A 54911-nucleotide genomic window follows, 5' to 3' on the forward strand; every position below is an offset into this window, starting at 1 on the left:
GGCGCCGCGGGCGGCCTGGGCGGCTTCGTCCCGCCGCTGGTGATGGGCTCGCTGTACGGCTCGTACGGCTCCTACGCGGTGGGCCTGTTGTTGCTGGCCGCCGTGGCGACCGGCGCCCTGGTGTTCACCGGGACCGAGGTGCGGCGGGCCCTGACCCGGCGCGCGGTGGTGCCGGCCGCCCACTGACCGCCGTCGGCGGCCCGAGCAGGGGAAAGGGCCGTTCGGCCTGTCACCGGAGGCCACGCAGCCCCTGCCCGGGCCGTCGCCCGCGTACGGATGCTGAGAGTGGAGGCTCGTGCCGGAACGGACCGCGCGGGCATCGCCCCGGGAGGAGTCGATCATGCTGCGCCCCGTTGTCGCAGGACTGGACGGTTCACGTGAGAGCCTCGCCGCCGCCGACTGGGCCGCCCGGGAGGCGTTGCGGCGCGGGCTGCCGCTGCGGCTGGTGCACGCGTACGAGGGGCTGTCCTCGGACGCGTCCGAACTGCCGGAGCTGGATGCGCCACGCTACTGGGCGCGGCGCATCCTGCGTGGCGCGATGGACCGGATCAACGAGCAGTACCCGCAGGTCTCCCTGAGCGCCGACCAGATCGCCCGGCCCGCCGCGGAGGCGCTGGTCAGGGCGGGTGGCCAAGCCGAGCTGCTGGTGCTGGGCAGCCGCGCGTTCAGTGGGTTCGGCGGCTTCATGGCCGGATCCGTGGCACTGGCGACGGTCGCCCATGTGATGCGGCCGGTGGTGCTGGTGCGCGCCGATCAGACTCCGGCGGACGAGCGGGTCCCCAACGCCGAGGGCCGGCCGTCGGCGCATGAGCCGTACCGCGAGGTCGTCGTCGGTGTGGACACCGCGCATCCGTGCGAGGAGGTCCTGGCGTTCGCCTTCGAGAGCGCGGCTCTGCGCAACGCTCCGCTGCGGGTGGTGCACACGTGGCAGCCGTCACGTCTGCCCGGTCCGGGCGGCGAGGAGGTGAACGCCGCCGCGGAGAAGACGGCCGAACAGGAGCTGGCCGCGATGGTCCGGCCCTGGCGGAAGAAGTTCCCGACGGTGGAGGTCCATGAGCGGGTGGAGGACGGGCACCCCGCACAGCAGCTGCTGCAGTCGACGACCGAGGCAGGGCTGCTGGTCGTCGGCCGCAAGACCCGCCCGGGCAGGATCGGCACACACACCGGGCCGGTGGCGCACGCGATGATGCACCGCGTCCGCTGCCCGGTCGCGATCGTGCCGCACCTGTGAAGCCCGGCGCCGTGCCGCGCCCCTCCTGGGGCACGGGGCTGTGTCGATATGCGGCTCCGCCGCGTGGCCGCGACCCCGCCAGGGACTTTCGGCCCCTGCGCAGACCGACCGCCGCGGAGATACGACAAGAAGACCCAGGCTCCGAGAGGAGAGCCCCGTGTTCCAGGTCCGTATCCACGGCCGCGGCGGCCAGGGCGCCGTCACCGCCGCGGAGTTGTTGTCGGTGGCGGCCTTCCTGGAGGGCCGCCACGCACAGGCGTTCCCCAGCTTCGGCTCGGAGCGCACGGGCGCGCCGGTGATGGCGTTCTGCCGCATCGACGACCGGCCCATCCGGGTGCGCGAGCCCGTCATGCGCCCTGACGCCCTGGTGATCCAGGACGCCACGCTGCTGCATCAGGTGAGCGTCTTCGAGGGACTGCGGGCCGACGGGTCCGTGCTGATCAACTCGGCCCGCCCGATCGAGGAGCTGGGCCTCGCCGACCTCGCGGCAACGGTGCCGCACGCGGTCGCCCTCACCGTGCCGGCCACCGGCCTCGCCCTGCGCCACTTCGGGCGCCCGGTCCCCAACGCCGTCCTGCTGGGCGGGCTCTCCGCGCTCACCGGCTGTGTGCGGATCGAGTCGCTGACGGCGGCCATCGAGGAGCGCTTCCCCGGGGAGCTGGGCGCGGCCAACGCGACCGCGGCCCGGGAGGCCTACGCCCATGTCCGCACCGAGCGTGAGGAGCTCGTCCGTGCTCAAGCAGACTGAGGGGTCGCGCGCGGTCGCGGAGACGGTGGCGTACTGCCGTCCCGAGGTGATCGCCGCCTACCCCATCTCACCGCAGACCCACATCGTCGAGGAGCTCAGCCGCCTGGTGAAGTCCGGTGCGCTGAAGCCCTGCGAGTACGTCAACGTCGAGTCCGAGTTCGCCGCGATGTCCATGTGCATCGGAGCCTCGGCGGCCGGCGCCCGCACCTACACCGCGACCGCCAGCCAGGGCCTGCTGTACATGGTGGAGGCCCTCTACAACGCCTCCGGTCTCGGCCTGCCCATCGTGATGACGGTGGCGAACCGGGCCATCGGCGCCCCCATCAACATCTGGAACGACCACAGCGACACCATGTCCCAGCGCGACTCGGGCTGGATCCAGCTGTACGCCCGTGACAACCAGGAGGCCGCCGACCTGCACCCGCAGGCCTTCCGGCTGGCCGAGGAGCTGTCGCTGCCGGTGATGGTGTGCATGGACGGCTTCGTGCTCACCCACGCCTGGGAGCGGATCGAGGTGCCCGAGCAGGCACAGGTCGACGCGTTCCTGCCGCCGTACGACCCCCGTCAGATCCTGGACCCGCACGAGCCGGTGTCGATCGGCGCGATGGTCGGACCGGACGCCTTCACCGAGGTGCGCTACCTCGCGCACGCCAAGCAGATGCAGGCGCTGGAGGCGATCCCGCGGATCGCCGACGAGTTCCGGACGGTCTTCGGCCGCTCCTCCGGCGGGCTGGTACATCCGTACGCCTGCGAGGACGCCGAGACGATCGTCGTGGCGCTGGGCTCGGTGTTCGGCACCGTGTGCGACGTCGTCGACGAGATGCGCGAGCGTGGGGTGCGGATCGGCGCCCTGGCGATCACCTCCTTCCGCCCGTTCCCGCTGGAAGCGGTGCGGGCCGTACTCGGCGGCGCTCGTCAAGTGGTCGTCCTGGAGCGGGCGTTGGCGGTGGGCATCGGCGGGATCGTGTCGGCGAACGTGCGCACGGCGCTGTCCGGCATCCAGCTCGACGGCCACACCGTGGTCGCCGGACTCGGCGGACGGCCGATCACCAAGCAGTCCCTGCACCGGCTGTTCGACGACGCCATCGCCGGGCGGCTGGGGCAGTTGACGTTCCTGGACCTCAACACCGAGCTGGTGGAGCGGGAGTTGGCGCGGATGGCGAAGACCAGGCGGTCGGGTCCGTCGGCGGAGAACATCCTGCGTGATGTGGGGAGCAACCGATGAGCGGCGCACCGCAGGTCAAGTTCTACCAGGTGGGCAGCTTCGCCGCCGGAAACCGGCTGCTGGGCCCGGAGGCGCAGTCCGACCAGGCCGACCCCGGCCGCTCCAACGCACTCACCTGCGGCCACCGGGCCTGCCAGGGCTGCGGCGAGGCGCTCGGCGCCCGGTACGCCCTGGACGCGGCCCAGCGGGCGGCCGGCGGCAAGGTCATCGCGGTCAACGCGACCGGCTGTCTGGAGGTCTTCTCGACGCCGTATCCGGAGACCTCGTGGCAACTCCCCTGGCTGCACTCGCTGTTCGGCAACGCACCCGCCGTCGCGGCCGGTGTCGCCGCCGCACTGCGCGCCAAGGGCCGCACGGACATCCGGGTGGTCGGACAGGGCGGAGACGGCGGCACGGTCGACATCGGACTCGGCTGTCTGTCCGGCATGTTCGAGCGGAACGACGACGTGCTGTACATCTGCTACGACAACGAGGCCTACATGAACACCGGCGTGCAGCGCTCCGGGGCCACGCCCCCGACCGCGCGCACGGCCACCACCCAGGCCGTCGGCGAGGACCCCGGCGCCCCCTTCGGGCAGGGCAAGAGCCTGCCGTTGATCGCGATGGCGCACGAGATCCCGTACGTCGCCACCGCCACCGTCGCCGGTCTGCGCGACCTGGAGGCCAAGGTGCACCGGGCGATGGGCATGCGCGGCGCCCGCTATCTGCATGTGCTGGTGCCCTGCCCGCTGGGCTGGGGCACGGCGTCCCACGACACGGTGCGCATCGCGCGGCTGGCCGAACAGACCGGTCTCTTCCCGGTGTTCGAGGCCGTCGACGGCGAGGTCACCGACGTCACACCGATCCGGCGCCACCTGCCGGTCGAGGAGTACCTGCGCCCGCAGAAGCGGTACGCGCATCTCTTCCGGCCGGAGCTCCGCACGGATGTCATCGCCCGTCTGCAGCGGGCCGCCGACCGCAACATCGCCCGTTTCGGGCTGCTGGCACACGAGGAGGCGCCGTCGTGAAGGAGAAGCCGTTCGCGATCACCCTGGACGTCGGTTCCAGCCTGGCCAACCGCACCGGCGCCTGGCGCACCGAACTCCCCGTCTACGTCGACCGGATGCCGCCGTGCAACCAGGCCTGCCCGGCCGGCGAGAACATCCAGCAGTGGCTGTACCACGCCGAGAGCGGCGACTACGAGGCCGCGTGGCGACAGCTGATGCGGGACAACCCACTGCCCGCCGTGATGGGCCGGGTCTGCTACCACCCCTGCGAGACCGCCTGCAACCGCGTCCAGGTCGACAACGCGGTCGGCATCAACTCGATCGAGCGGTTCCTGGGCGACGAGGCGATCAGGCGGGGCTGGACCGTCGAGGCTCCGTCGGAGTCGAGCGGCAGGCGTGTCCTGGTGATCGGCTCCGGCCCGGCCGGTCTGTCGGCCGCGTACCACCTCCGGCTGCTGGGGCACGAGGTCACCATCCGTGAGGCGCAGGACCGGCCCGGCGGGATGATGCGCTACGGCATCCCGCGCTACCGGCTGCCGCGCGAGGTGCTGGACGCGGAGATCGACCGGATCGTGGCGCTGGGCGTCACCCTCGAACTCGGCGCGAAGGTCGACGACGTGCTCACCGCGCAGGAGGACGACGGCTTCGACGCCGTGTTCCTGGCCGTGGGCGCGGGCATCGGCAAGCGTGCCTACATCCCCGCCGGGGACAGCGCCCGCATCCTCGACGCGGTGTCCCTGCTCGGCAGCATGGAGGGCGAGGGCCCGCCGCTGCTGGGCCGCAGGGTCGCGGTGTACGGCGGCGGCAACACGGCCATGGACGCGGCCCGCACCGCCCGCCGACTGGGGGCCACGGACGCCGTGGTGGTCTACCGGCGCACCCGGGACCGGATGCCCGCGAACGACGTCGAGGTCGAGGAGGCGCTGGAGGAGGGCGTGCGGATGAAGTGGCTCTCCACCATCAAGCACGCCGACGAGGGCCGGCTGACCATCGAGCGGATGGCACTCGACGAGACCGGATTCCCGCAGCCCACCGGCGAGTTCGAGGAGCTTGAGGCGGACAGTGTGGTGCTGGCACTGGGCCAGGACTCGGACCTGTCCCTGCTGCGGGACGTCCCGGAGCTGGCCGTGGATCACGGCATGGTGCAGGTGGCCGACGGTCTGATGACGGGGCATCAGGGCATCTTCGCCGGTGGGGACATGGTGCCCGCCGAGCGCACGGTGACCGTGGCCGTGGGACACGGCAAGAAGGCGGCGCGGCACATCGACGCGTATCTGCACGGGACTTCCTGGGATCCGGGCGCGCGGCACGCGCCCGCGACCTTCGACCGGCTCAACACCTGGTACTACTCCGACGCACCCGCCTCGGTCCGGCCACGCCTCGAACTGGCCCGCCGGGTCTCGACGTTCGACGAGGTGGTGCAGGGGCTCGACGAGTCGACGGCCCTGTTCGAGGCCCGGCGCTGCATGTCGTGCGGCAACTGTTTCGAGTGCGACAACTGCTACGGCGTCTGCCCCGACAACGCGATCACCAAGCTGGGGCCGGGCAAGGGGTTCGCCATCGACCTGGACTACTGCAAGGGCTGCGGACTGTGCGCGGCCGAGTGTCCGTGCGGGGCGATCGAGATGGTGCCGGAGGAGTGACGGACTACTTCTCGTCGAAGACCAGGTCTTCCGGTGCGTGGGTGAGCTTCACACTGTCCCCGGCCACCTCGACGACGGTGTCGAAGCTCGTCCACTGGCCGGCCGAGAGGATCAGCACCCGGTCGTCGCGCTGGGCCAAGTAGTCGGGGAATCCCGCCAGATCGGCGTTTCCGTCGCCGAGTACCAGATAGTCGGCCAGGCGGCGGAACAGCTTGGGCAGGAGCACCGCGGTGCTGGTCAGCGAGTTCAGGCCGGAGATCTGCGCTCCCGTCTGTGTCACGTCGGCGGACCACAGGCCCATGCCCTTCTCGCGGGCCTGTCGCGTCACGGCGGTCATCTCCTCGCGGAGGTCGACGAAGAGCTGACGGTAGAAGGTGGGGTAGGCCATGCCCAGGGCGAGCTGGTGGTGGTTCAGCGTCTCGAGCAGGTCGGACACCTCCACCCTCACGAAGGTGCCACCGGCGACCGGTGGTTCGCCGACACCCGCGAAGGCCACGCACCGCCCGTGCACGTCCGCGCTGCGGGTGTATATGTACCCGGGCCGGGAGTCGGGCGTGGCCGCGGTGACGATGCCATGAGCGTTGCGCTGCACGTCCTGGAAACCGATCTGGTCGAGCAGTTCCTGAGCCGCCTGCCCCGCGTAGGGCGCCGGTTGGTGAAGCTCGGCCCCGTGCGGCGGGCGGTAGTGGGTCTCCAACGTGTCGATGCCGTCCAGCCGCAGCTGGGCACCGCCCGCCGCGTTGCGCTGTACCCGCCGGCCCCGCAGCAGATCCCACTCGGTCGGGTCGTCGGGGTAGAACCGCACGGAGTCCCCGTCCGGACTCGCTCCGACGATCCTGTAGACACCCTTGATCAGCAGCATCGGCATGACGTCCCCCTTTTCGGTCACGGTGGACTCACTGTGACCGGCCGCCGGTCGGACGGCACCGGTGCGTACCGGGAAGCGGGCCAAACGTCATGCATCCAACGGACAAGGCGCGCATATGTGTCGTACGGCGATCGCTCGCCCCGGACACGGACAGTGAGGAGGCCCCCGAGTATCGGGGGCCTCCTCACTGCACCGGGCGTCAGCCGACGAACTCGCCGACCGCCGCCTTGAGTTCACTCAGTCCCTTCTTCGCGTCGGTGAAGAACATGCCGGTCTTCGGGTCGGTGTACAGCTCGTTGTCGATGCCGGCGTAGCCGTGACCCATCGACCGCTTGATGACGACGACGCTCTTGGCCTGGTCGACGTCGAGGATCGGCATGCCCGAGATCGCGTTGCCGGGGCGGCGGGCGATCGGGTTGGTGACGTCGTTGGCGCCGATCACGAGGGCGACGTCGGCCTGCGCGAACTCGGGATTGACGTCGTCCATCTCCTTGAGCTGGGTGTACGGGACGTTGGCCTCGGCCAGGAGCACGTTCATGTGTCCTGGCATGCGACCGGCGACGGGGTGGACGGCGTAGCTGACGTCGATGCCGTGGGCGGTGAGCAGCTTGGCCAGGTCGCCGAGTTCGTGCTGGGCCTGGGCGGCGGCGAGGCCGTAGCCCGGGACGAAGATGACCTTGCTCGCGTACGCCAGCTGGATCGCCACGTCGTCCGCGGAGACCGACCGCACCTGGGCCTGCGCCCCTCCCCCGACGACCGTCGGAGCGCTGTCGCCGGTGCCGAAGCCGCCGATCACGATGTTGGCGATCGACCGGTTCATGGCGTCGGCCATCAGCTTGGTGAGGATGCCGCCCGAGGAGCTGACCAGCATGCCGGCGACGATCAGTGCGGTCTCGTTCAGGACGAAGCCGGCCATCGCGACCGCGGAACCGGTGAAGGCGTTCAGCAGGGCGATGACGACCGGCATGTCGGCGCCGCCGATGGGCAGCACCATCGTCACGCCGAAGAGGAGGGCGACGGCCACCAGCCCGTACAGGGCCACGAGGGAGTCCGGGGCCAGCACCAGCCAGACCGTGCCGACGACGAACGAGGCCGGCAGCAGCACGTTCAGCAGACGCGCTCCCGGGAACACCACCGGCGCGCCGGAGACGACCCCCTGGAGCTTGCCGGCCGCGATCAGCGATCCGGAGAAGGTGACCGCGCCGATGACGATGTCCAGGGCGCCCGGGAGGGCGACCCGCGCGCCGAGGGTGGCCGGGTGGTCGGCCTGGAGCAGGTCGTTGACCGCGATGAGCGCGGCGGCCCCACCGCCGACGGCGTTGAAGAGGCTGACCAGTTGGGGCATGGCGGTCATCTTGACCTCGCGCGCGGCATACAGGCCGAGCGCGGCGCCGACGAGACCTCCGGACGCGAGCACGAGCCAACCGGTCGTGCTGATCGTGCCCTCATGGGCCACCAGCCACACGGTGGCGGCGATCGCGACGGCCATCGCGCCGGCGGAGATCGTATTGCCGCGGCGGGCCGTGCGCGGGTGGTTCATCAGGTGCAGGCCGAGGACGAAGCAGGCGGCCGTGGCGAGGAAGACGTAGTGGACGGCGTTGGAGACGGTGTCCATGGCACTCACACCTCCTTCTTCTCACTGGGCCTGGCGTGGAACATCTCCAGCATCCGGTCGGTGACGACGTATCCGCCGACCACGTTCATGGCGCCGAACACCATGGCCGCGAAGGCGAGGACATAGCCGAGCCAGGTGTGCGACTCGGCGGCGATCAGCATCGCGCCGATGACGACGATGCCGTGCACGGAGTTCGAGCCGGACATCAGCGGGGTGTGCAGGGTCGCGGGGACCTTGCTGATGACCTCGACCCCGACCAGGACGCTCAGGACGAAGACGGTGATCGCGGTGAGGAGATCGAGGTTGTTCATGACGTCACGCCTCCCTTCGGTGACGCATCGCCCGTGAGCGCGGCCGTGATCTCGTCGGCCGGGTCGAGGACGAGTTCGCCGTCGCGCACCAGGTGGCGCAGGAGGGCGGCGAGGTTGCGGGCGTAGGCCGTGGACGCGGCGGTCGCCATCGCGGACGGCAGCCGGCCGGCGCCGATGAGCGTGACGCCGTTGTCGAGGACGGTGGTCTTGTCGGGTTCGGTGCCCTCGACGTTGCCGCCGAGGTCGCTCGCGGCGAGGTCGACCACCACCGAGCCGGGCCTCATGGCCTCGACGGCGTCGGCGGTGACCAGCAACGGCGGCTTGCGGCCGGGGACCTGGGCGGTGGTGATGACGATGTCGGTACGGGCGATGTGCGCGTCCAGCGCCGTGCGCTGCGCCTGCTGCTCCTCCTCGGTCAACTCCCGTGCGTAGCCGCCCTGTCCGGCGCCCGGTTCCCCTTGTGGCAGACTCGCGAGGTCCAGGAACCGGGCGCCCAGCGACTCCACCTCCCCTCTCGACTCGGGGCGTACGTCGTACGCCGTGACGACGGCACCGAGGCGGCGGGCGGTGGCGATCGCCTGCAGCCCGGCCACTCCGGCGCCGAGGACCAGGACCTGCGCCGGGCGCATGGTGCCCGCCGCGGTGGTCAGCATCGGGAAGAACCGGTCGTACGAGTGGGCCGCGAGCACGGCCGCCTTGTAGCCGGCGACATTGGCCTGGGAGGTCAGCGCGTCCATGGACTGGGCGCGGCTGAGGGTGCGCGGCAGCAGATCGAGGCTCACCGTGCGGATCCCGCGCTCGGCCAGCTCCTTGACCAGGCCGGGGTGGCGCAGCGGTTCGAGCAGCCCGATCAGGAGCTGCCCGGAGCGCAGCGACTCGGCGGTCTCGGCGTCCGGCGGGCCGACGCACAGGACGGCGTCCGCGCGTGCGTACAGCTCGTCCGGGGGTACGACGGTGGCGCCCGCCGCGGTGTAGTCGGCGTCGGCGAACCAGGCGCCGGAGCCGGCCCCGGTCTCGACGAGGACGTCGATGCCGGCGCGGGTGAGCAGGGTGACGGCCTCGGGGACGAGGGCGACACGGCGTTCGCCGGGCGCCCGTTCCCGTACGGCTCCTACGGTGACGGTTGGCATGATCTGCTGCCTCTCCCTGGGGCGCGGGGGTCTCCCGTGCCTCAGAACTCGAAGACGAGCCGGGCTTCGGCCCGTCCGCCGAGCACCTCGTCGAAGGAGTCGTTGACCTGGTCCAGGCGCCGGGTCTCGGCGATGACCTGGGTGCGTCCGGCGGCGTGCAGGGCGAAGACCTCGTTCAGGTCCTGGCGGGTGCCGACGATGGAGCCGATGACGGAGATGCCGCCCAGGACGGTCTCGAAGATCGGCACGTTGATCGACGCGTCGTCGGCGGGCAGGGCGACCATGACGAGCCGTCCGCCGCGGTTGAGGGACTGGTACGCCTGCTCGAACGCCTTGGGTGCGGCGGCGAGCACGACCGCGACGTCCGCGCCGCCGGCCTTCTTGATCTCCTCGACCGGGTCGTGGGTGCGGGCGTTGACGATCTGGTCCGCGCCGAGCCGGTGGGCCAGGCCCAGCTTGTCGGGCTCCAGGTCGACGGCGGTGACCAGACCGCCGACGAGACGCGCGTACTGCAGGGCCAGGTGCCCCAGGCCGCCGACGCCGAAGATCGCGACGCGTTCGGCCGGCACCACGTTCGCGACCTTGATCGCCTTGTACGTGGTGACGCCCGCGCAGGTCAGGGGCGCCGCGTCGAAGGACGTCACCCCGTCGGGCACCTTGACGAGCGCGCCCGCGTCGGCGACGGCGTACTCGGCGTAGCAACCGTCCACGGAGTAGCCGGAGTTGACCTGGGACTCGCACAGGGTCTCCCAGCCGGAGACGCAGTAGCGGCAGGTTCCGCAGGACGAGCCGAGCCACGGTATGGCGACGCGCTTGCCGACGAGGTCGGCGGAGACGCCCTCGCCCACGGCCGTCACCGGGCCGATGCCCTCGTGGCCGGGGATGAACGGCGGCCGCGGCTTGACCGGCCAGTCGCCGTGGGCGGCGTGGATGTCGGTGTGGCAGAGGCCGGAGGCCTCCATCTTCACGAGCACCTGACCGGGGCCGGGCTCGGGGACGGGCAGCTCCTGGATCTCCAGGGGCTTGCCGAAGTCGGTGACGACTGCTGCCTTCATCGTTCCTCTCCTCAACTGGTCTGGTTCCGGGGCGCCTTGACCCGGGTCACGAAGTGCAGCCCGTCCCCGGCTGCGAGGGAGAATCCGCCCGGGGTGCCCGGTTCGACGTCCAGGACGTAGAACGGGCGGCCGAGCGCCTCGTACTGTGCGGCGTCCGTGTGGAAGGTGCAGCCCTCCACCACGCCGACGAGCATGTCGCCGTCTCCCAGGGCGAGTTCGTCGCCCGGGAAGCACATCGGGTCGCTGCCGTCGCAGCAGCCGCCCGACTGGACGAACATCACCGGCCCGCCCCGGGCGGCGCACAGGGCCGCGATGGCCTTGCGTGCCGCCCGCGTGGCGGTGACGCGTCCGACGGTGCCGTTCTCGGCTTTCTCGGGCATGTCGCCGCACTCCTCCTAGAACAGCCCGAGCGGCTTGTCGCTGTAGCTGACCAGGAGGTTCTTGGTCTGGCTGTAGTGCTCGAGCATCATCTTGTGCGTCTCGCGGCCGATGCCGGAGACCTTGTAGCCACCGAACGCGGCACCCGCGGGGTACTGGTGGTAGCAGTTCGTCCAGACGCGGCCGGCCTTGATCGCGCGGCCCATCCGGTAGGTGCGGCCGGTGTCGCGGCTCCACACGCCGGCGCCGAGGCCGTACAGCGTGTCGTTGGCGATCTCCAGGGCCTCGGCCTCGTCCTTGAACGTGGTGACCGCGAGGACGGGTCCGAAGATCTCCTCCTGGAAGACCCGCATCTTGTTGTGGCCCTTGAGGACGGTCGGCTCGAAGAAGAAGCCGTCCTTGAACTCCCCGTCGAGCGTGGGCCGGTGGCCGCCGATCAGCAGTTCGGCGCCTTCCTTCTGGCCGATCTCGACGTACGAGGCGATCTTCTCGACCTGCTGCCGGGAGACCTGGGGGCCGATCATGGTCGCGGTGTCGAGCGGGTCGCCCTGCTTGATGGCGCGGATCCGTTCGAGGCAACGCCCCATGAACTCCTCGTAGATGTCCTCCTGGATCAGGGCGCGCGAGGGGCAGGTGCAGACCTCGCCCTTGTTGAACGCGTACAGGACGAGTCCCTCGACGGCCTTGTTGAGGAAGTCGTCGTCGGCCGCGGCCACGTCGTTGAAGAAGATGTTCGGCGACTTGCCGCCCAGCTCCAGGGTGACCGGGATGATGTTCTGGGACGCGTACTGCATGATCAGGCGACCGGTGGTGGTCTCGCCGGTGAAGGCGACCTTGGCGATGCGCTTGTTGGTGGCCAGCGCCTTGCCGATCTCGGCGCCGGGGCCGTTGACGACGTTGAGGACACCCGGCGGCAGGATGTCGCCGATGACCTCCATCAGCTTCAGGATCGACCACGGGGTCGGCGAGGCGGGCTTGATGACGGTGGCGTTGCCGGCGGCGAGCGCCGGGGCGAGCTTCCACGCGGCCATCAGGAGCGGGAAGTTGAACGGGATGATCTGGCCGACCACACCCAGCGGCTCGTGGAAGTGGTAGGCGATCAGGTCCTTCTCGATCTCGGTGATCGAGCTCTCCTCGGCGCGGATCGCGGCCGCGAAGTAGCGGAAGTGGTCGGCGGCCAGGGGGATGTCGGCGGCCAGGGTCTCGCGGACCGGCTTGCCGTTGTCCCAGCTCTCGGCGATCGCGAGTTCCTCGTTGTGCGCCTCGATGGCGTCGGCGACCTTGTTGAGCACCGCGGCCCGCTGGGCGGTGGAGGCCTCGCCCCACTTGTCCTGGGCGGCGTGGGCGGCGTCGAGGGCGAGTTCGATGTCCTGGGGTCCGGACTTCGGGACCTCGCAGATGGGCTTGGCGGTGGCGGGGCACAGGTTGGGCGAGTACTGGCCCGTGGTGGGTGCCTCCCACTTGCCTCCGATGAAGTTCTCGTAGCGTGGCGCCACGTCGACCGGGCTGCCCGGCTTGCCCGGAGACTCGTACTTCATGACCGTCCCCTTCCGTTCGGTGCCGATCCGGTCCTGACGATCGGATGCGGTGCGATCTCGGCGATCGCTCTGATATCGATCACGCTAGGAGCGGCAACGCTGCAATACCGCTGCATGCCGTCCGACCTGCGGTCCGACGGTCGTCCGGAACCCCAGCGCACGGGCCCGTGCCGCCGCGGCGGCACGCTGCGGCGAGCCCCCCGGCAGGGTGCCGGCGAGCGCCGCCCAGGCCGGTGCGTCGTCGCCGCCCCAGCCGGCGTCCACCCAGCGACGCAGCAGCCCGGGGTCGCCGCTGCCCAACACGGCTCCGCGCAGCTGCTGTTCGAGACAGCGCCGGTGCTCCACGACCACGGGGGCGTCGGAGCGCGGCAGCAGCGGGCCGGGGTAGCGGGCGAGCGCCTCGCGCACCCGGCCGGCGGCGAGCAGCTCGGCCACCTCGCCGAAGTCGGTACGCAGTGGGCGCAGCAGGGCGTAGGGCCGTGACCCGAGCAGGTCGGGTCCGAGCGCGGCGCGCAGCCGCGTCAGCTCGGCCCGCAGGGTCGAGGCGGGCACCTCCCGCTCCGACAGGTCGACGGCGAGCCGGTCGCCGGTGACGCCCCGTCCGGCCAGCGCGAGCGCGAGCACGATCTCGCTGTGCCGCGGGCTGAGCCGGTGGACGCGTCCGGCGTACTCCAGCAGGGCGCTGTCCCGGCCCAGCGCGGTGAGGCGTACGACGTCCTCGGTGGACGGCGCCACGATCAGGCCCGCCCCCTGTGCACGGGCGAGCTCGGCCTCCGTGGCCAGCGCTGCGGCCCGCACCGCGGCCAGAGCGGGCGGTGTGGCGATCGTCGCTCCACCGGACAGGTCGATCACACCGACGAGACGGCCGGTGCGCGGGTCGCGCACGGGGGCGGCGGCGCAGGACCAGCCGTGCACGGCGGCGCTGTAGTGCTCGCCCGCCACGATCTGGACGGCGCGCCCCAACTCCAGTGCCGTCCCCGGGGCGTTGGTGCCGGCCTGCCGCTCGGACCAGACGGCGCCCTCGGCGAAGTGCATGCGCTCGGCGCGCCCGATGGCGGAGGTGTCGCCCTCGACCCACAGCAGGGTTCCGTCGGCGTCGCCGATCGCGAACAGATGCCCGTCGTCGGCCGCCCCGGTGCCCAGCACCTCGCGGAGCATCGGCAGTGCCACGGCCAGCGGATGGGTGCCGCGGTAGACGCGCAGGTCTTCGGCGCTCCTGCGCAGCGGCGGCAGACGGCTGCCGTCGGGGCGTACGCCGCACTCCGCGCAGCGCCGCCAGGAGTCGGCCACCAGGCCCCGTGCCTCCGGTCGTGTGCCGGGGGAGATCACGAACCGCTCGTGAGCGGTGCGCAGTGCGGTGAGCGAGGCGGCGGCGGAAGCGTCCATGGCACCTCCCGCATGGCTTCCTCCCGGTGGGGTCACCCCAGCCTCATGGGTGCGCCGGGCGGGCTGGAGAGGCCGAAAGGCCCCGGGGCAGGGCCGCTCGGGCCCCGTCCCGTGGCCGGGACCGGGATCGCTCTCACGGACCCCGCTTACCAGCGTGGTCCGGACGAAAGGGCACGACGAGGGGCCACCCGGTCACAACGGGAGGCCGCAGGACCCTTCTCGGGCGCGGCGTGCGACAGCCGGAAATCCGGCTACCGCTCCCCCACCGGCACCCGCCACACCAGCGCGGTGCCGCCGCCCTCGGGACAGTCCATCCGGAACGTGCCGCCGAGTTGCTCGGCCCGTTCGGCCATGTTGCGCAGCCCGCTGCGGCGGCCCTCGGGCGGAACGCCCCGGCCGTTGTCGGCGACCGTCAGACGCACTTCACGGCCGTCGGTCTCCAGGGCGACGTCGGCGCGGTGGGCGCCGGCGTGCCGGGCGATGTTGGTGAGGGCCTCGGAGAGCACGGCGACCACCTGGTCGGCGGTCTCCCGCGGCACGTCGGTGTCGATCAGGCCCTCCATCCGCACGCTGGGCGCGAAGCCGAGCACCGGGGCGGCCTCGCCGACCGCCCGCACGACCCGGGCCCGCAGGCCCGTCCCGGCCCCGCCGTCGCGCGCCCGTAGACCGAAGATCGTCGACCTGATGATCTTGATGGTCTCGTCGAGGTCGTCGACCGCGCGCACCACGCGTTCGGCGGCCTCCTCGTGCTCGATGAAACGGCCGGCGCTCTGCAGGGTCATACCGGTCGCGAACAGCCGCTGGATGGCCAGGTCGTGCAGGTCCCGGGCGATCCGGTCGCGGTCCTGGAGCACCGCGATCTCCTGGGCGTCCCGGCGGCGTTCGGCCAGCTCCATCGCGATGGCGGCCTGCGCGGCGAAGGCCCGCAGAGTCTCGGTCTCCGTCGCCGAGAACGGCGGCCGGCCGGCTTTGCGCGCCAGGAGGACGACGCCCAGGGGACTCTGCTCGCCGGTGAGGATGGGCACGGCCACGGCGGGGCCGAGTCCGTCGAAGCGCCGCGGCTCCCGGGAGATCCGTTCGTCTTCCGCGGCGTCCGCGCTGGTGACCACGGCGGCGCCGGAGAAGGCCAGCCCCATCAGGCTCCGGTCCATGGGAAGCACGAGCCCCCGGTGCGCCTCGGCGTCCATGCCGACGGCGATCTCCACGGCGAGCGACTGGGTGTCCTCCATGGGCAGCGCGACCGCGGCGAGGGCCGATCCGGTGATCTCGCCGGCCCGTTCGGCGATCAGACGGAGGACCTCGGTGCCCGGACCGCCGGACATCAGGCTGTAGGTGATCTCGGCGTTGGCCTGCAGCCAGCGCTCGCGCAGCCGGGACTCCTCGTACAGCCTGGCGTTGTCGATCGCGACACCGGCCGCCACGGCCAGGGTCGACAGGACCGACTCGTCCTCCTCGTCGAACTGCGCACCGCCGCGCTTCTCGGTCAGGTACAGGTTGCCGAAGACCTGGTCGCGCACCCGGATCGGCACACCGAGGAAGGAGTTCATCGGCGGGTGGTGGGCCGGAAAGCCGTACGAGGCAGGGTGCTCGGCGATCTTCGCGAGGCGCAGCGGCTCGGGGTGACGGATCAGTTCCCCGAGGATTCCGTGACCCTCGGGGAACGGTCCGATCCTGGCGATCTCCTTCTCGGTGACGCCGACCGTGTGGAAGGCCGACAGCCGCTTGCCATCGGGGCCGATCACGCCGAGGGCGGCGTACTCGGCGTCGACCAGTGCCGCAGCCGCCTCGACGATGCTGTGCAGCGCCTGCTCCAGTTCGAGCTCCCGCCCGACGGAGAGCACGGCCTCCAGCAGGCTGTGCACCCGGTCCCGGGTGCCGCGGGCCGCGTCCAGCCGTGCCTGCAGCTCCTCCAGCAGCTCGTCCAACCGCAGCTGAGGCAGCCGCACATGCGCCTCCGCGGGCTCCTCGGGGCGTCCCACCCGTGATCCTCCAGCTCCCAGAACCGACCGTTCCGTCATGTGCCACGGTAACGGTCCGAACGAAGGGACGATACGGGATCCTACGTGGGGGGACTCCCTCAGGGCCGATCTTGTCTACTGCAGCCGGGCGATCACGTGCTCGGTGAGGTCGAGCAGCCGGTTGGTGTAGCCCCATTCGTTGTCGTACCAGCCGAAGACCTTGACGAGTTCGCCGTGCGCCTGGGTCAGCGGCGCGTCCAGCACGCACGAGGCCGGGTCGCCCACGACGTCACGGGAGACGATCGGCGCGTCGGAGACCCGCAGGATGCCCTTCAGCGGCCCGTCGGCGGCCTCCCGGTAGGCGGCGTTGATCTCGTCGGCGCTCACCGCCCGGTCCAGGATGATGCTGAGGTCGGTCAGGGAGCCGTCCTCGACGGGCACGCGGACGGCGATGCCGTCCAGGGTCCCGGCGAGCTCGGGCAGGACCAGACCGACGGCGCGGGCGGCGCCGGTGGACGTGGGGATGATGTTGACGGCGGCAGTGCGGCCACGGCGCAGGTCCTTGTGCGGGCCGTCCAGGACGACCTGGTCGTTGGTGTAGCCGTGGATGGTCGTCATCAGGCCCTTGACGACGCCGAAGTGCTCGTCGAGGACCTTGACCATGGGGGCCACGCAGTTGGTGGTGCAGGAGGCGTTGGAGATCACGTGATGGTGCTCGGGGTCGTACGTCCCCTCGTTGACGCCCATCACGAGGGTCGCGTCGACGTCCTTGCCCGGCACGGACAGCAGCACCTTGCGCGCGCCCGCCTTCAGGTGCGCCCCGGCCGTCTCCCGGGTGCGGAAGCGACCGGTCGACTCGATGACGACGTCCACGCCGAGCTCACCCCAGCCGAGCGCCGCCGGGTCGCGCTCCGCGGTGACGGCGATGCGGTGCCCGTCGACCGTGATCGAGGAGTCGTCGTGCTCGACGGTGCGGCCGATCCGGCCGTACGTGGAGTCATAGGCCAACAGGTGGGCCAGCGTGGCCGGCGAGGTGATGTCGTTGACCGCGACGACCTCGATCCGCGTGCCGTTGCCGGTCGCCGCGCGGTCCAGCACACAGCGCAGGTAGTTGCGGCCGATGCGGCCGAAGCCGTTGATGCCCACGCGCACGTTCATGTCCGTCCTCCCCTTCGGGGCCCGGTAGCTCCGGGCTGCACTGCCAGCCTCCGCGAGAGGGGCGGGGCGCGGCATGGGCCGTACGGGGGCGGCCGAGGGCCGTTCGGACCCCGCACGGGACGTCAGTGGCCCTGCTGACGCAGCCGGTCCTGGGCCTGGGTGGCGATCACGGCGGCCTGGATGCGGCGCTCCACGCCCAGCTTGGCCAGCAGGCGGGAGATGTGGTTCTTCACGGTCTTCTCGGCGAGGAAGAGGCGCTGGCCGATCTGCCGGTTGGTCAGTCCCTCGCCGATCAGAGCGAGGATCTCCCTCTCCCGGTCGGTCAACCCCGGCAGCGCGTCCGGTTCCTCCTCCTTCTGCTGGTCGTGGCGGAGCCGGGCCATCAGGCGCGTGGTGGCGCTCGGGTCGAGCAGGGACTGCCCGGAAGCCACGGTACGTACGGCCGACACCAGGTCGGAGCCCTGTATCTGCTTCAGCACGTACCCGGAGGCGCCCGCCATGATCGAGTCCAGCAGGGCCTCCTCGTCGTCGAAGGAGGTCAGCATCAGACAGCTCAACTCGGGCATGCGCGAGCGCAGTTCGCGGCAGACGGTGACGCCGTCCCCGTCGGGGAGGCGGACATCCAGGACCGCCACCTGCGGGCGCAGCGCGGGGACGCGCACCAGGGCCTGCTCGACGGTGCCCGCCTCCCCGATCACGGTGATGTCCGGTTCGTCGTTCAACAGGTCGTGCACTCCACGCCGTACCACCTCGTGGTCGTCCAGCAGGAAGACCCGGATCGGTTCATCGGGGCCGGGCCGCCGGCTGTCCGCCATCTGAAGCTCCTCGTCATGTGTGCCGTGGTTCCGCTACTCGGGTGCGCGAAACCGGTTCCCGCGAGGAGATCCTTCTCTCCTCGGGGCCGATGGGCCAGGGCCGGTCGGCCCTGATTCCCGCCCCTTCCGCAAGGAGGCCCTCCGGGCCGGCGCAGGCGCATCTCGCGGCGCCGGGGACCCACGGCCCCCTGCGTGGGCCGGGCGGCCCCTGGGGTCGGGCTGGGGCCGGGGGGAGTCTGGTACTGCTCACAAACGATCAAAGGAGTGGAGCACATGACTCCCAGGGACACCGGCACCGACGCCCCCACCACCCCCGCGGTGCGGGTACGGGCCGAGGGCGGCGACGTCGACGAGCAGGCACTCGCATACGTTCGGACCAAGGTGGACGCCGCCCTCGACCGGCCGGGCCTGCCGCCCGTCGCCGGCGAGGTGCGGGTCGTCAGGGCCGGGGCCAACCATGTCGAGCAGCCCTGGTCGGCGGGGGCCGAGATCCGCGTGGGCGGTGAACTGCTCGTCGTCCACGCCCGTGAGGCGAGCGCCCACGAACTCGGCGACCGGCTGCAGGACCGGCTGCGCACCCGTCTGGAGCGGCTCGCCGACCGTCACGAAACCTCCCGGAGGACCGCCACCCCACCGCCGTGGCGGGGTGGCCCGTCTCCCGAACGACAGGACTAGGGATGGGGCGGTGGGCGGGCTCCCCGCCCACCGCCCCCGCGCGACGAAGGAAGAAGACGCCGTGGAACCGCACATCATCGGCGAGGTGATGACCAGTGATGTCGTCCTCGCCCAGCGCACAACGCCCCGCCAGGAGCTGGCCGGGCTGCTGGACCGGCACCGCATCAGCGGGCTGCCGGTCGTCGATCACGACGACAAGGTCCTGGGAGTCGTGTCCAGCACCGATCTGGTGCGTGCCGAGGCGGGCGCCCTGACCGCGGGGGAGCTGATGTCGACTCCCGCGATCACCGTGCACCCGGAACAGTCCGTCTCCGGCGCCGCGCGAGTGATGGAGCGGCACGGCATCGAGCGGCTGCCCGTGGTCGACGAGGAGGACCGCCTGATCGGCATCGCCACTCGACGCGACCTGCTACGGGTCTTCGCACGCACCGACGGGACGATACGCCGCGAGGTGATCGACAACGTCATGGTCGGCACTCTGGGCCTGCCGCCGGATGCGGTCTCCGTCTCCGTCCGGGACGGCATGGTCACGCTGACCGGACAGATGACGCGGAGCAGCGACATCCCCCCGGCCGTCCGGTCGGCGTGGCAGATCGAAGGGGTCGTCGGTGTCGTCAACGGCCTCACCTACCGGGTCGACGACGCGGGGCCGCCCTAGGGGTGACACTCCTCCGTCGGGTGTGCACAGCGCTTCTGAGGGAAGACGGAGCCGGTGCGAAGGGCCCATCCGGTCCGGCGAAGGGACCGAACGGCCCTAGCACCCGGTGCCCCGCTCCGGTTCGAATGGCCTGATCACGCACAGAGCCGCACCACGCGTTCGACGGACGACGACCGAGTGAGCCACGAGAACATACGGAAACCTCCCATGGCCCTGGACCACGCCCAGCCGGTTGCGACAGGCCCCCGCGAGAGCATCGCGCTCGACACCGCGGAAGCCCTGCGGCTGCTGGGCAGCGTCACCTTCGGCCGGATCGTCTTCACGCAGCACGCGCTGCCGACCGTCCGCCCGGTCAATCATGTCCTCGACGACGGGGACATCGTCATCCGCACCCACGAGGGCGCGGCCCTGACCTCCCGGACCCGGCAGGCCGACGAGGAGGGCGTGGTCGTCGCCTACGAGGCGGACGCCATCGATCCGGACACGCATCTGGGCTGGAGCGTCGTGGTCACCGGGTACGCGCATCTCGTGACCGACCCCGGCCAACTCGCGCGCTACCACGAGCTGTTGCACCCCTGGGTGGGCCGTGCGATGGACTACGCGGTCCGTATCCGCCCGGACCTGGTCACCGGGATCCGTCTGGCCCCCACCGACATCTGAGACCGACACCCGACGGGGGCCCGGCCGGGTCAGCCGTGCGGTACGACGGCCACCGGTGCGGCCGCGTGCCGAAGCACCTCGTACGTCACGGGACCTGGCTGCGAACCGACGGTCGAGGTGCGGCGGGTCCTGCGGCCGACGACAACCAGTGAGGCGTTCCGGGAGGCGTCGACGAGGTGTCGTCCCGCCTGGCCCACCGCAGCCTCCGCCGTCACGACGACGGCCGGGAACTTCTCCCGCCATGGCCGCAGCAGGCCGTTCAGCGCTTCCTGTTCGTCCGTGCCCGCGGCCGTCATGTCGACGTGGGACGGCAGCCGCCGGCCGTGGACGACCCGCAGGACGGCCGAGCGGCGCGAGGCGGCCGCGAAGGCGAACTCCACGACCGCGTCGTCGGTACGGTCGTGGAGTTCCACGCCCAGCACGACGTCCGCGGGCGAGGCGGCGGCCACGGGGGCCTCGGGCCGACGCTCGCCCGAGACACGGTCATCCGCCCGTACGAGCACCACGGGCCCCTCCGCCCGGCCCACTACGGCCGACGCCACGGAGCCGAGCAGATGGCCGGCGGCCCGGCCCAGCCCGCGCGAGCCCAGCACCAGGAGGTCGGTCTCCCCCGCGGCCTCCAGCAGGGCCGGGGCAGGACGTCCGGCGAGCCGCTCGACCACGACGACCAGGCCGGGGTGACGGTGCGTCAGCATGGCCCGGACCTCCCCCAGCATGCGCTCGGCCCGGTCCTCGCCGGGCGAGAGGACGGCCTCGCCCGCGAACGGCACGTAGGCGGAGGGCTGTTGGTCGCCGACGTACACGGCGCGCAGCCCGGCCGGCCACAACCGGGCCTCACGGGCGGCCCATTCCACGGCGGCGAGACTTTCGGGCGAGCCGTCCAGGCCGACGGTGACGGTGCGGGACATGATCGGGCCTCCTTCGTGTCAGGGACCACTCTCCTGTCCGGCATCCGGTGACCGGAAGGTCCACACGTCCCTCTGCGGTGCCGACCGGTCCCCTGTGCCGGTACGCGAAAGGGCGCCGCCGCTGCGGGAGTTGATTCCCTCAGCGGCGGCGCCCCGCCCCGATGTGCAACCGAGCGGTCAGAGCAGCCAGCGGTTACGGCTGACGAAGGGCAGCCGTGCCCACACCTTGCCCAGGCCCCAGGTGGCGCCGGCGCCCACGACCGCCAGGGCGATCAGCACGACGGCGTAGATGAGGTGGTAGTCGACGAACGGGTTGGTCGACATGCTCGCGGACCCGTCCGACAGGTGCTTGGCCGGAGGCCACTCGGCGATCCACATCAGCGCCATCATCGCCGTGCCCGCCACGGCGGCCAGGCGCAGCGCGACGCCGGAGACCAGCGCGAGGCCGATACCCAGCAGCCCGAGCATGAAGAGCCAGTCGGCCCAGCCGGCGCCGGCCCAGTCGTGGAAGGTCGACTCCATCGGGCCGGCCGCCACCGAGCTCAGGAAGCCCTTGGTGGGCGAGCCGCCGTCGATCCAGCCCTTGCCGGACGGCGTGGCGTAGCCGAAGCCGAAGGTCTTGTCGAGGAACGCCCACAGGAAGACGAACCCGGTCAGCAGACGCAGCCCGGCGAGAACGTGCGCGCCGGCCACCGTCGCCGTCGCGGTGTCCGTGGCCCGCGGGGCCGCCGTGGCCTTGCGCAGGGACGGGAAGTGGAATCCCGAATGACGTTGCGGGTGGTCGTGCACTGCCATGATCTTCATCCCCTCCGAGGAGTGTCGCGCGGACTGTCCGAATCCGCGTCGCGTCTGCAATGTCTCGCTCCGGCGACGGTCGTCGCAGGGGCTGCAGGGCCCGGCCACGGGTCCGAACGTCCCCGTCGGCGGGACCGGTCGGTGCCCGCCGACGGCGCGTCACGACTCCGTGGGAACCAGCACCACGGGGCAGTGCGAGTGATGCAGCAGGGTGTGCGCGACCGAGCCCAGGTGCGGGCCGAGCCGGCCGGTGCGGCGGTGTGCGCCGATCACCACGACGGATGCCTCCTCGGAGGCCTCCAGCAGGGCGTGGGCAGGGCCGGTGCGCACCGTGCGGGCATCGACGCCCACCCTGGGGTGTTGCGCCTGAAGGTGCGCGAGGCTGAAGCGGGGCACCGCCTCCTCCGACCGTTCGTGCTGCGCCAGGCTCTTCTGACCGGGGCTGGTCGCGGGGACCAGCGAGGGCAGTTCGGGGGTGATGTGCCGGTGGTCCCAGGAGTGCAGGACGCGCAGCCACACGCCGCGCCGCTCGGCCTCCTCGAAGGCGTAGACGGCCGCGTCCGCGTCCGTGTCGCCCTGCAGTCCGAGCAGTACCTCGCGCCCGGCGTCGAGGGCGGCATCCCAGGGGTGGTCGCCACGGACCACCATCAGCGGCCCATGAACGTGCGCGGCCAGCCGCAGGCTCACCGAGCCGAGCAGTGTGCCGCCGATCCCGCCGAAGCCGCGCGTGCCCACGACGGTGAGGGCGGCGCCCTCGCTCTCGTCGGTCAACGCCCGTACGGCGCCGCTCTGGACGGCCCTGGTCACCACCCGTAGACCGGGGCGCCGGGCCTGGACGCGGGCGACGGCCGACGCCAGGATCGGCCCCGCCTCGTCGCTGTCGGGAACCGCGTAGACGACGCGCAGTTCGGCATCGCGCCGTGCGGCCTCGTCCGCGGCCCGGTCCAGGGCTCGTATCGCGTGCAGTGAGCCGTCGACCCCGACGACCACGTGTGGGAGTGTCATGTCCCGTTTCCCTTCTGTGCCGTGCTCTTGTCGTGCGGCGGGAAGTGGCCGCCGGGACGGGGCGCCGCGCCGTCGGGCGGCTCGCCGGATCCCACTACGGCTCCGAGCACGATGCTCGTCCCGCGTGGGCGGCGGGGGCAGGGTCCGCGAGAACCCGGCAGGGCGCCGTACGGCCCCCTGCCGTAGGGACCTACGGTCCGTCGGCAGGGGGCCGTCGCGTTCGGTCAGCCGGTGACCTTCAGGTCCACTCCGTACAGGGTGCGTCCGGGGATCAGTTCGCGGCCGGTCACCAGCTCCGGCTCGATGCGTACGAAGACCTCCTTCGGCGAGGGCGCCCAGGAGCGGGGGCCGGTGCGGGCCAGCCGCTCGTGTTCGGCGGCGTCGGTGATCACCGCGGCCGGGCCCGTGACGACCACGCTCCAGCCGGAGTGGGCCACCGCGTCGACCTCGTCGGCCTCGAAGGCCACCACGGCTCCGTCGATCGCGCGGACCAGCTCGGAGGCCGCCGCGGTGCGCAGCAGTACCGCGCCGTCCGCATCCAGGGCGAAGTTGACCGGGAGGACGGCCGGCAGGGCCTGGCGCGTGTGGACGATACGGCCGACGGGCGCCGTCGCCAGCAGACGCAGGCACTCCAGCCGTTCGAGTTCGCGGAATCCGTCGTTGGGATACATCAGCCAGTCGTCTTTCAGCCCGTCGTCTGCCGCCTGGGTGCGGCGGTCCGGAATATGAGTCCATCTTTCGTGCCGCGGCCCCTCGGCTTAAGGGCCATCGGTCCCGAGCCCGTCGGACAACGGCCCTTTCACGCGGTGATCCGGCGGCCGGTGCGGGCGAGCGGCATGACGGTCACGTCCTTGATCCACAGGTTCTCCGGGTGCAGGGGCGCGGGCGTGGCAAGCGGCCACCGGCTGATGCAGGACGATCCTTCTGTCCTCGGCCTCCCGGACCGGTGGCCGGAGCCGCCGCGAGCCGATGCGGCGCCGGCACTGCCCAGCAGGTCCGCCTTGTCCGGGGCGATGACCGGCCGCTTGGGCCGTCCGGTTCCAAGAACTCCCCGGACGGGTCCTTGCCTCCGGCAGGCCCGTCCGGCCCACCCCCGAAGAGGTCGACTGGACCGAACGGCCCTACCCTTCGCCCGGTAGGCCCGCTTGCCTTGGACCATGGCCGAAATGCACTTCATCCCCCCGCCGACGGTGCCCGTCGTGGCCGACAGGACCGTCGTCGCGTTGCGCGGGGAGATCGACCTGCTCAGCGTGGGGTCTGTGTCGGAACGGCTCGATCGACTGACCGCCGCACACCGCCCCGACCTGGTGCTGGACCTGCGCGAGGTGACCTTCATCGACTGCTCCGGACTCGGGCTGCTGTGCCGGGCACGCAACCGCGTCACGGCGCGGCACGGCCGGCTCCGCCTGGTCACGGACAGCCCCGGCTTCCTGAGGCTGCTGCGCCCACTGGGTCTGGTCGGCGTCTTCGAGATGTACGCCCGGCTGTCCGACGCCCTGGCAGGGGCGCCGGGGGCCGACGGACTGGCCGACGCGGTGGGCTGACCCCCGGGCCAGGTGGGCTCGAACGGCCCGCCCCAGCCAAGGGAGCATGGCCCCATCGGCCCCCCGACTGCGCCTGACCGGCCCATCCCTACGAGTCTCGCCCGGTGTCACGGTCTTGTCCGTGACCACGAGGAGGAGGAGCGGACCGATGAGCGGCAGGACCATGAAGAAGCTGCTGTGGCGGTGGCGGAACAACCCCCTGCGCCGCCACGACGACATCCTCGAGGCATGGACCGTCCTGGCCATGTGGGTGATCATCGCCGTGGGCGGCACGCTCGCCGGGCTGGTCACCGCCCACGCCGCCGACGACGTCCTCGCCCGGCAGCGCGCCGAACGGCAGCCTGCCCGGGCCGTCCTCCTCAGCGACCTCCCGAGCGCCACATCGGCCGGGGACTCGGCCGAGCGGGTCCCGGCGACCGTCCGCTGGACCACCTCCGACGGAACGGCCCACACCGGCCGGGCTCTCGTGCACGCCGGCCAGAAGGCGGGGAGCCGGGTCACGGTCTGGCTGGACGCGGAGGGCCGCCTCACCACCCAGCCGCCGAGCCGTGTGGAGGCAGGGTTCGAGGCGGGCCTGCTGGGCGCGGCGGCGACGCTGGCGACCGCCGGCACCGTGTTCGGCGGCGCGGCCGTCGTGCGCTGGCGGCTCGACCGACGGCGCGTCGACGCATGGGGCAGGGAGTGGGCCATGGTCGGACCGCGCTGGGGCCACAAGACCGGCTGATCTCCGAGGCCACCCGGCCCGCCACCCTCCGGTCGGCCCGCAGGACCGTCTCCGCCCGGCGCCGCCGAGGCGACAGGGCGGGACACGACCGGCGGCACCGGACCCCCACACCCGACCGGCCGGGCACGGTCACATCCGCGGCGGCGCAGCCCGGTGGGCGTGACGTCGAGGACGGGCCACCGCTCCGGCGTGCCGAGGCCGACCCACACGCAGGGGACGTCCGTGAGGATCCGCGGGACGTCGGCCTTGAGATACTGGGCGAGCAGAACAACACCAGCTGGTCGTGGATCCCGACCTGAGCCCCGGGCGTACGGCCGAGGCCACCGCGCCGATGCGGACCGGCCGGCCGGACCCGCCGTTCGGACGCACCGGCGAGGCCCGCACACGTGACCTTCGCCGTGTGAACGCCGATACTTCCGAGAGAGAGCTGCCGGGACTGCGGCTCAGCGGACACGCTTCCCCGGAGGTAGTCATGAAGATGCTCATCAACGTAGCTGAGACCGTGGTCGCGGACGCGCTGCGGGGCATGGCGGCCGCCCATCCCGAGCTGGCCGTGGACGTCGAGAACCGGGTGATCGTACGGCGGGACGCCCCCGTGGCCGGGAAGGTCGCCCTGATCTCCGGCGGCGGCTCCGGGCATGAGCCGCTGCACGGCGGATTCGTGGGCCCCGGGATGCTCTCGGCGGCCTGCCCGGGCGAGGTGTTCACCTCACCCGTGCCCGATCAGATGCTGCGCGCGGCCGCGGCCGTGAACAGTGGCGAGGGCGTGCTGTTCATCGTGAAGAACTACACCGGCGACGTGCTGAACTTCGACATGGCGGCGGAGCTCGCCGAGGACGAGGGCATCCAGGTCGCCAAGGTGCTGGTCAACGACGACGTGGCGGTCACCGACAGCCTCTACACGGCCGGGCGCCGCGGCACCGGTGCGACGCTGTTCGTGGAGAAGATCGCGGGCGCCGCCGCGGACGAGGGCCAGCCGCTGGAGCGGGTGGAGTCGATCGGGCGTCAGGTCAACGAGAACTCCCGGAGCTTCGGCGTCGCGCTGACCGCGTGCACCACTCCGGCCAAGGGCAGCCCGACCTTCGATCTGCCGCCCGGCGAGCTGGAGTTGGGCATCGGCATCCACGGTGAGCCCGGCCGCGAGCGGCGGGCCATGATGACCTCCGGCGAGATCGCGGACTTCGCGGTGAACGCGATCCTGGAGGACATGCCACCGCGCAATCCGGTGCTCGTCCTGGTCAACGGCATGGGCGCGACACCTCTGCTGGAGCTGTACGGGTTCAACGCCGAGGTGCAGCGGGTGCTCACCGAGCGCGGCGTGGCCGTGGCCCGCACCCTGGTCGGCAACTACGTCACCTCCCTGGACATGGCCGGCGCCTCGGTCACCCTGTGCCAGGTCGACGAGGAGCTGCTGAGGCTGTGGGACGCGCCGGTGAGGACGCCGGGGCTGCGCTGGGGTATGTGACATACCGCTGATCGGCAACGCACCTACCACGCAAGGAGATCCAGTGCTCGACGCCGACTTCTTCCGCCGTTGGATGACGGTCACCACCGCGTCCGTCGACCGTGAGGCGGAACGGCTCACCGCTCTCGACTCCCCCATCGGGGACGCCGATCACGGCAGCAATCTGCAGCGCGGATTCCGGGCGGTGGCCGCGACGCTGGAGAAGGAGGCGCCGCAGACTCCGGGTGCCGTCCTCACCCTCGCCGGACGCCAGTTGATCTCGACGGTCGGCGGTGCGTCGGGGCCCCTGTACGGGACGCTGCTGCGCCGGACCGGCAAGGCGCTCGGGGACGGAGCCGAGGTCAGCGAGTCGGAGTTCGCCGAGGCGCTGCGGGCCGGTGTGGACGCGGTCATGACGCTCGGCGGGGCCGCGCCGGGCGACAAGACCATGATCGACGCGCTGGTGCCGGCGGTGGACGCGCTGGCCGACGGCTTCGGCGCGGCGCGGACGGCGGCCGAGCAGGGTGCGCTGGCGACGACGCCGTTGCAGGCCCGCAAGGGCCGGGCCAGCTATCTGGGCGAGCGCAGCATCGGTCACCAGGACCCCGGCGCCACGTCGTCGGCACTGCTCGTCGCGGCGCTCGCGGAGGCGAACGGTGAGTGACGACAAGCTCGTGGGCATCGTGCTGGTGTCGCACAGCGCGGAAGTGGCCGCGTCCGTCGCCGAGTTGGCCAAGGGCCTGGCCGGCGGCGGTACGACGGTGCCGGTCGCCCCGGCGGGCGGCACGGAGGGCGGCGGCCTCGGCACGAGCGCGGAACTGATCGCGGCGGCGGCGGCCTCCGTGGACCGGGGCGCGGGCGTCGCCGTCCTCACCGACCTCGGCAGCGCGGTCCTCACGGTGAAGGCCCTGCTCGCCGAGGGCGACGAACTCCCGGAGAACACCCATCTGGTGGACGCCCCGTTCGTGGAGGGCGCCGTGGCCGCGGTGGTCACGGCGGCCACGGGCGCGGACCTCACGACGGTGGAGGCGGCGGCAGCGGAGGCTTACACGTACCGGAAGGTCTGAGAGGCCGGCTCGGCCGAGTCCTCGCGCGACTACCGGCGACCAACATCGTCGTGGACGCCGACCAGGCCGCCCACGGCCCGGCCGCGCTCGGCCCGCACTTCGTGAACGTGGGCCGTATCGCCCAGCCCGAGGAGCAGGCCGCCGCCATCGTGTTCCTCGCCTCGGACGCGGCGAGCAACATCAACGGCGTGGTGCCGGCCGTGGACGGCGGCTGGTCGGCGGTCTGACGCGCCCTACCTGCTGTTCACGAACAGCCGCGCCAGCCGCCGCCCGGTGGCGACGGCTGCGGCATGGTCCTCGATCGGCTTGGCCCGCGAGTTCCTGAAGACGATGTAGGTGACGCCGGAGGCCGTGCCGCCGCCGCGCGGGTCCGGGGTGATACCGAGGGCCTTGGCGGTGGCATAGGAGGCCTCGCCGATGACGTCGTGCGCGCCGACGTCGCCGACGACCGCGTACTGCACGCGGCCGCGGTAGACGACGGCGGCGACCGCACCGCCGTACACACCGTGGTCGCGATGGTTCCAGACGCGGCTGACGGCGGGCACGACGATGTACGGGAGTCGTTCCGCACTCAGGTACCGTCCGTCGGACTGCTGGTAGGCGGTGAGGGAGGAAAACTGCGGATCGGTACGGCGGTTGCAGCGCCGGCCGGGCCGTCCGTCGCAGTCGATGTCCAAGTCGGCCTTCCAGAAGACGGCGCCCCGGGTACCGCAGACCGGGATGTTCGCCGGCATGCCCTCGTCGCTGCGGTAGCGGCCGCGGGAGACCTGGACGCAGGCACGCACCTTGGACAGCAGGTCGGCGGCGCTCACATCACCTTCCCGCCAGGCCACCGGCTCCGCCGGGAGACGGCTGTGAGCTGTGGGAAGCGTGGTCGGGGCGAGCAGGGCGGCGCAGGCCGCGGCCAGGGGCAGCGACTGGACACGCACCATAGGGGAGCCTCTCCCGGGGGGACCTGACGGGCACTCGGCCCAATCTGGTGCCACCCGGCGGATGCGGCCACCGCAGAGGGGCCGGACGGTGTACGCCCCGAACTCCGAGCAGGGGCCGGGGACCTGAACCTGCGTCGGTTCCGGTCGCCCGACCACCCGCGCCCGGCGCGGGATCAGCGACGACAGCGGCCCGCGCCACCGGCATGAACTCCCGAGCCCTCATGGAGAGTTCGGCCGTGAGGAGCTTCAGCATACGTAACTCCCGAGGGCGGTCACCAACGCCCCGGGCACCGGGCACCCTCTTGATGCGACCGCAACGGTCACGCCATATCGGTCCGGACCATGGCCGCCGTAGCGTCCGGGTCGCGACACCGTCTCTCCGCCCGGTGCCACGGTCCGGCCGGCGACTCCCGGCTCAGACGACGGCCGGAACACCTCGCCCACCGATTTCCGCGCGACGACCCACCGCGCCGACGGGGCGTACTTCCTCGACCTCGTCCGGACCGTGCCGCGCGCGGACGGCGTGATCTCGGAGTACCGCATCCGCCTCGACGGGCAGGCGGCCACCTCACTCGTCATCGGCGCTCCGCGCGACCGGGCGAGGCTGACCGACGGCACCTGGGGCGGGTGGTCGGTGGAGCGGGTGGTGACGACCGGGTGGGCCGCGGTCATGGGCCGGACGATGGAATCCGTCACCTGCCCGGGGGCGGTCCGCATGCGCGGCGGCGTGTGGGCACGTTGGCTGCCTCTGAGGCAGCACGGGCGTTTCCCGACCCTCGGCGGCGCAAGGGATGTACCGCCAACCGTGCCGTCGGAGGGCAGTCCACATGCGTAACTCTCAGCTTCTGATCCGCTCCGGCCTGGCCGTGGCGGCCGCCGCCGCGCTGCCGGTCGCCCTGGCCGCCTCACCCGCCGCGGCGCTGGGCACCGGGATCTCGGTGAGCACCAGCGGGTCGACCGTCTCGGTGACCACGACCGTGTGCAACCAGACCGCCAGCAACGGCATGTGGGGCACCGCCTCGCTGCTCAACAGCAGCCAGGCGAACTTCGCGCAGGGCCGGCAGGTGGCGCTGTCGGGGACGACCAGCATCCAGACGGCGGCCTGGCAGGGCGTGAGCCCGGGCACGTACACGGTGATCGTCATGTGCGCGTTCAACAGCAGCACCGCGGGCACGCAGTCCGTCATCGTCTCGGCCGCCTCCGCGACCCCGACCATCTCGGCCACCTCCTCGCCCTCGCTCGGAGTCATGGGTGGTCTCGGCGGCGCGGTGCAGGACTACGGCCCGCTGACGATCGGGGTGGGCAGCGCGCTGGTCGGTGCGGGTGTCATCGCGACCGGCTGGTTCCTGCGCCGCCGCTCGCGGCCGTACCGGCTCTGACGCTCACTTCCCCTCGGCACCGGGCAGTTCGGCGAACTCCTCCAGTGCGTGCGTGAGCCACTGCGTCCAGAAGGTCTCCAGGTCGATCCCCGCCCGCAGCACGAGGTGCTGCAGGCGGCCCTGGGCACTGGTGGCGCCGGGCGGGAAGTCGCGCTTCTCGATCTCCTCGTACTCCGCCAACTGCCGCTGGTGCAGGGCGAGATGGCGGCGCAGGTCGGCTTCGATGCCCTCCGTCCCCACGACGGCCGCCGCGCGCATCCGCAGCAGCAGCGTGTCGCGGTGGGGCCTGGGGTCCTGGGAGGCGGCGGTCCACCGGGCCAGTTCGTCGCGGCCCGCGGGCAGGACCTCGTAGGCCTTCTTCTGTCCGCGGGCCGGCTGTTCGGTCGGCAGTGCCCGGATGTGCCCGTCGGCCTCCAGTTTTCCCAGCTCGCGATAGATCTGCTGATGGGTCGCCGACCAGAAGTAGCCGATCGACCTGTCGAACCGGCGGGTCAGCTCCAGCCCCGAGGACGGCTTCTCGAGCAGGGCGGTGAGGATCGCGTGCGGGAGGGACATGGGATCATCCTAGGGACGGCGCCTAGAGGGCGGCCGCGACCTCGGTGCCCTGCTTGATGGCCCGTTTGGCGTCCAGTTCGGCGGCCACGTCGGCGCCGCCGATCAGGTGCGCGCTGCGGCCGGCGGCGACCAGCTCCTCGTACAGGTCGCGGCGCGGCTCCTGGCCGGTGCAGAGCACGACGGTGTCGACGGGCAGCACGGTGCTCTCCTCACCGATGGTGACGTGGAGTCCGGCGTCGTCGATACGGTCGTAGCGCACACCCGGGACCATGGTGACGCCCCGGTGCTTGAGCTCGGTGCGGTGGATCCAGCCGGTGGTCTTGCCCAGCCCGGCGCCGACCTTGCTGGTCTTGCGCTGCAGCAGGTGGACGCTGCGCGTCGGAGCGGGCCGCACGGGGGCGGCGAGTCCGCCGGCGGCCGCGTAGTCCATGTCGACGCCCCACTGACGGAAGTACGTCTCCGGGTCCTCGTGCGCCTTGTCGCCGCCGTCGGTGAGGAACTCGGCGACGTCGAAGCCGATGCCGCCCGCGCCGAGGATGGCGACGCGGTCGCCGACGGGGACGTTGTCGCGCAGCACGTCGAGGTAGCCGACGACGCTCGGGTGGTCGACGCCGGGGATGTCGGGGGTGCGCGGGGTGACGCCGGTGGCGACGACGACCTCGTCGAAGGCCGCCAAGTCCCCTGCCTCGACGGGGGTGTTGAGGCGTACGTCCACGCCGTGCGCATCGAGCTGGTGGCGGAAGTAGCGCAGGGTCTCGTCGAACTCCTGCTTTCCGGGCACCTTTCGGGCGACGTTGAGCTGCCCGCCGATCTCGCTCGCGGCGTCGAAGAGGGTCACCTCGTGGCCGCGTTCGGCGGCCGACACGGCACAGGCGAGTCCGGCCGGTCCGGCGCCGACGACGGCGACGCGCTTGCGCAGCCGGGTCGGCGACAGCACCAGCTCCGTCTCGTGGCAGGCGCGCGGGTTGACCAGGCAGGAGGTGATCTTGAGGCTGAAGGTGTGGTCGAGGCAGGCCTGGTTGCAGCCGATGCAGGTGTTGATGGCGTCGGGCGTACCGGAGGCGGCCTTGGCGACGAAGTCGGGGTCGGCCAGCATCGGGCGGGCCATCGACACCATGTCCGCGTAGCCCTCGGCGAGCAACTCCTCGGCCAGCTCGGGGGTGTTGATGCGGTTGGTGGTGACGAGCGGAATCGACACCTCACCCATGAGCCGCTTGGTGACCCAGGTGTAGGCGCCGCGCGGTACCGAGGTGGCGATGGTGGGGATACGGGCCTCGTGCCAGCCGATACCGGTGTTGATGATGGTCGCCCCGGCCGCCTCGACGGCCTTGGCGAGCGTGATCACCTCGTCGAGCGTGGAGCCGCCGGGGACCAGGTCCAGCATGGACAGGCGGTAGACGATGATGAAGTCCTCACCGACCGCCTCGCGCACCCTCCGCACGATTTCGACGGGGAAGCGCATGCGGTTCTCGTACGGCCCGCCCCAGCGGTCGGTGCGCCGGTTGGTCTGCGCGGCGATGAACTCGTTGATGAGGTAGCCCTCGGAGCCCATGATCTCCACACCGTCGTAGCCGGCCTGGCGGGCGAGGCGGGCGGCGCGGGCGTAGTCGTCGATGGTCTGCTCGACCTCGTCGTCGGTGAGAGGGCGCGGCGGGAAGGGGCTGATCGGCGCCTGGAGGGGGCTGGGCGCGACCAGTTCCTGATGGTAGGCGTACCGGCCGAAGTGCAGGATCTGCATGGCGATACGACCGCCCGCCCGGTGGACCGCCTCGGTGATCACCGCGTGCTGCTCGGCCTCGGCGTCGGTGGTGAGCTTGGCTCCACCCTCGTACGGCCGCCCCGCCTCGTTGGGCGCGATGCCACCGGTGACGATCAGGCCCACTCCCCCGCGGGCCCGGGCCGCGTAGAACTCCGCCATCCGCTCGAACCCACGCTCGGCCTCCTCCAGACCGACGTGCATGGAGCCCATGAGGACGCGGTTGGGCAGCGTGGTGAAGCCCAGGTCGAGCGGGTTCAGCAGATGCGGGTAACGGCTCATGGGGTCCTCCGTGCACGGTGTGGTGCATCAGTTGTAGAGGACCGGCGAGCCATTGTGCAACTAGTTGCACAACCGCTGAACCTCAGCGGCTTTCGAGGATCACGTGCAGCTCCCGTTCCTGATCCCCCGAGGCCGAGGACAGGTCCCGCACCGTGAACAGCGGATCCAGGGTGGACCGAAGCCGCTCGATCGCCCAGTACCCGCCCTGCGCGTCCACCTCGACCGAGGACGACAGCCGACCCGGCGTCGGACACTCGTGCGCGTCGGTGACCTCGAACGTCCCCAGCCACACCATCGGCCGCGTCTCATGAAGCTGCTGCGGCACCTCCTCCGCACCCCGGTCGGACTCGAAGCAGGCACACAGCGCGTCGAAGACGATCCGCGCGTCCTCCTTGCTGCAGCCGCTGATCTCGAGGGAGACGGGTTCCTCGTGCGATCGCCGACGATCCATCGTGACGCTCCTCTCATGACGGTGGCGCGGCTCCACGGGTCCCCCGCGAACCGCGCCACATCCCCAGAAAAGCACCACTGCCGGACCGGGACCAGCGAGAGGCTCAGCTCTTCTTGAACCGGTACGTCTTGCTGTCCGTGAGCACACAGAACCCCGGCGAGACGACGATGACGCGCAGGGTGCCGTCACGCCGGTCGTAGTCGATGCCCTCGACCTCGAAGGTGCCGGAGCAGCCGCTCCGCAACGGGAGCTGCTGCAGCGCGGTGACATGACCCGTGACGTTCGACGTGCCGTTCACCGCGGCGGACAGGTCGACCTGGAGCAGCGGCTTGGTGATGCCGAAGAGCGCGCCCGCCGGGTCGTCCGAGGAGCACAGCAGCTGCGTGGCGCTCACGAAGTCGCAGCCCTGTACGTCACGGACGGCGTGGTCGAGGTTGACGGTGGCGACCTGCGGCAGGTTCACCGAGGGTGAGGTGCTCGCGTTGACACCGGGCGTCGGGAAGACCAGGAAGCGGCTCATGGTGCCGTACTCGCCGGACAGCATCCACTGCCCGTCGGGCGAGATCGCGACCCAGGAGTTGTTCAGGGCCTCACCGGAACCGAGGGTGTGGGTGTACTCGGACCAGGTGCCGTCCGGCGCCTGCACCCGGTACATCTTCGTGGTGCCCGAGTCGGCCTGGTACGGCTCGACGTAGTAGCCGGTGTAGGACGCGTCGGGGTCGCCGACATGGTTCCACCCACGGCTGGAGACGGAGACGGGGATGGTGCCGATGCCGGTGTAGTGGTTGGGGCTGCCGGCCGGGACCTCCACCGAGGTCAGACCCTGGCTCTCGGTCAGCGGGTCGGCGCGGTCCGAACCCTGCTCGGTCCAGGTGTCGGCGGCCGACGCGGGCGGGGCGGCCGACAGGACGGCGGCGGTGGCGAGGACGAGGGCCGCGGTCAGGGCCGCGTGACAACGTTGCCGGGCGCGCAGGGGCATGGAAGGGCTCCTCCGAGGGGCGGGGGGTGTGTCCGGCGGACAGTCTGGCCCGCCGAGGTGGTCATGTACAGACCAAATCGGTAACGGGGGCTTTCGGCTCGGCGACGCTCCGTGCCGGGTAGTGTCGACACCGCCGCGGGGGACGGCCGCGCCGTGTTGAGGGATCGTGGAGGTGGGCGACGGAGGCGTCACAGGGACGGTTGAGCGCGGTAGAACAAGGGGAGTCGGCACGGGGGACGGCGTGCCGCGCGAACGGGTGAAGGCGGTGCGTGGAATGGGTGCACCTGGGTTTCCGGTGACCGAGGGCCAGGAGTCGGTGCGGCCGGGCGGGCTGCTCGACGTCCTGGGCGTGGCCTCGGTCGTGCTGGACGCCGAGGGACGCATCGTGCTGTGGAGCCCGCAGGCCGAGGAGCTGTTCGGCTACCCCGCACAGGAGGCGCTCGGCCAGTACGCGGCCCGGATCATGGTGCACGAACAGCATCTGGACCTGGTCGTCAAGCTCTTCGCCGACGTCATGATGACCGGCCAGAGCTGGGCCGGCGCCTTCCCCATCCGGCGCAAGGACGGCACCGCCCGCCTGGTGGAGTTCCGCAACATGCGCCTGCTGGACGACCACGGCGACGTCTACGCCCTGGGCCTGTGCGCCGACCGGTCGACAGTACGGCGGCTTGAGCGGGACGTGGCGCTGTCCACGAGTGTGATCGCGCAGTCCCCCATCGGTCTGGCCGTCCTGGACACCGATCTGCGGTACGTGACGGTCAACCCGGCGCTGGAGCGGCTCAACGGCATTCCGGCCGAGGACCACATCGGCCGGCGTATATGCGATGTCCTGCCGCATCTCGACACCGACGCCATCGAGGCGGCCGCGCGCGGGGTGCTGGAGACCGGCCGCCCGCTCGTCGACCAGCTCACGATCGGCCGCACGCCCGCCGATCCGGCCGAGGAGCACGCCTGGGTGATCTCGCTGTACCGCCTCGAGGACACCGCGGGGACCGTGCTGGGCGTGGCCGGGTCGGTCGTGGACATCACCGAGCAGCACCGGGCAGGCGTCGAGGCGGAGGCTGCGCGGCGCCGGCTGGCGCTCATCGCGGACGCCTCGGCCCGGATCGGCACGACCCTCGAACTGGACCGTACGGCACGGGAGTTGGCCGACGTGGCGGTGCCGGAGCTCGCCGACGTGGCCGCCGTGGACCTGCTGGAAGCGGTGGTCGAGGGCAGGCGCAGCAGCCTGGGGCCCGCCGAGCCGGCGGTGATACGGGCGCTGGCCGTGCAGGCCGAGGACGCCCCGGAGGCGCTGCGGGCGGCCGACCAGCCCGGGCAGGTCGCGCGGTACGGCCCCGACCGGCTGGTCACCGAGTGCGTGCGGACGGGCCTGCCGGTCATGGTGGCTCAGGTCGAGGAGGCCGATCTGCCGCGCATCGGCCGCTCCGCCGAGGCCGCGGAGCTGCTGGCGCAGGCAGGCGTCCACTCGTACCTGGCCGTGCCGCTGATCGCACGCGGCGAAGTGCTCGGCGCCCTGGATCTCAAGCGCACGCGCAACCCGCTGCCGTTCACCGAGGACGATCTGCTGCTCGCCCGTGAGCTGGCGTCCCGTGCGGCCGTGCAGATCGACAACGCCCGCTGGTACCAGAACGCCCGCGACACCGCCCTCACCCTCCAGCGCAGTCTGCTGCCCAGCCACCCGCCGGTGACCGGCGGCCTGGAGGTGGCCTCCCGCTACCAGCCGGCGGGCGCGACCACCGAGGTCGGCGGCGACTGGTTCGACGTGATCCCCCTGGAGGGCGGCAAGACGGCGCTGGTGGTGGGCGACGTGATGGGCAGCGGCATCTCAGCCGCGGCCACCATGGGCCGTCTCCGTACCGCCACGAACACCCTCGCCTCCCTGGACCTCGATCCGGCCCGCCTCCTGGAGCACCTCGACCGGATCACGGAGGGCCTGGACCACTCCATCGCGACCTGTGTCTACGCCGTCCACGACCCGGAGCTGCGCCAGTGCCGGATCGCCAACGCCGGCCACCTGCCGCCCGCCAGGCTGCGTGAGGGTCATCCCCCGGAGTTCCTCGAACTGCCCACCGGCGTACCCCTCGGCGTCGGCGGCGTCGCCTTCTCCACCACCACGGTCGACCTGGAACCCGGCGACCGGCTCGTGTTCTACACCGACGGCCTGGTCGAGACCCGACAGCACCCTCTCGATGAGCGCCTGGAAGCGTTGCTGTCCCTGCTGGAAGGCCCCGACCGCCCCCTGGAAGAGGTCTGCGACCTTCTGCTGCGCACGCTGCACCAGCCGGACAACTCCGACGACGTGGCGCTTCTCATCGCCCGTGTGCAGAAGCCCGGCTGATCGTCGGCGCCGGCCGGCCCCGTACGCCCCGCTTTCACAGGTATTGATTACCTCGTCCTTATCGCGTTCCTCGGACAATCACAGCAAGGCATGGCATGGGGATGCCGTGTGCCGTGGCCGATGGGAGCGAGCCGTGATGCACGAACCGCACCAGGAATCCGCCGCCGGGGGCGAGCCGCCCGACCGGCACGCCGAGACGACGCCGGACTGGGAAGTGATGACGGGCCCGGGCGGGCCGGAGCCCGCCGGAGAGCCGGCCTGGGACCGGGTGTGGCGGCGCCGCTCCGGCCGCGCACGGACGGTGATCGCCGCGTCGACGGTCGCCGTGCTGGCGCTCGGCGGCACCGTCGCCTACGCCGCGACCTCGGGCTCTTCCCGTACGGGCGCCACACCCTCCGTGTCCGGGTCCGCGTCCCCGTCACCGAGCGGGCCCGGTGAGCGGCACGGCGGTGGCCGCTGGTTCGATTTCGGCGGCATGGGCGTGCACGGCGAGGCGACCGTCAAGGACCAGGACACCGGCAAGTGGGTCGTACGGGTCTGGCAGCGCGGCACCGTCGAGAAGATCGACGGCGACCACGTCACCGTGAAGAGCGAGGACGGCGCCGAGTGGACATGGACGGTCGACTCGAACTCCACCGTCCTGCACGACGGCACCAAGGGCTCCGGCACGGGCGATCTGAAGAAGGACGAGACCGCCCTGCTCGTGGGCACCCGTGCCGGCGACGGCACCAGGACGGCGACGCGCGTGCTCTCCGGGGATCTGGCGGACAAGGGACCGGGCGGCGAATGGCGCGGGAGGTTCCCGGGCCACGGTCCCATGGACTGGCGCATGCCCGCCCCCTCGGCGAGCCCGTCGGGCAGCGGCGCGACGACATGACGGTGCCGACCGCTACGTCCTGACGCCGATCACGACGTTGGCGTAGAGGTCGTCGTCCGTGGCCAGACGTGTCGTCAGCCCCTGACCGGCGAAGGCCTCCACGGCCAGCGCGGCCTGCCGTTCGCTCGTCTCGACCAGGACGCAACCACCGGGGGCGAGCCAGCGCGGTGCCTCGGCGGCGACCCGGCGCAGGACGTCGAGGCCGTCAAAGCCGCCGTCGAGCGCGACCAGTGGCTCGTGGTCGCGTGCCTCCGGGGGCAGGAGCCCGACCTCGTCGGTGGGGACGTACGGCACATTGGCCGCGAGGATGTCGATCCGGCCGCGCAGTTCCTCGGGCAGCGCCTCGAACAGGTCGCCCTGGTGGACGTGGCCGCCGACGCCGGTGACGTTGCGGTGGGCGCAGCGCACGGCGGCCGGGTCGATGTCGGCGGCGTGCAGTTCGACGCCGCCGAGCGCTGTCGCCAGGGCCGTGCCGACGGCGCCCGAGCCACAGCACAGGTCCACCACGACGGATGCCTGGGGAGCCTGGGCGAGAGCCTGCTCGACGAGGAACTCGGTACGGCGGCGGGGCACGAACACACCCGGTTCCACGGCGATCCGCAGACCGCGGAACTCGGCCCAGCCCAGGACGAGTTCGAGCGGCAGGCCACCCGCCCTGCGCTCGACGAGCGTGGCTAGCTCGTCCGGAGTGCCGGCGGCGGCCAGGATCAACCGGGCCTCGTCCTCGGCGAAGACGCAGCCCGCGGCGCGCAGAGCGGCCACGACGGAATCGGTGGGACCGGCGGAGAAGGAAGGTGAGGGCATGGAAGCCGAGAGCCTTTCGGTGAGTCGAAGGGCGCTCTCGTGATCGCCTACGGCCGACGACCCACGTCGACACGAGGAGAGAGCACCCGACCTGACACAGCGGTAATGGGACTCACCTCCTCGGTCACCGGCGGCCGGGACGATCCGCGGCCGGACCGCCACATTACACCGGCGACCAGACACCGGCGGTCTCCTCGATCTCCTCTTCCTCGGCCTCTTCCTCCTCGGCCTCTTCCTCGGCCTCCCAGGGCCCCGGCACGGCCCCAGCCGAGGGGTTATTGGTTGGCTTATACAACTCCCACTCAAGTTGTACTGTGCAACCAAGACGGGCGAGTGAGGGAGGACCCGTGGACGCGGACGAGGCCGTGGAGACGATCCAGCGCGAGATGACGGTCTTCGCCCGCCGCGCCCGTGCCTCGGCGGGGCGTATGCACCCCGAGCTCTCGCTGGTGTCGTACACCCTGCTCGGACACCTGGAGGAGAGCGGCGGCTGCCGGGCGACCGACCTGGCGGCCCACTACGCCCTGGACAAGTCCACGGTGAGCCGCCAGGTGACCGCGCTGGAGCGGGCGCGGCTCATCGAACGGCGCCTGGACCCGGACGACCACCGGGTACAGGTGCTGCACCTGACCGAGGCCGGCCGCCAGATCCTCGCCCAGGTGACCGACAGCCGCCGGGCCGCCTTCCGGGAGCGGCTGGCGGACTGGCCGGAGGAGGATCTGGAGCGGTTCGCCGCATACCTCGTCAGGTACAACGCCTGGGCCCGGCCCGAGGACTAGGAGGCCGCCAACTCCCGTGCGTCCGCGAGGTGTTCCGGGGCGCGAGCGGCCCCGAAGACGGTGCTGCGGCGGAGGGCGAAGCCGAGGGACTCGTACAGGCGGATGGCGTTGGTGTTGGCGGCACCGGTGTGCAGGAACGGGGTCTCACCGCGCTCCCGGATGCCGTGGGCGACGGCGAGGATCAGCCGGGTGGCAAGGCCCTCGCCGCGGAAGGCGGGGTCGGTGCAGACGGCGCTGATCTCGGTCCAGCCGGGCGGGTGCAGCCGCTCCCCCGCCATGGCTATCAGGGCGCCGTCGCGGCGTATGCCCAGATAGGTGCCCATCTCGATGGTGCGGGGCAGGAACGGGCCGGGCTGAGTCCGGCGCACCAGGTCGAGCATCTCCGGTACGTCGGCCGGGCCGAGGCGGAGGGCATCCGGCTCGGGCGCGGTGGCGACACCGTCGTCGACGAGCTGCACGCCCTCCATCTGGAAGGTGACCTCCCAGCCGTCGGGGATCTCGCCGTGGAAGCCGAGCAGCGGGACCTCGCCCCCGGGGCCCGCGAAGGCGGCGAGGTCGGCCCAGTCCCCGGCGTCCAGCTCGTCGGGCAGCGCGAGCCATGGCGAGACGTCGACCGGGTAGCGCAGCAACCGGCCGCGCCGCTCGGCGAAATGGGCGTGCGGGCCGGTCAGCGAGGCCAAAGCGGGGTTGTCCAGGACGTGGCTCATGCGGCGACCTCGATCACGATCTTGCCGCGGGCATGGCCCTCCTCGACGGCACGCAGCGCGTCACCGGCCCGCTCCAGCGGGAAGGTCTGCGTCACCTGGGGGTCCAGATCGCCCTTCACCACCAGGTCGGCAGCCTCCGTGAGGCGCTCGGAGGTGCGGACGCGGGCGACGCGCGAGCCGCCGAGCCTCTCCACGACCTCGGGCGGTGCCCCGGCCGTGATCAGCTTCGTCCGGTCGGTGAGCAGGGCCGCCGCCTCGGCCAGGACCTCGCCGCCCACCAGGTCGTACACGCCGTCGACGGCACCCGGCACGCGCTCGGTCCAGCCAGGCCCGGACGGGACGTGCACGGCCCCGAAGGCCTCCACGAAGTCCTTCTTGGCGTCGCTCGACACGCCCACGACACGCAGTCCCTCGGCCCTGGCGATCTGCACGGCCGCGACACCGACCCCACCGCCCGCGCCGGTGATCAGCACGGTCGCACCGGCCGGCAGAGCGAGCTGGCGGATGCCGTCGTACGCCGTCACGGCCGCGACGGGCAGGGTCGCCGCGTCGGTGAAGGACAGGCCCGCGGGCTTGTGCGCGATCAGGTCGACCGACAGCAGCGCGAACTCGGAGTACCCGCCGACAACAGGCCGCCCGAAGACCTCGTCCCCGACGGCGAAGCCCTCGACGCCCTCGCCGACTTCCTCCACGACGCCCGAGACCTCGTTGCCGAAGTAGGCGGGGAAGTGACGCTCACCGCTCTCGCCGGGGCGGCGGTAGCCGGTGCGCTGTTTCCAGTCGACGGGGTTCACGCCCGCGGCCCGGACCGCGATGAGGACCTGACCCGGACGGGGCACCGGCCGCTCCACCTCGACGAGCGCCTCGACCTCCGGTCCGCCGTACCGCGTGAAGACATACGCCTGCGGCATTGTTCCCACTCTCCTTCGCTCACGCCTGGCACCAGTCGGCAAGGAAGATCGGGGAGCTGCTATTCCCGGGGCGGCGGAGTGTTCATGCGGTCGCAATGATCGCCGCGCTGACCTGGGACGGAGCACGGGTGACGACAGCGTACGGTGGAACCATGAACGTCACCCGAGGCTTCACCGGGCGCCCCCGCGTCCACCATCCTGGCCTACCGCCCGGCCAGTACGACGCGGGCGACGACTGGCCCGTCCTCTCCGCCGAGGTCACGCCCGACCTGGCACCGGCCGACTGGACCTTCCGCGTCGACGGTCTGGTGGAGCGGCCGCTCACCTGGGACTGGGACGAGGCGCACGCGCTGCCGGAGTCGGCGTACGAGGGCGACATCCACTGCGTGACGAGCTGGTCGAAGTTCGGGGTGCGGTTCGGGGGTGTCTCGCTGGACGCCTTTCTCCATGTGGTGCGGCCCCATGTGTCGGCCACCCATGCCGTCGCCTATTCGCACACCGGGTACACCACGAATCTTCCGCTCTCGGATCTGACCGGTGGGCGGGCCTGGATCGCGTTCGCGTACGAGGGGAAGCCGCTCGCTCCCGAGCACGGCGGTCCGGCGCGGCTGCTGGTGCCGCACCTGTACTTCTGGAAGAGCGCCAAGTGGATCGCGGGCATCCGGCTCCTCGACCACGACGAGCCGGGCTTCTGGGAGCAGAACGGCTACCACGCACGGGGCAACCCGTGGGAGGAGCAGCGGTACTCCGGTGACTGAGACGTTCACTCCCCTGACCCGGTTCGCCGTGCCCGGCCGGATCGCGGTGAGCAACCGCGCGGCCGCGGCGTGGCAGACCGCCACACTCACCGAGGTCCGGCGCGAGACGCCGTACGCCTCGACCTTCCGGTTCGCGGCACCCGGCTGGGCGGGGCATCTGCCCGGCCAGCATCTGATGCTGCGGCTCACCGCCGAGGACGGCTATGTGGCCCAGCGCCACTACTCGATCGCGTCCGCGCCCGACGACGCCGGGCACATCGAGCTGACCCTGGACCATGTCGAGGGCGGCGAGGTCTCGGGCTGGTTCCACACAGTGGCCAAGCCCGGTGACGAGATCGAGGTGCGCGGCCCGCTGAGCGGCTTCTTCGTCTGGACCGGCGAACGGCCCGCACTGCTGATCGGCGCCGGCTCCGGCGTCGTACCGCTGATGTCGATGGTGCGCCACCACCGGGCACGGGGCCTGGATGTGCCGCTGCGGCTTCTGGTGTCCGCGCGCGGTCCTCAGGAGCTCATCTACGCGCGGGAGTACGGCGCGGAGACGACGCCCGTGTTCACGCGGAGCGCGCCCGAGGGGGTGCCGGTGGGCCGTATGGCGGCCGCACATGTGGCACCGCTCCTGTCCGAGCAGCCTCCCGGTGGGTGGGAGGCCTATGTGTGCGGTTCCAACGCCTTCGCCGAGCACGCCTCGCGCCTGCTGGTGGCGGCCGGCCAGCCGGTGGAGCGGATCCGGATCGAACGCTTCGGCTGACGCGCGGACTCCTCGCAGCCGGACGGCTTCGCGGTGAGCGATCTCCGCTCCGCCGGGTACCCGATTTTCACGGGCACTCGCGCACATAGGCGGTGCGGGGGGACAATACAGGCGAACACACACGGCCCCTCCGGCTCCGGTGACCGGCGAGGAGGTCGACATGCGAACCCGGGTGCGCGGCTGGCGCTGGCGGCGCAATCCACTACGGCGTCGGTCGGACGTCGTCGAGGCGTGGACGGCGGTTGTCGTCGCCCTGCTGCTGTTCGTGGGCGCCCCGTTGGTGGGGGCGCTCGTGGGGTGGTGGGCGCACGACGAGGCGCGGACCGCCGCGGCGTCGGCCCGAGCGGAGCGGCATCGTGTGCGGGTCGAGGTCGTCGGCAGGACGCCCGAGGCGCCGTCGGCGATGCAGGGCAGCCGCGAGCACTCGTACCGCGTGAGCGTGCGCTGGACCGATCCGGTCACGGGCCCGCACACCACCGAGGCCCGCGTCCCGGCGGGCACCCGGCACGGGGACACGGTCGACGTGTGGTTCGACCGGCACGACCGAAGCGTCCCTGCGCCGCCGGGCGAGACCCAGATCTGGCAGCACACCGTCACCATCGGCACATGTGCGGCGGGCGGCGCGGTGGCCGTGGTGCTGCTGGGCAACGCGGTCGTACGGCGCGTGGCCACGGGCCACCGACTCACCGAGTGGGAACAGGAGTGGACCCGCACCGAGCCACAGTGGACACGACGACAGGCGGGTGGGCCGTAGCACCTCGGCGTGGGCTGTCGGGCGGCAGAGGACTTGGCGCTGGACGGGAGAGCCGTGGCACCGAACGGCAGCGGACGCGAGAGCAGGGGCGGCGCTGCGTGGCACTGCAGGCGACGCCCGCCACGCGGGCCTTGGCGCCGGGCGGCAGGGGCGCGGTGGTGCTACGTCGCCTGCTGCATCTGCCGTGCGATCCGGCCGTGGTCTCGCAGGGCTTGGGGCAGCCCGGACAGCGACGGCTCGCCCCGGTCGACGAGGACCCGGCCGCCGACCACCGTCGTCCATGCGCGGGCCGGCCCGCAGCGCAGCCAGGCCTCGACCGGGTCGCTCAGCGCGCCCGCGAGAGCGACCTCGTGGAGGTCCCAGACGACCAGGTCGGCACAGGCGCCCGGCCGCAGATGCCCCAGTTCGTCGGCGCGGCCGAGGCAGCGGGCCGAGCCGCGGGTCGCGATGTCGAGGGCGTCGCGGGCGGTCATGGCGCCGGGGCCGCCGCGGTAGCGGCCCAGCAGCAGGGCGTTCCGTGTCTCCATCCAGAGGGAGGCGTGGTCCGTGGAGGCGGAGCCGTCGCAGCCGATGCCGACCGGCAGACCCAGCTCGCGCATCTCCTTCACCCGCGCGGTGCCGCCGCCGATGAGCATGTTGGAGCTGGGGCAGTGCGCCACGCCGACGCCGGCGGCCCCGAGGCGCCGCAGCTCGTCGTCGCTCGGATAGATGCAGTGGGCGACCCAGGTGCGGTCGCTCATCCAGCCGCAGTCCTCGAAGTACTCGACGGGTCGGCAGCCGTACGTCTCAAGGCAGTACGTGTCCTCGTCGTGGTCCTCGGCGAGATGCGTGTGCAGGCGTACGTCGTACCGCTCGGCGAGTTCGGCGCTCGCCGTCATCACCTCCTTGGTCACCGAGAACGGTGAGCACGGCGCGAGCGCGACCCGGATCAACGCGCCCGGCGTCGGATCGTGATGGGCCCTGATCAGCCGCTCGCTGTCGGCGAGCACCTCGTCGGTGGTCTGTGTGACGCTCCGCGGCGGCAGCCCGCCGTCCTCCACGGAACGGGTCATCGAACCGCGGGTCGCGTGGAAGCGGAAGCCGATGTCGCGGGCGGCGCGGATCTCGGCGTCGACGAGGTGCGGGCGGGGATGGACATAGAGGTGGTCGGAGGACGTGGTGCAGCCGCCCAAGAGCAGTTCCGCCATGCCGACGTACGCGGACACGTACGCGGCCTCCTCGTCGAGCGCGGCCCACAGGGGGTAGAGCGTGGTCAGCCAGTCGAAGAGGGTGCCGTTCACGGCGGGGGCGTAGGAGCGGGTGAGGTTCTGGTAGATGTGATGGTGCGTGTTGATCAGGCCCGGGGTGACCAGCCTCCCGGCCGCCGGGACGGTGCTCCGGGCCTCCGGTTCGCTCCCGCCCTCGCCCACGGCGGTGACCCGACCATTCGTCACGGCCACCCAGCCGCCGGGGATCTCCCTACCCCCGTCGACGACCAGCAGTCCGGCGTCCTTGACCAGCAGATCCACGGCTGACGACATGGCGGCATCGTAGACGGAACGGGCGGGAAAAACCTGGCGAGTCGTCCGACCACGCACATACGGTGTGATCACCCTCACCGTGCCTACTCATCGCTATCCGAAGGCGGTCCTACATGGCCCTGTTCGACCTCCCGCTCGACGAGCTCCGCGAGTACCGCAGCACGTCCACCGAGCCCGAGGACTTCGACGCGTTCTGGTCCAAGACCCTGCAGGAGGCCCGCGAGCACGACCTGGACGCCCGCTTCGAACCCGTCGACACGGGCCTGACGACGGTGCGGGTCCACGACGTGACGTTCGCCGGGTTCGGCGGGCACCCGGTGAAGGGCTGGCTGACGCTGCCGGCCGGGATCGAGGAACCGGTGCCGCTGGTCGTGGAGTTCATCGGCTACGGCGGTGGCCGCGGCCTTGCCCACGAGCATCTGCTGTGGGCCTCCACCGGCCGGGCGCACTTCGTGATGGACACGCGCGGCCAGGGCAGTGCCTGGGGCGGCGGTGGCGGCACCGCCGACCCGGTGGGCGGGGCGCCCGCCTTCCCCGGGTTCATGACCCGCGGCATCGACGCGCCCGAGAACTACTACTACCGGCGGGTCTTCACCGACGCGGTCCGCGCGGTCGAGGCGGCCCGCTCCCACCCGCTCACCGACGCCTCCCGCACGGTCACGCTCGGCGCGAGCCAGGGCGGCGGCATCACGATAGCCGTCGGCGGTCTGGTCCCGGACCTGGTGGCGATCGCCCCTGACGTCCCCTTCCTCTGCGACTATCCCCGCGCGACCACCATGACGGACCGTCACCCGTACCGCGAGATAGGCCTGTTCCTCAAGACCCACCGCGGCCGCACCGAGGACGCCCTGCGCACCCTCTCCTACTTCGACGGCGTCCACTTCGCCACCCGCGGCCGCGCCCCCGCCCTCTTCTCGGCGGCCCTGGAGGACCAGACCTGCCCGCCCTCGACCATCTTCGCGGCCTTCAACAACTGGGCCCACGAGGACAAGACGATCGAGGTATACGACTTCAACGATCATGAGGGCGGTGGGCCCTACCAGGAGGCGGCCAAGGTGAAATGGCTGCGGTCGCGCCTCTGACCTTCCCTCCAGTCCGACCAGTCGGTATGTTCGGGGAGTTCGGGTCGCAGCGTCGCGGCCCGGGCTTCCGGCGGAAGACGGAGGACCTCATGGCGGAGCGTGGGCCGAGCGTGCACGGGCACTGCGACGAGCGGTTCGGGGCGGTGCGGGCGGCGTTCGAGGAGAACTTCCGGGAGCGGGGGGAGTTGGGGGCCGCCGTCGCCGTGAGTGTCGGCGGTGAGGTCGTGGTGGATCTGTGGGGCGGGTGGGCCGACGCGGGGCGGGGCCGGGCCTGGGAGCGGGACACGCTCGTCAATGTGTGGTCCACCTCGAAGGGGCCGACCGCCCTGTGTGCGCACATCCTCGCCGACCGGGGACTGCTCGACTTCGACGCTCCGGTGGCCGCCTACTGGCCCGAGTTCGCCGCGGCGGGCAAGGAGAAGGTGCTCGTACGGCATCTGCTGTCGCACCGCGCGGGTCTGTCGGGGCTGCGTGAGCCGCACTCGATCGAGCAGCTCTACGACTGGGAGTTCACGACGCGGCGGCTCGCGGCGACGGAGCCCTGGTGGGAGCCGGGGACGCGGTCCGGATATCACGCGTTCACGTACGGCTTTCTCGTCGGGGAGGTCGTGCGGCGGGTCTCGGGCCTGTTGCCGGGGGCCTTCCTGGAGCGGGAGGTGACCGGGCCACTCGGGATCGACTTCACCATCGGGCTGCCGGAGAAGGAGGCGGGACGGGCCGCCGAGCTGGTGCATCCGCCGGTCGCCGACAGCAGCGAACAGGCCGCGGCCTTCAGCCAGTTGGCACCCCTGGCCCTGGCCGCGCTGGCCAATCCGGTGGTGGGTGCCGCCGAGGCCAACACCGCCGAGTGGCGGGCCGCGGAGATTCCGGCGGCGAACGGGCACGGGACGGCGCGGGCGGTCGCCCAGCTGTACGGGATCTTCGCGGGGCAGGGGTCGTACGACGGTCATCGTGTCCTGTCGCCCGAGGCCGCCGAGCGGGTGCGGCAGGGGCAGGGCAGCTGCCGGGACCTGGTGCTCGGCGCCGGGCTCGACGGCGACACGGAGATCGGGCTCGGGCTGTGGCTGAGCGGGCCGGGCGCCTCGTACGGGCCCAACCCGCGGGCTTTCGGACACGACGGGTTCGGGGGTTCGTGCGGGCTCGCCGACCCGGAGGCGGGGGTGTCGATGGGGTATGTGATGAACCGGATGGGGCCTCATATCGCCAACGACCCCCGGAAGATGACGTTGATCGAGGCGCTCTACAGCGCCCTGTGAACAGCCGACGGCGCGGGCCCGTTGCGGCCGAACCGCCCGCCCGCCCTTCCCTGGTGTCGTCAGGATCTGACGGCCCGCACCAGCCGCACGCGCGGGCTCCCGTCGCTCCGCCGCCCGAACTCCGGCAAGGCCTCGAGGCCCACTTGGAACCCGGCATGCTCCAACTCCCGTCGCACATCGCCGAGTCGGAAGGCCCGGTAGTACATGACGAACGGGGGTCGCCAGAGGGCGTTACGCACCCGCATGACCGCGTCGAAGCCGAGCAGCATCCAGAAGGCGGGCGACGAGGGCCGGGGCGGGGCGAGGACGGGGAAGGCGAAGCAGCCGCCCGGTCGCAGCACCGAGTGGACCTGCTCGAAGAGTCCCGGCAGCTCGTCCGGCAGGAAGTGCCCGAAGGCCCCGAAGCTGGTCACGAGGTCGAAGGCCGGGCGGAACGGCAGCGCGCGGGCGTCCGCACGCACCCAGGAGACGTCCGGCCCGACCGACCGCACCCGCTCCCGGCCCACGGCGAGCATCCCCGCGCTGAAGTCGACCCCGGTCACTGTCTCCCGGCACACCCGCGTCAGCACCTCGACACCCGCGCCGGTGCCGCAGCACAGGTCGAGCCCCGAGGCGTACGGCCCCGTGGGCGCCAGGGCCGCGGCGACGGCGTCGAGCACCGTGTCGGGCGTCCGGAAGGGGGTGCGGTCGAACTTCGGCGCGAGCAGGTCGTAGCCGTGCTCGACGGACGACAGCGCCTGGACGGCGAGTTCGCGCAGGCTGGGGCCCTCGGGACTGAACATCTCCGTCAGCGTAGTGGACACCGGCACGGCAGCTGATTAGTCTCGCCCTCACTTACTCAAAAAATTGACTATCACCTTGGAGGGTTCGTGCGTGCGTTCCGTGAGGCGGTGGAGGCAGGCGACCTCGACGCGGTCGAGGCGCTGCTGGCCGAGGGCGTCGTCTTCTCCAGCCCGGTGGTGTTCAAGCCGTACCCGGGCAAGGCGATCACCGCGGCGATCCTGCGGGCGGTGTCGCAGGTCTTCGAGGACTTCCGCTACGACCGCGAGCTGGCCGGGCCCGACGGCCGCGACCATGCTCTGGTGTTCACCGCGCGGGTCGGCGACCGCGAGCTGACCGGCTGCGACTTCATCCATGTCGACGAGGACGGCCTGATCGACGAACTCACCGTCATGGTCAGGCCGTTGTCGGGGGCCCAGGCGCTGGCGGCAGCCATGGGCGCACGGTTCGACGAGATCGCGAAGGAGGCGGAGGCCCGGTCGGCCTCCGCCTCCTGACGTCACGCGACGGTGAGGACGAGGGCGCCGGTGTAGATCTTGCCGGCGGTGATGTCCGTCTGCGTCCCGTCGACCGTCAGGGTCACCTTCTTGCCGCGCGGCGCCTTCACGGCGGCGTCGGAGGCAAGGCTGAGGGAGGTCAGGTACGAGGTGCCGGTGACCGTCCAGGTGGAGCCGCTGTTCAGCTTCACGATCGCACCGTTGTTGACGGCGGCCTGGGCGGTGTTGGTCACGATACCCAGCTCGTAGAAGGTCGACGAGTCGATGCTGGAGACCCGGTGCTTGGCCTTCGTCGACGAGATGACGCCCTCCAACGTCGAGCCCTCGAAGGTCAGGACCATGTTCTTGCCCTTGCGCATGCCGTTGTAGAAGTCGCCGCGCAGCGCGATGGAGGTGAAGGTGGCGGCTCCGTCGGCGGTGTGGACGGCGGTGACGTCGAAGGACGAGTCCTTCGTGGGGTCGGCGGTCGGCTCGGTGTAGACGCCGACGTTCATCATCTTGCCGTTGACGTTGACCGGGCCCGGGTCGTCCAGCTCGATCATCTGCAGGATGATGCCGTCACGCGGGTTGAGCCGGGCGCCCTTCGAGCCGTCGACGTCGATGGTGGTCTGCTGGCCCTTGTTGAGGAAGGTGGCCCGCTCGGAGTTGATGACCGTTCCGCCGTCCAGGGTGAGCGTGCCGGCACCGAAGAACATGTAGCCGAAGTGGCCGGAGTCCACGACCGTGCTGCGCGGCGCGATGGCCGCCAACTCGGCGTCGGTGAGACCGAGTTCGAGTTCGGTGTTGAGCGCGGCGACGGCGTTCTTCGTGCTGTCGCCGTAGTGCACGACCGCCGCCGGGCCCGCGATGATGGTGGCGTAGCTGCCGACGTCGAAGCGGGAGCCGAGGACGCGGACCGTGGCGTCGCCGATGGCGTAGGTGCCGTAGCCGTACTCGCCGGTGTTGCCGACGTGACTGTTGATCGCGGTCAGCTTGAGCCCGCTGCCGCCCTCGACCGACAGCGCGCCCCAAGTCTCCGAGAACACGGTCGAGTTGAGGTAGGTCGAGATGCTGTTCTTGCCGATGAGGTTGGTGGCGCGGACATTGCCGTCGAGGCCGAGCATCCAGGGCACCGACTCCATGTACGGGGTCTCGACGGTGGCCTGGTAGTCGGAGGGCAGGACGCCGTTGCGGCAGCGGACGGAGGAGTTCTTCACCAGGACGTTGGCGCCGCCGTTGGAGATGACACCGGTGCGGACCACGCCCTTGTTGCTGATGCGGGCCCCGTCCACGACCAGCTTGGTGGACGAGCCGTCGCCGACGACCGCGGCGCCGTAGCCGGCGAAGTCGCAACGGCCGTTCCCGGTGAGGGAGATGGTGGGCCGGTCCAGTGTGTAGGTGCCGCTCTCCACGTACACGCCGTCGAAGCACTCGCCGGTCGAGGTGATCGACACGTTGCGGGCGAGGGCATCGGTGAGCCTGCCTCCCCGCACGGCCGCGAGGACGGACTTGTCGCGTACGACCCCGTCGCCGTCGACGTACAGCGCCTGCCGGAAGGGGAAGGTGAGCGTCTCGTACGTCACGGCGCTCGCGGCCGCCACGGTGAGGACGACATCGCCTCGATAGGTGCCCGCCTGGATCAGGGTCGCGGTGCCGCCGGTCTCGGTCAGGAGCTGGCCGGTCTCCACGCCGTCGACGGTGAGGGAGAGGCCGTAGCCGTCGGGGGCGACGATCTTTCCGCCGTCGGCGATGGTCAGTTGGCTCACCCGGGTGGTGGAGGAGAGGGTGTACGTCTCCCCCGAGCCGACCGTGATCTGCTTGCCGGTCACCTGTGGTGCGGCGGTGGCGGATGGGGTCGGCACGAGCAGGGCTCCCGCCGTGGCCGTACCGGCTATCAGGATGGAGCGTCGGGTGATCAGCGTCATTGCTTGCCTTCCCAGGGAGAGGGTGCGCCGTTGCGCAACGTGACGAACCGGCCGTCTCATCGCGCGGCGGCGACGGCTCGGACGAGGGCACCAGAGGTGCGCACGAGGGAGTGAAGCAGCCCTGGGGAACAGGCAATAGGCACTTCACACACACATGCCGGAATCCGATGCCTCGGATCGGGCTCCCTGTTTCATGGCGATGACACAGAGTGGCCACAGCGGTGCGCGCCGGGCGCGCACGACGGCGAGGCGGCCGGCTGTCCCGCCGTCCACCTCGCCGTGCGTATCGACCTGTCTACGCCGGTGCGATCATCCCTGCCGACAGATCGATGTCGGCCCCGCACAGTCCCGGCATCGCGAGCATCGCCAGCAGTGCCTTCGCCACCTCGTCCTCCTCGACCAGCCGGCCGAGAGCGGCCCTGGACGCGAAGTCGCGCTCGGCCTCCTCCACCGTGCAGCCGGTCAGTTCGGCGGTGAGGCGGAAGTTCCGGTCCATGCGCGGGCCCCGGACCGGGCCGGGGGAAAGGGAGTTGACCGCAACGCCGTGCGGGCCGACTTCTCTGGCGAGCGTCCGTGTGAGACCGAGCAGGGCCATCTTCGAGGCCGTGTACGGCGTGCGGTTGAGCAGCGGGCGTTTGCCGCTGACCGAGGCGACGTTGACGACGTCTCCCCGGCCGGCCTCGATCATCGGGGGAAGGAAGGCCCGGCACATGAGGTAGACGCCGCGGACGTTGATCGCGAACACGTCGTCCCACTCCTCGGGTTCGACGTCGACGAGCCGCCGCACCGGTCCGGCGACACCCGCGTTGTTGACGAGCAACGACACGTTCTCGTCGGCGAGTTCGACGGCGAGCCGCCGTACCGAGTCGGGATCGGAGACATCGCACACGGCCGTACGGGCCTCACCTCCCTCCTTGACCACACGGGCCGACGCGTCAGTGAGGGCCTGCTCCCCGCGGCCGACGAGGATCACCCGGGCGCCCTCACCGGCCAGGGCGAGGGCGAACGCCCGCCCGAGCGGCCCTCCCCCGCCGGTGACGAGCGCCGTACGCCCCTCCAGGCTCACGCGGTGTTCCAGGGCAGCTCGTCACCGGCGGCCTTCGCGGCCCGTACGTCGCCGGAGCGGGCGTGGCCCTCGAACAGCTCGACACGCGAGGCGCGCCCGCACAGCCGACCGAGCAGGGCCTGCGAGTCCGTGTCGGTGACCTCCTGGTAGGTGACCGTCTTGAGGTACTTCCCGACCCAGAGACCGCCGGTGTAGCGGGCGGCGCCACGCGTCGGCAGGACGTGGTTGGTCCCGATGACCTTGTCGCCGAAGGACACGCAGGTGCCCTCGCCGAGGAACAGGGCGCCGTACTGGGTCATGCGCGACAGCGCCGCGCGCGGCTCGGCGGTCAGCACCTCCACGTGCTCGAAGGCGAACTCGTCGGCGAGCGCGTACAGTTCGTCGATCGTGTCGACGACATGGACCTGGCCGTGGTCGCGCCAGGCCGGCTCGGCGTAGTCGCGGGTCGGCATGCCGGGCAGGATGCGCTCGACCTCGGCGACGGTCTTCTCGGCGACCTCGCGGGAGGTGGTGATCAGCACGGCCGGGGAGTCGGGCCCGTGCTCGGCCTGGGAGAGCAGGTCGACGGCGCAGACGAAGGGATCGGCCTGCTCGTCGGCGAGGACGAGGATCTCGGTCGGCCCGGCGAACAGGTCGATGCCGATCTCGCCGAAGAGCTGCCGCTTGGCCTCGGCGACGTAGGCGTTGCCGGGCCCGGCGATCAGGTTCACCGGCTGCATCGAGTCGGTGCCGACGGCCATCGCGGCGACCGCCTGGACCCCGCCCAGCAGCCAGATCTCGTCCGCGCCGGCAAGGTGCATGGCAGCCACGGTGGCGGCCGGGACCTCGCCGTGAATGGGCGGCGTACAGGCGACCACCCTCGGGACGCCCGCCACCTTCGCGGTGACGATGGTCATATGGGCGGAGGCGGTGAGCGGGTAGCGGCCGCCGGGGACGTAGGCGCCGGCCGCCTGCACGGGGATGTGCTTCTGGCCGAGCCGCACCCCCGGCAGCGTCTCCACCTCGAACTCCCCGAGGGAGTCCAGCTGGTGGCGGGCGAAGGTGCGCACCTGCTCCTGTACGAACCGGATGTCGTCGATGACCTGCTGCGGCACCGACGCGACGATCTTCTCGACCTCCTCCCCGGACAGCCGGAAGGAGTCGGGGCTCCACTTGTCGAACTTCTCGGAGTACTCGCGCACGGCCAGGTCGCCGCGCTCGCGGATGTCCGCGATGACGCCCGCGACGGTCTCCCGGACCTGGCCGAGAGCGGCGGTGACATCCGCCTTGGGGACGGCATGCTTCAGGATCTCTGCCACAACTGCGGCCTTTCTGCGGGTGGTTGCTCAGACGGGCGGCGCTACGAAGAGCACGTCGGGATCGTTGAACTGCTCCTTGGCGACCGACTCGCTCATCGGGTCGGCGGTGCCCCACTGGTCCTGGGTGATCGGGTCGTCGACGTCGTGGCGGCCCGGGTGCCACAGGTCCTCTTCGAGGACGGCGAGTTCGGTGGTGTACTCGACGGTGTTGCCGTGCGGGTCGTGGAAGTACGAGAAGGTGTTGTCGCCGGCGAGATGGCGCCCAGGACCCCAGGTGAGCCGGGTCCCGGCGCGCAGCGCCCGCCCCGTCCCCCGCATGTACTCCTCCACTCCGCGCATCTCGAACGAGGCGTGGTGCAGGGAGACATGGGGCCCGCGCGCGATGGCGAAGGAGTGGTGCAGCGGGCTGCACCGCAGGAAGTACATGAGGTCGCCCATGTGCGTGGAGTACAGGGTGTCGGTGAGCCGGAAGCCGAGGTACTCGATGTAGAAGTCCCGCAGACCTTCCGGGTCCTGGGAGTTGACCACGCAGTGCGAGAGCCGTACGGGGATGGCCTCCCGCTCCTCGATCTTGCGGTGGGTACGGGTGGCGACATCCGCCGACACCTCGACGACCCGTCCCTCGGGGTCGAAGAACCGCAGGCCGTAACCGCCGCCGGGAGTGTCCAACGCCCGTGGCTCGTGGACGAGTTGGACACCGGCCCGGCCGAGCCGCACCGCCAGCTCGTCCACCGCGGCCGGCGACACGGCCCCGAAGGACACCAGGTCCATCCGCTTCCGCTCGTCCTGACGGATCCGCACGATGTACTGCTCGGGGCTGCCCTCGGCGGCGAAGAAGGCGAGACCGCTGTCGCTCGCGACCTCGGTCAGGCCCCAGGTCGTGCCGTAGAAGGCGCGCTGCCGCTCGAAGTCCGGTACGGCCAGGTCGACATGGCGCAGATGGGTGATGGGCTGGAAGCTCATGCGTGGCTCCTGACGGTGTTGCGCTGGTGGCCCAGACCGGTGATGGCCGACTCGACGACGTCTCCGGGCTTCAGGAAGACGCCCCAGTGCGCGCCGTTGCCGGCCGGGGAGCCGGTGAGCAGCAGGTCGCCGGGGCGCAGGGTGGTGGTCGTGGAGATGTACGCGATGAGCCGCGGGATGTCGAAGATCATGTCCTTGGTGGACTCGTCCTGCCGGACGACTCCGTTGTGCCGCAGGGTGATCCGCAGGTCGTTCGGGTCGCCGACGAAGGCGGCCGGGACGAGGAAGGGGCCGGTCGGCAGGAAGGTGTCGGCGTTCTTGGCGGTGAACCAGTCGGTGCCGATGGCCTTCAGGTCGGGCCGGTAGAGACGGTCGCGGGTGGTGAGGTCGTTGCAGATGGTGTAGGCGGCGACGTACGACATCGCGTCCTCGACCGGTATGTTCCTGCCCGACTTGCCGATGACCAGGGCGAGTTCGAGCTCCCAGTCGTGCTGCTCGCCGAGTTCGGGGAGCACGATGTCGTCGCAGGGGCCGCACATCGCGCGCGGCGAGCCGAGGAAGACGTACGGCACCCCGTTGCGGATCCGCTCGTCCATCATCTGCTCGGCGTCGGCGCGGGCCTCCTCGGGGGTGGCGCCGTGCACGCTCTCCTTCTCGGCGGCGACCAGATCGACCACGTGCTTGCGGTAGTTGGCGCCGCTCTGCAGGATCTGCCCCGGCTCGATCGGGGTCAGGGTCCGCAGGTCGGCCAGGTCGTGCCGGACGCCTTCGGCCGACCCGGCGAGGTCGTGGAGGCGCGGCAGCCAGGTGTCCCAGTCGTCGATCAGCGCGCGTACGGAGGCCACCTGGTCGGTCAGGTCGCGCACCCGGGCACCGGTGACCAGGCCGGGAAAGGCGCCTGCGCCGGCGCTGAAGGTGCCGAGCGCGAAGGGGCCGGCATGGGAAGGAAGCGGATCGGGCACGGGCGGCTCTCCTCGAACGGAATGCGGGGGCTCGCACTCGACGCTAGGCAGCCGGACGGGTCGGCGGAAATGGCCGTTCGCGATGCCTGCCATCACCGGCCCACCCAGGCCCTACCTGCATCGATGTGCGGCCCCGCCGCGGGGCACCTCCATCGCCGTACGGGATGGATGACGTCCCCCTTGCCGATGCCTCGATCCGTTGACCCTGCATCGACCGCCGATCAGGCTCGGAGCACCCCACCATCGCTAGGAGAACGACGTGGTAGTCGAGCATGCCGAGCTGACCGTCGAGGCCGGTCGGGAAGCGGAGTTCCAGGAGGTCTTCGGCAAGGCCCGTGAGGTGCTCGCGGAGGCGGACGGGTTCGGCTGGGCCGAGCTGCTGCGGTGCGAGGAGCGGCCGCGGACCTTCCTGCTGCTGGTCGGCTGGGAGTCCGTCGAGGCGCACACGGTCGGCTTCCGGGAGTCCGAGCGCTTCGGGCGCTGGCGGGCTCTGGTCGGACCGTTCTTCGCCGAGCCACCGCTCGTGGAGCACTACCACGAGCTCGGTCCTCGCTTCTCCGGCTGACCTCCTCCCCGTCTTCTACGTTCGCAAGGATCGCCATGCCCGTACACAAAGTGCTCGTCGTCGGAGGCGGCATCACCGGAAGCGTGCTGTCGCTCGCGCTCGCCCAGCGCGGGGCCGACGTCGACCTGGTCGAGATCTCCCCCCAGTGGTTCGGTGTAGGGCACGGCATCACCATCCAGGGCAACGCCCTCAAGGCGCTGCGCTCGGTCGGCGTGCTGGACCGGGTGCTGGCCAAGGCGGTCCCGTTCGACATCATGCGGCTGCGCCGCGCGGACGGCGGGCTGATCACCGAGCTGTCCACCCCGCACACGGGCGGCCCCGACCTGCCGTCCACGGCGGGCGCGCTCCGCTCCGACCTGCAGAACGCGCTGTGCGACGCGGTGTACGCGCACGGGGTCCAGGTCCGGCTGGGCCTGTCCGTCGACCGTCTCGACCAGTCGCCGCGGCACGTGGACGTGACGTTCACGGACGGTTCGACCG

Annotated in this window: 56 protein-coding genes and 2 pseudogenes (2 of these 58 only partly in view); 28 read left to right on the forward strand and 30 right to left on the reverse strand. The window is 71.6% G+C overall.

The window, feature by feature from the left end; genetic code table 11:
* The 6 genes from ACWC09_RS00555 to ACWC09_RS00580 form a co-directional block, all read left to right on the forward strand.
* Positions 1-186, forward strand: partial view of a nitrate/nitrite transporter gene (locus ACWC09_RS00555; RefSeq protein ID WP_450847044.1) — the 3' end only. 1056 nt of this gene lie to the left of the window's left edge; 186 of the gene's 1242 nt are visible here — the last part of the coding sequence; the start codon falls outside the window, past its left edge; its stop codon occupies positions 184-186.
* A gap of 154 nt (positions 187-340) precedes the next feature.
* Entirely contained in the window at positions 341-1231 is an 891-nt protein-coding gene (locus ACWC09_RS00560) for a universal stress protein (protein WP_450847046.1), read from the forward strand.
* 157 nt (positions 1232-1388) lie between these two features.
* Positions 1389-1979 (forward strand): 2-oxoacid:acceptor oxidoreductase family protein, encoded by a 591-nt coding sequence (locus ACWC09_RS00565; RefSeq protein WP_450847048.1) that lies wholly within the window; start codon positions 1389-1391, stop codon positions 1977-1979.
* Positions 1963-3204, forward strand: a complete 1242-nt coding sequence (gene porA, locus ACWC09_RS00570) for a pyruvate ferredoxin oxidoreductase (RefSeq protein WP_450847050.1) — start codon at positions 1963-1965, stop codon at positions 3202-3204. The genes ACWC09_RS00565 and porA overlap by 17 nt, the downstream gene beginning before the upstream one ends.
* Entirely contained in the window at positions 3201-4211 is a 1011-nt protein-coding gene (locus tag ACWC09_RS00575; protein WP_450847052.1) for a thiamine pyrophosphate-dependent enzyme, read from the forward strand. The genes porA and ACWC09_RS00575 overlap by 4 nt, the downstream gene beginning before the upstream one ends.
* Complete coding sequence (locus ACWC09_RS00580) at positions 4208-5833, forward strand: NAD(P)-binding protein (RefSeq protein ID WP_450847054.1); 1626 nt, start codon at positions 4208-4210, stop codon at positions 5831-5833. Before ACWC09_RS00575 ends, ACWC09_RS00580 begins: the two co-directional genes overlap by 4 nt.
* Before the next feature lie 4 nt (positions 5834-5837).
* Here ACWC09_RS00580 and ACWC09_RS00585 read toward each other — a convergent pair whose 3' ends face one another.
* From ACWC09_RS00585 to ACWC09_RS00635, 11 genes are all read right to left on the reverse strand, one after another.
* Entirely contained in the window at positions 5838-6722 is an 885-nt protein-coding gene (locus ACWC09_RS00585; RefSeq protein ID WP_450847055.1) for a nuclease, read from the reverse strand.
* A gap of 178 nt (positions 6723-6900) precedes the next feature.
* Entirely contained in the window at positions 6901-8316 is a 1416-nt protein-coding gene (locus tag ACWC09_RS00590; RefSeq protein ID WP_450847057.1) for an NAD(P)(+) transhydrogenase (Re/Si-specific) subunit beta, read from the reverse strand.
* 5 nt (positions 8317-8321) lie between these two features.
* A complete protein-coding gene (locus ACWC09_RS00595; protein ID WP_450847059.1) occupies positions 8322-8627 on the reverse strand; it encodes an NAD(P) transhydrogenase subunit alpha in 306 nt (101 codons plus the stop codon).
* Entirely contained in the window at positions 8624-9757 is a 1134-nt protein-coding gene (locus ACWC09_RS00600; RefSeq protein ID WP_450847060.1) for an NAD(P) transhydrogenase subunit alpha, read from the reverse strand. Before ACWC09_RS00600 ends, ACWC09_RS00595 begins: the two co-directional genes overlap by 4 nt.
* Positions 9758-9798: 41 nt before the next feature.
* A complete protein-coding gene (locus tag ACWC09_RS00605) occupies positions 9799-10812 on the reverse strand; it encodes a zinc-dependent alcohol dehydrogenase (RefSeq protein ID WP_450847061.1) in 1014 nt (337 codons plus the stop codon).
* A gap of 11 nt (positions 10813-10823) precedes the next feature.
* A complete protein-coding gene (locus tag ACWC09_RS00610; protein ID WP_450847063.1) occupies positions 10824-11192 on the reverse strand; it encodes a DUF779 domain-containing protein in 369 nt (122 codons plus the stop codon).
* 15 nt (positions 11193-11207) lie between these two features.
* Positions 11208-12728 (reverse strand): aldehyde dehydrogenase family protein, encoded by a 1521-nt coding sequence (locus tag ACWC09_RS00615; RefSeq protein WP_450847065.1) that lies wholly within the window; start codon positions 12726-12728, stop codon positions 11208-11210.
* Positions 12729-12812: 84 nt separating this feature from the next.
* Positions 12813-14114, reverse strand: coding sequence for a GAF domain-containing protein (locus ACWC09_RS00620; protein WP_450847066.1), 1302 nt, complete (start codon positions 14112-14114; stop codon positions 12813-12815).
* Between the two features lie 251 nt (positions 14115-14365).
* Positions 14366-16093, reverse strand: coding sequence for a GAF domain-containing protein (locus ACWC09_RS00625; protein ID WP_450847068.1), 1728 nt, complete (start codon positions 16091-16093; stop codon positions 14366-14368).
* Positions 16094-16207: 114 nt separating this feature from the next.
* Positions 16208-17230 carry a type I glyceraldehyde-3-phosphate dehydrogenase gene (gene gap, locus ACWC09_RS00630; RefSeq protein ID WP_450847070.1) on the reverse strand — a complete coding sequence of 341 codons (1023 nt, stop codon included), beginning with the start codon at positions 17228-17230 and terminating at the stop codon, positions 16208-16210.
* 122 nt (positions 17231-17352) lie between these two features.
* The gene (locus ACWC09_RS00635) at positions 17353-18045 is read right to left on the reverse strand and encodes a response regulator (protein ID WP_450847072.1); all 693 of its coding nucleotides are present in this window, start codon (positions 18043-18045) and stop codon (positions 17353-17355) included.
* Positions 18046-18318: 273 nt separating this feature from the next.
* Here ACWC09_RS00635 and ACWC09_RS00640 point away from each other — a divergent pair, with 273 nt between their 5' ends.
* The 3 genes from ACWC09_RS00640 (at position 18319) to ACWC09_RS00650 (ending at position 20038) form a co-directional block, all read left to right on the forward strand.
* Entirely contained in the window at positions 18319-18720 is a 402-nt protein-coding gene (locus tag ACWC09_RS00640) for a hypothetical protein (protein ID WP_450847074.1), read from the forward strand.
* 61 nt (positions 18721-18781) lie between these two features.
* Positions 18782-19378: a CBS domain-containing protein gene (locus ACWC09_RS00645; protein WP_450847075.1), complete on the forward strand. Its 597-nt coding sequence runs from the start codon at positions 18782-18784 to the stop codon at positions 19376-19378.
* 207 nt (positions 19379-19585) lie between these two features.
* Positions 19586-20038, forward strand: coding sequence for a pyridoxamine 5'-phosphate oxidase family protein (locus tag ACWC09_RS00650; protein ID WP_450847077.1), 453 nt, complete (start codon positions 19586-19588; stop codon positions 20036-20038).
* Between the two features lie 29 nt (positions 20039-20067).
* On the opposite strand, the gene ACWC09_RS00655 is transcribed toward ACWC09_RS00650, so the two are convergent.
* The 4 genes from ACWC09_RS00655 to ACWC09_RS00670 form a co-directional block, all read right to left on the reverse strand.
* Complete coding sequence (locus ACWC09_RS00655) at positions 20068-20946, reverse strand: universal stress protein (RefSeq protein ID WP_450847079.1); 879 nt, start codon at positions 20944-20946, stop codon at positions 20068-20070.
* Between the two features lie 177 nt (positions 20947-21123).
* On the reverse strand, positions 21124-21741 hold the full coding sequence (locus tag ACWC09_RS00660; RefSeq protein WP_450847080.1) for a hypothetical protein: 618 nt from the start codon (positions 21739-21741) through the stop codon (positions 21124-21126).
* A gap of 159 nt (positions 21742-21900) precedes the next feature.
* Positions 21901-22746 carry a universal stress protein gene (locus ACWC09_RS00665; protein ID WP_450847082.1) on the reverse strand — a complete coding sequence of 282 codons (846 nt, stop codon included), beginning with the start codon at positions 22744-22746 and terminating at the stop codon, positions 21901-21903.
* Between the two features lie 224 nt (positions 22747-22970).
* The gene (locus tag ACWC09_RS00670; protein ID WP_450847084.1) at positions 22971-23417 is read right to left on the reverse strand and encodes a pyridoxamine 5'-phosphate oxidase family protein; all 447 of its coding nucleotides are present in this window, start codon (positions 23415-23417) and stop codon (positions 22971-22973) included.
* Between the two features lie 495 nt (positions 23418-23912).
* Here ACWC09_RS00670 and ACWC09_RS00675 point away from each other — a divergent pair, with 495 nt between their 5' ends.
* The 6 genes and pseudogenes from ACWC09_RS00675 to ACWC09_RS00700 all read left to right on the forward strand — a co-directional run.
* On the forward strand, positions 23913-24290 hold the full coding sequence (locus ACWC09_RS00675; RefSeq protein ID WP_450847086.1) for an STAS domain-containing protein: 378 nt from the start codon (positions 23913-23915) through the stop codon (positions 24288-24290).
* Between the two features lie 148 nt (positions 24291-24438).
* Entirely contained in the window at positions 24439-25014 is a 576-nt protein-coding gene (locus tag ACWC09_RS00680; RefSeq protein ID WP_450847087.1) for an Rv1733c family protein, read from the forward strand.
* Between the two features lie 472 nt (positions 25015-25486).
* The gene (gene dhaK, locus ACWC09_RS00685) at positions 25487-26479 is read left to right on the forward strand and encodes a dihydroxyacetone kinase subunit DhaK (protein WP_450847089.1); all 993 of its coding nucleotides are present in this window, start codon (positions 25487-25489) and stop codon (positions 26477-26479) included.
* Positions 26480-26522: 43 nt separating this feature from the next.
* Positions 26523-27122 (forward strand): dihydroxyacetone kinase subunit DhaL, encoded by a 600-nt coding sequence (gene dhaL / locus ACWC09_RS00690; RefSeq protein WP_450847090.1) that lies wholly within the window; start codon positions 26523-26525, stop codon positions 27120-27122.
* Positions 27115-27525 carry a PTS-dependent dihydroxyacetone kinase phosphotransferase subunit DhaM gene (locus ACWC09_RS00695; RefSeq protein ID WP_450847092.1) on the forward strand — a complete coding sequence of 137 codons (411 nt, stop codon included), beginning with the start codon at positions 27115-27117 and terminating at the stop codon, positions 27523-27525. The genes dhaL and ACWC09_RS00695 overlap by 8 nt, the downstream gene beginning before the upstream one ends.
* A 35-nt stretch (positions 27526-27560) precedes the next feature.
* Positions 27561-27752 (forward strand): annotated as a pseudogene (locus tag ACWC09_RS00700) (SDR family oxidoreductase); the annotation flags it as partial.
* A gap of 6 nt (positions 27753-27758) precedes the next feature.
* Here the strand turns inward: ACWC09_RS00700 and ACWC09_RS00705 are convergent.
* Positions 27759-28454: a glycoside hydrolase family 75 protein gene (locus ACWC09_RS00705; protein WP_450847439.1), complete on the reverse strand. Its 696-nt coding sequence runs from the start codon at positions 28452-28454 to the stop codon at positions 27759-27761.
* A 358-nt stretch (positions 28455-28812) separates the two neighbouring features.
* On the opposite strand from ACWC09_RS00705, the pseudogene ACWC09_RS00710 reads away from it, so the two are divergent.
* Both ACWC09_RS00710 and ACWC09_RS00715 read left to right on the forward strand, forming a co-directional pair.
* A pseudogene (locus ACWC09_RS00710) lies at positions 28813-29115 on the forward strand (fibronectin type III domain-containing protein); the annotation flags it as partial.
* Positions 29116-29284: 169 nt separating this feature from the next.
* Positions 29285-29836 (forward strand): hypothetical protein, encoded by a 552-nt coding sequence (locus ACWC09_RS00715; RefSeq protein ID WP_450847094.1) that lies wholly within the window; start codon positions 29285-29287, stop codon positions 29834-29836.
* A 3-nt stretch (positions 29837-29839) separates the two neighbouring features.
* Here the strand turns inward: ACWC09_RS00715 and ACWC09_RS00720 are convergent, their stop codons facing one another.
* The 4 genes from ACWC09_RS00720 to ACWC09_RS00735 all read right to left on the reverse strand — a co-directional run bounded on the left by ACWC09_RS00720 (position 29840) and on the right by ACWC09_RS00735 (position 33859).
* Entirely contained in the window at positions 29840-30391 is a 552-nt protein-coding gene (locus ACWC09_RS00720) for a PadR family transcriptional regulator (protein ID WP_450847096.1), read from the reverse strand.
* Positions 30392-30413: 22 nt separating this feature from the next.
* Positions 30414-32429 carry an FAD-dependent oxidoreductase gene (locus ACWC09_RS00725; RefSeq protein WP_450847098.1) on the reverse strand — a complete coding sequence of 672 codons (2016 nt, stop codon included), beginning with the start codon at positions 32427-32429 and terminating at the stop codon, positions 30414-30416.
* An 82-nt stretch (positions 32430-32511) separates the two neighbouring features.
* The gene (locus ACWC09_RS00730; protein WP_450847100.1) at positions 32512-32880 is read right to left on the reverse strand and encodes a hypothetical protein; all 369 of its coding nucleotides are present in this window, start codon (positions 32878-32880) and stop codon (positions 32512-32514) included.
* Positions 32881-32983: 103 nt separating this feature from the next.
* Positions 32984-33859: a hypothetical protein gene (locus ACWC09_RS00735; protein ID WP_450847101.1), complete on the reverse strand. Its 876-nt coding sequence runs from the start codon at positions 33857-33859 to the stop codon at positions 32984-32986.
* A 274-nt stretch (positions 33860-34133) separates the two neighbouring features.
* On the opposite strand from ACWC09_RS00735, the gene ACWC09_RS00740 reads away from it, so the two are divergent.
* Positions 34134-36200, forward strand: coding sequence for a SpoIIE family protein phosphatase (locus ACWC09_RS00740; protein ID WP_450847103.1), 2067 nt, complete (start codon positions 34134-34136; stop codon positions 36198-36200).
* Positions 36201-36336: 136 nt separating this feature from the next.
* Complete coding sequence (locus tag ACWC09_RS00745) at positions 36337-37077, forward strand: hypothetical protein (protein WP_450847105.1); 741 nt, start codon at positions 36337-36339, stop codon at positions 37075-37077.
* Positions 37078-37089: 12 nt separating this feature from the next.
* Here ACWC09_RS00745 and ACWC09_RS00750 read toward each other — a convergent pair whose 3' ends face one another.
* On the reverse strand, positions 37090-37881 hold the full coding sequence (locus ACWC09_RS00750) for a putative protein N(5)-glutamine methyltransferase (protein ID WP_450847107.1): 792 nt from the start codon (positions 37879-37881) through the stop codon (positions 37090-37092).
* 386 nt (positions 37882-38267) lie between these two features.
* Here ACWC09_RS00750 and ACWC09_RS00755 point away from each other — a divergent pair, with 386 nt between their 5' ends.
* Entirely contained in the window at positions 38268-38660 is a 393-nt protein-coding gene (locus ACWC09_RS00755; protein ID WP_450847441.1) for a MarR family winged helix-turn-helix transcriptional regulator, read from the forward strand.
* Here the strand turns inward: ACWC09_RS00755 and ACWC09_RS00760 are convergent.
* Both ACWC09_RS00760 and ACWC09_RS00765 read right to left on the reverse strand, forming a co-directional pair.
* The gene (locus tag ACWC09_RS00760) at positions 38657-39367 is read right to left on the reverse strand and encodes a GNAT family N-acetyltransferase (protein WP_450847109.1); all 711 of its coding nucleotides are present in this window, start codon (positions 39365-39367) and stop codon (positions 38657-38659) included. The two genes, ACWC09_RS00755 and ACWC09_RS00760, sit on opposite strands and share 4 nt — an antisense overlap.
* Entirely contained in the window at positions 39364-40278 is a 915-nt protein-coding gene (locus tag ACWC09_RS00765) for an NADP-dependent oxidoreductase (protein ID WP_450847111.1), read from the reverse strand. Before ACWC09_RS00765 ends, ACWC09_RS00760 begins: the two co-directional genes overlap by 4 nt.
* 152 nt (positions 40279-40430) lie before the next feature.
* Here ACWC09_RS00765 and ACWC09_RS00770 point away from each other — a divergent pair, with 152 nt between their 5' ends.
* From ACWC09_RS00770 to ACWC09_RS00780, 3 genes are all read left to right on the forward strand, one after another.
* Complete coding sequence (locus tag ACWC09_RS00770) at positions 40431-41036, forward strand: sulfite oxidase-like oxidoreductase (RefSeq protein ID WP_450847113.1); 606 nt, start codon at positions 40431-40433, stop codon at positions 41034-41036.
* A complete protein-coding gene (locus ACWC09_RS00775; RefSeq protein WP_450847115.1) occupies positions 41029-41784 on the forward strand; it encodes a ferredoxin reductase in 756 nt (251 codons plus the stop codon). Before ACWC09_RS00770 ends, ACWC09_RS00775 begins: the two co-directional genes overlap by 8 nt.
* A gap of 160 nt (positions 41785-41944) precedes the next feature.
* Positions 41945-42538, forward strand: coding sequence for an Rv1733c family protein (locus tag ACWC09_RS00780; protein WP_450847117.1), 594 nt, complete (start codon positions 41945-41947; stop codon positions 42536-42538).
* A gap of 161 nt (positions 42539-42699) precedes the next feature.
* Here ACWC09_RS00780 and ACWC09_RS00785 read toward each other — a convergent pair whose 3' ends face one another.
* Complete coding sequence (locus ACWC09_RS00785; RefSeq protein ID WP_450847119.1) at positions 42700-44058, reverse strand: 8-oxoguanine deaminase; 1359 nt, start codon at positions 44056-44058, stop codon at positions 42700-42702.
* Between the two features lie 113 nt (positions 44059-44171).
* Between ACWC09_RS00785 and ACWC09_RS00790 the strand changes: the two genes are divergently transcribed.
* Complete coding sequence (locus ACWC09_RS00790) at positions 44172-45140, forward strand: acetylxylan esterase (protein ID WP_450847121.1); 969 nt, start codon at positions 44172-44174, stop codon at positions 45138-45140.
* Positions 45141-45229: 89 nt separating this feature from the next.
* A complete protein-coding gene (locus tag ACWC09_RS00795) occupies positions 45230-46396 on the forward strand; it encodes a serine hydrolase domain-containing protein (protein WP_450847123.1) in 1167 nt (388 codons plus the stop codon).
* Positions 46397-46455: 59 nt separating this feature from the next.
* On the opposite strand, the gene ACWC09_RS00800 is transcribed toward ACWC09_RS00795, so the two are convergent.
* The gene (locus ACWC09_RS00800) at positions 46456-47178 is read right to left on the reverse strand and encodes a class I SAM-dependent methyltransferase (protein WP_450847125.1); all 723 of its coding nucleotides are present in this window, start codon (positions 47176-47178) and stop codon (positions 46456-46458) included.
* 87 nt (positions 47179-47265) lie between these two features.
* Between ACWC09_RS00800 and ACWC09_RS00805 the strand changes: the two genes are divergently transcribed.
* The gene (locus tag ACWC09_RS00805) at positions 47266-47673 is read left to right on the forward strand and encodes a nuclear transport factor 2 family protein (protein WP_450847127.1); all 408 of its coding nucleotides are present in this window, start codon (positions 47266-47268) and stop codon (positions 47671-47673) included.
* Between the two features lie 2 nt (positions 47674-47675).
* Here the strand turns inward: ACWC09_RS00805 and ACWC09_RS00810 are convergent, their stop codons facing one another.
* The 5 genes from ACWC09_RS00810 to ACWC09_RS00830 all read right to left on the reverse strand — a co-directional run bounded on the left by ACWC09_RS00810 (position 47676) and on the right by ACWC09_RS00830 (position 53866).
* Complete coding sequence (locus ACWC09_RS00810; RefSeq protein WP_450847129.1) at positions 47676-49577, reverse strand: hypothetical protein; 1902 nt, start codon at positions 49575-49577, stop codon at positions 47676-47678.
* A 295-nt stretch (positions 49578-49872) separates the two neighbouring features.
* Positions 49873-50643, reverse strand: coding sequence for an SDR family NAD(P)-dependent oxidoreductase (locus tag ACWC09_RS00815; RefSeq protein ID WP_450847131.1), 771 nt, complete (start codon positions 50641-50643; stop codon positions 49873-49875).
* The gene (gene hisD, locus ACWC09_RS00820) at positions 50640-51941 is read right to left on the reverse strand and encodes a histidinol dehydrogenase (RefSeq protein ID WP_450847132.1); all 1302 of its coding nucleotides are present in this window, start codon (positions 51939-51941) and stop codon (positions 50640-50642) included. Before hisD ends, ACWC09_RS00815 begins: the two co-directional genes overlap by 4 nt.
* Positions 51942-51968: 27 nt before the next feature.
* Positions 51969-52904: a VOC family protein gene (locus tag ACWC09_RS00825; protein ID WP_450847133.1), complete on the reverse strand. Its 936-nt coding sequence runs from the start codon at positions 52902-52904 to the stop codon at positions 51969-51971.
* Positions 52901-53866 (reverse strand): fumarylacetoacetate hydrolase family protein, encoded by a 966-nt coding sequence (locus ACWC09_RS00830; RefSeq protein WP_450847135.1) that lies wholly within the window; start codon positions 53864-53866, stop codon positions 52901-52903. The genes ACWC09_RS00825 and ACWC09_RS00830 overlap by 4 nt, the downstream gene beginning before the upstream one ends.
* A 259-nt stretch (positions 53867-54125) precedes the next feature.
* Here ACWC09_RS00830 and ACWC09_RS00835 point away from each other — a divergent pair, with 259 nt between their 5' ends.
* Both ACWC09_RS00835 and ACWC09_RS00840 read left to right on the forward strand, forming a co-directional pair.
* A complete protein-coding gene (locus ACWC09_RS00835; RefSeq protein WP_450847137.1) occupies positions 54126-54431 on the forward strand; it encodes an antibiotic biosynthesis monooxygenase family protein in 306 nt (101 codons plus the stop codon).
* A gap of 35 nt (positions 54432-54466) precedes the next feature.
* Positions 54467-54911: the start of an FAD-dependent monooxygenase gene (locus ACWC09_RS00840; protein WP_450847139.1), read on the forward strand. 680 nt of this gene lie beyond the right edge of the window; the window shows 445 of its 1125 coding nt (coding positions 1-445); its start codon is at positions 54467-54469; its stop codon lies beyond the right edge, outside the window.

The sequence above is a fragment of the Streptomyces sp. NPDC001617 genome (genome assembly GCF_053596855.1).

What these genes read in the sequence shown, in the direction of transcription:
- ACWC09_RS00755 (WP_450847441.1), top strand. Translation starts at nt 38,268, where the DNA reads ATGACGGTCTTCGCCCGCCGCGCCCGTGCCTCGGCGGGGCGTATGCAC.
- ACWC09_RS00725 (WP_450847098.1), bottom strand. Translation starts at nt 32,429, where the DNA reads ATGAGCCGTTACCCGCATCTGCTGAACCCGCTCGACCTGGGCTTCACC.
- ACWC09_RS00800 (WP_450847125.1), bottom strand. Translation starts at nt 47,178, where the DNA reads ATGTTCAGTCCCGAGGGCCCCAGCCTGCGCGAACTCGCCGTCCAGGCG.
- ACWC09_RS00765 (WP_450847111.1), bottom strand. Translation starts at nt 40,278, where the DNA reads ATGCCGCAGGCGTATGTCTTCACGCGGTACGGCGGACCGGAGGTCGAG.
- ACWC09_RS00770 (WP_450847113.1), top strand. Translation starts at nt 40,431, where the DNA reads ATGAACGTCACCCGAGGCTTCACCGGGCGCCCCCGCGTCCACCATCCT.
- ACWC09_RS00680 (WP_450847087.1), top strand. Translation starts at nt 24,439, where the DNA reads ATGAGCGGCAGGACCATGAAGAAGCTGCTGTGGCGGTGGCGGAACAAC.
- ACWC09_RS00745 (WP_450847105.1), top strand. Translation starts at nt 36,337, where the DNA reads ATGCACGAACCGCACCAGGAATCCGCCGCCGGGGGCGAGCCGCCCGAC.
- ACWC09_RS00590 (WP_450847057.1), bottom strand. Translation starts at nt 8,316, where the DNA reads ATGGACACCGTCTCCAACGCCGTCCACTACGTCTTCCTCGCCACGGCC.
- ACWC09_RS00735 (WP_450847101.1), bottom strand. Translation starts at nt 33,859, where the DNA reads ATGCCCCTGCGCGCCCGGCAACGTTGTCACGCGGCCCTGACCGCGGCC.
- ACWC09_RS00610 (WP_450847063.1), bottom strand. Translation starts at nt 11,192, where the DNA reads ATGCCCGAGAAAGCCGAGAACGGCACCGTCGGACGCGTCACCGCCACG.
- ACWC09_RS00715 (WP_450847094.1), top strand. Translation starts at nt 29,285, where the DNA reads ATGCGTAACTCTCAGCTTCTGATCCGCTCCGGCCTGGCCGTGGCGGCC.
- ACWC09_RS00620 (WP_450847066.1), bottom strand. Translation starts at nt 14,114, where the DNA reads ATGGACGCTTCCGCCGCCGCCTCGCTCACCGCACTGCGCACCGCTCAC.
- ACWC09_RS00615 (WP_450847065.1), bottom strand. Translation starts at nt 12,728, where the DNA reads ATGAAGTACGAGTCTCCGGGCAAGCCGGGCAGCCCGGTCGACGTGGCG.
- ACWC09_RS00785 (WP_450847119.1), bottom strand. Translation starts at nt 44,058, where the DNA reads ATGTCGTCAGCCGTGGATCTGCTGGTCAAGGACGCCGGACTGCTGGTC.
- ACWC09_RS00750 (WP_450847107.1), bottom strand. Translation starts at nt 37,881, where the DNA reads ATGCCCTCACCTTCCTTCTCCGCCGGTCCCACCGATTCCGTCGTGGCC.
- ACWC09_RS00670 (WP_450847084.1), bottom strand. Translation starts at nt 23,417, where the DNA reads ATGTATCCCAACGACGGATTCCGCGAACTCGAACGGCTGGAGTGCCTG.
- ACWC09_RS00780 (WP_450847117.1), top strand. Translation starts at nt 41,945, where the DNA reads ATGCGAACCCGGGTGCGCGGCTGGCGCTGGCGGCGCAATCCACTACGG.
- gap (WP_450847070.1), bottom strand. Translation starts at nt 17,230, where the DNA reads ATGAACGTGCGCGTGGGCATCAACGGCTTCGGCCGCATCGGCCGCAAC.
- ACWC09_RS00660 (WP_450847080.1), bottom strand. Translation starts at nt 21,741, where the DNA reads ATGGCAGTGCACGACCACCCGCAACGTCATTCGGGATTCCACTTCCCG.
- ACWC09_RS00655 (WP_450847079.1), bottom strand. Translation starts at nt 20,946, where the DNA reads ATGTCCCGCACCGTCACCGTCGGCCTGGACGGCTCGCCCGAAAGTCTC.
- ACWC09_RS00665 (WP_450847082.1), bottom strand. Translation starts at nt 22,746, where the DNA reads ATGACACTCCCACACGTGGTCGTCGGGGTCGACGGCTCACTGCACGCG.
- ACWC09_RS00650 (WP_450847077.1), top strand. Translation starts at nt 19,586, where the DNA reads ATGGCCCTGGACCACGCCCAGCCGGTTGCGACAGGCCCCCGCGAGAGC.
- ACWC09_RS00595 (WP_450847059.1), bottom strand. Translation starts at nt 8,627, where the DNA reads ATGAACAACCTCGATCTCCTCACCGCGATCACCGTCTTCGTCCTGAGC.
- ACWC09_RS00575 (WP_450847052.1), top strand. Translation starts at nt 3,201, where the DNA reads ATGAGCGGCGCACCGCAGGTCAAGTTCTACCAGGTGGGCAGCTTCGCC.
- ACWC09_RS00730 (WP_450847100.1), bottom strand. Translation starts at nt 32,880, where the DNA reads ATGGATCGTCGGCGATCGCACGAGGAACCCGTCTCCCTCGAGATCAGC.
- dhaK (WP_450847089.1), top strand. Translation starts at nt 25,487, where the DNA reads ATGAAGATGCTCATCAACGTAGCTGAGACCGTGGTCGCGGACGCGCTG.
- ACWC09_RS00605 (WP_450847061.1), bottom strand. Translation starts at nt 10,812, where the DNA reads ATGAAGGCAGCAGTCGTCACCGACTTCGGCAAGCCCCTGGAGATCCAG.
- ACWC09_RS00810 (WP_450847129.1), bottom strand. Translation starts at nt 49,577, where the DNA reads ATGACGCTGATCACCCGACGCTCCATCCTGATAGCCGGTACGGCCACG.
- ACWC09_RS00600 (WP_450847060.1), bottom strand. Translation starts at nt 9,757, where the DNA reads ATGCCAACCGTCACCGTAGGAGCCGTACGGGAACGGGCGCCCGGCGAA.
- ACWC09_RS00640 (WP_450847074.1), top strand. Translation starts at nt 18,319, where the DNA reads ATGACTCCCAGGGACACCGGCACCGACGCCCCCACCACCCCCGCGGTG.
- ACWC09_RS00560 (WP_450847046.1), top strand. Translation starts at nt 341, where the DNA reads ATGCTGCGCCCCGTTGTCGCAGGACTGGACGGTTCACGTGAGAGCCTC.
- ACWC09_RS00790 (WP_450847121.1), top strand. Translation starts at nt 44,172, where the DNA reads ATGGCCCTGTTCGACCTCCCGCTCGACGAGCTCCGCGAGTACCGCAGC.
- ACWC09_RS00740 (WP_450847103.1), top strand. Translation starts at nt 34,134, where the DNA reads ATGGGTGCACCTGGGTTTCCGGTGACCGAGGGCCAGGAGTCGGTGCGG.
- ACWC09_RS00760 (WP_450847109.1), bottom strand. Translation starts at nt 39,367, where the DNA reads ATGAGCCACGTCCTGGACAACCCCGCTTTGGCCTCGCTGACCGGCCCG.
- ACWC09_RS00720 (WP_450847096.1), bottom strand. Translation starts at nt 30,391, where the DNA reads ATGTCCCTCCCGCACGCGATCCTCACCGCCCTGCTCGAGAAGCCGTCC.
- ACWC09_RS00635 (WP_450847072.1), bottom strand. Translation starts at nt 18,045, where the DNA reads ATGGCGGACAGCCGGCGGCCCGGCCCCGATGAACCGATCCGGGTCTTC.
- ACWC09_RS00825 (WP_450847133.1), bottom strand. Translation starts at nt 52,904, where the DNA reads ATGAGCTTCCAGCCCATCACCCATCTGCGCCATGTCGACCTGGCCGTA.
- ACWC09_RS00795 (WP_450847123.1), top strand. Translation starts at nt 45,230, where the DNA reads ATGGCGGAGCGTGGGCCGAGCGTGCACGGGCACTGCGACGAGCGGTTC.
- ACWC09_RS00675 (WP_450847086.1), top strand. Translation starts at nt 23,913, where the DNA reads ATGCACTTCATCCCCCCGCCGACGGTGCCCGTCGTGGCCGACAGGACC.